This window comes from Nitrosospira sp. Nsp1, assembly GCF_900100985.1.
In the GTDB taxonomy this organism is placed as follows: domain Bacteria; phylum Pseudomonadota; class Gammaproteobacteria; order Burkholderiales; family Nitrosomonadaceae; genus Nitrosospira.
The window spans coordinates 115343-160334 of the sequence record NZ_FMUF01000007.1; the positions used below are offsets into that span (position 1 = coordinate 115343).

Below are 44992 nucleotides of genomic sequence, written 5' to 3' on the forward strand. Positions count from 1 at the left end.
GGTTCTGGGGCGGCGGGGTCATGCCGGAATCGCCGAGTTCTCCGTATACTTCTATATGGAGCAATAATGTCCTTGCCCGCTCCCTGGCGCTGGCGTCTCGTACAGATCATATACCGCTTCCGCCAAGCGCGGCGATGTGGCAGCAATCCGCTGCATCCGGCCATCATCTCGTCGTGCTTGACGCCCTATACGGAAAAGCTCAGTACGCGGATGCATATGGCTGGCGCGAAAGTTTGAAAGAGCTCGAACGAAGCTGGTTTGCACCTTTGTGGGCAATGTCCAGGCAGGGTCTGTTCGATCGGATAACCCTCATCGCACTCGGTGAATGCAAAAGCAAAAATTTTACTGCAAGACGCGTCGACTTGAGGAAATTCTGGCGCAGGCCAAAACCAATCTCGATCTATGCCCGCTAGCAGCCTGTCGGACTTTGAAGAATCGCAGCGAAAAGGTAACTGGGTAAGAGCAGATTTTGAGAATTTTGAAGGCCAATAGTTATTCTATTGGTCGAAAGCAGCGAAATATGAACCGGCCAGACGCTTTTGCAGCCGATTCCTTTAAGTTTGACAGGCTGCCAAGTGGTATCGGCAGAAAAGACATGTTTTTTTCGTCTTTTTCAGCACATTAAAGATGCTCAATATCATTCATAATGGGCTCTATCCGGCAAATGTGATGGAGCAAGAAAACCGAATCCGAACTTGTTGGTAAAATGCCTGCGACTCGTAAACCGGTGGTAAGAATTTTGCAATAAAAGGGGGATATCATGAGGAGAAAATCATGACTAATTTACAACTATTCGAGTCGTTGCTGAATTGCAATACCGTGGAAGAGCTGCACAGGGATGCCACAGCCATTGTTGGCCAGATGGGATTCGAGCATTTTCTATACGGCGTGCAGGTAAATACGTCGCTTACCCGTCCCTATCGGTTCATTCTCAGTTGTTATCCGGAAGCATGGCGAAAACATTATGACGAGGAAGGTTACGCCAGTATTGATGATCCTACTGTTTCCCATTGCGCCAAAACGTCAATTCCAGTCATCTGGAGGAACGAGATTTTCAAGGGACGCAAGGAGGCAAGGATAAGAAGCGAGGCGAAGGATTGCGGCCTGGCGAGCGGGGCCAGCTTCTCGGTTCACGGCGGGCGAGGCGAAGCTGCAATGCTGAGCCTTGCAACCTCCCGCGACTCTCGTGAAGCTCAGGATGATATTATCGCGACGATGGACAAAGCCCAGCTATTGACCTGTTATCTACACGAGGCAGTGCAGCGTGTCGTTCTGAGTAAAGGCCCGCTCCCTTTGAAACGGATCAGTCTGACAGAAAGGGAAAAAGAATGTTTACTATGGGCAGCCGAAGGAAAAACCGGCTGGGAAATAGGCAACATCGTCAATATATCGGAACGTACGGTCACTTTTCATCTTCAGAACGCGGCCCAGAAAATGGGTGTGGTCAACCGCCAGCAAGCTATTTCCCGCGCCCTTTCCATGGGACTCATCGAGCCCTGCACTATTATATAAGTGCCCTGTTGGACAGGCTCCGCGCTATCCTCAGGGACGGGAAGTGCCGTTGTAACTTCGCTAAATACCCGCTATAGCCGAATTTTCAAAGCTCGGAACTAACTCATTTCCCATATGCCTCAGGCCTTGCAATAGGAGGGAACCCAGCTGCGTTCGATCATGTGCGCAGGCAACTCATTGAAATCAAAAGAAACACCGTCCTTTATCATCTGATCAACATCCAGCAATTGTTCAATTTCGGGTATATCTTTAAAAAACATCGTATAGAAAGGTTTAACCAGTACTTTGGAAATTCCCATCCCTATAGGGCCGATAAAATTCCTTCGTTGACCCACATGCGCTACTTCATCAATTGTAATCTCGTCCAGCAGTTCTTTTAAACGGCAGCAGACTTCGGGTTCTTCAGCCAATATCTCATCAAACAAGCGGTATAGGTGACAATAAAACGTTACTCCCATCAGTTCGGTAATAAAAGCAGGCGAGTCCTTCAAGAATCCCGGAACTTTCGGAAATTGCTCGTAGATTTTTTCCTTGATCGGTCCTAAAGGTACCCACTCCACCTCATCCAGACCACACGTGCATAACATTTCGTTAAAGAGGCGTACATGGCAAAATTCCTCGGCTAAATGCACGCGGCTGATTTTGTCAGTTACTGTATATGAATGTGCCATATCAGGAATGACATCCCAGGCGCCTTTTATTCCTACCCACTCGTGTCTCGCGAATTTATAAATGCACGTCAACATCAGCGTCATGCGATCCATTGATCCGGGATCATCCTGCATCTCGACATAATTGCGGTAAAAGGCTTCGGGATTAGCAAGCGGCTGGCGCAATCTAACGGGATGCTCCTGAAAGTGCTTGAGCCTGGCACGCTTTTTTTCCAGATCCTTCGCACCTTCAAAAAGTTGACCGCCATGCTGCTGAGTAAACTCCCAGTAATCTTCAAAATTTTCTTCCCTTTCAAGCTTGGTCGCCGGTGTGAAAATGGACAGATATTTAGCCGGTGTCATACGCTTTGCACTCCAGTGGTCATGCATGAGATTCAGTGATGCGGATAATTGGAAAACCGAATGATGGGTAAGCGTTATAGCCGCGCAATGGCTCCGTACTCTTCGAACCATGTGTTCTATTGCCCCGTAATTCAACGTTGCAAACAGGGATATTAGCGCAAACTTTCAGGATCGCTTCTTTCGCAGAAGTTACTCGGCCAGCGCCAGGAACTCGGCTCGTTGAGCGGCGTTTGTCTTCAGATCGCCAAGCATTGCCGAAGTGACGGTCTCTTCGCCGGCGACGGCGATTCCCCGCGATTCCATGCACATGTGGCGGCAGCGAATAATTACACCGACAGCCTTGGGCTGAAGATGCTCAATCAGGGACTGCGCAATTTGCTGGGTGAGGCGTTCCTGAACCTGTAAACGTGCAGCAAAACAATTGACCAGTCGTGTCAACTTCGACAACCCAACGATGTGTCCGCTCGGAAGATACCCAATGGTTGCGTGACCGAAGAAGGGGGCAAGGTGGTGCTCACAATGCGAGTAAACCGGTATTTGCCTGACAACGATCAGCTCGTCATAACATTCGCCGCCGTCGGCAAATGTCTTGAGAATCGCTGCCGGATCCTGTTTATAGCCGCGCGTCCAATGAGCCCAGGCCCGCGTGATGCGGCCTGGCGTTTCAACCAGGCCTTGGCGTGATGGGTCTTCACCGATCGAACGCAATAGCCGCCGCCAATCGGCTACACCAAATTCTTCCGAGTCATCTGAAGTATTCATAATAGCCACGACTCTGTTGGAAAGGGAAACAGTGCGCGATAAGCGCCAATATCGACCGTATTCCTGCTAAACATCGGCACCAGCTCCCGTTTAAGAGACATGTATAAATGCGGCTGAAAGAGCGCCACGAGTAAATACTGAGTGTAGCGGGTAAGACATGCGATAGTCCCCCACGGATCCCGGTGAGGGCCGGCGCGAGTGCTCCGAGTAGCCCACACTCAGCCCAACACGCCTAATTCCATAATAGCACAACATAATTGGAAAACTTTGAAATAAATCTGGGGCGGAGCGCGTGGCGATCAGGCGGGTATATCCAATGGTTTATTCGGAAAATCAACAAATCATGGTGCCGTGATTGGCGTTACGACTATTTGTTGGAGGCCGCGCGTGCAAATTTGATAAAATGAACGCATGAAAATTGCGACATGGAACGTAAACTCCCTCAAGGTCCGCCTGCCGCAGGTTCTTGACTGGCTGGCGGTGTATCAACCCGATGTGCTATGCCTGCAAGAGACGAAGCTGCAAGACGAGAATTTCCCGATAGAAGCGATTGCAGCGGCTGGTTACCAAACGCTTTATAGCGGCCAGAAAACCTATAATGGCGTCGCTTTGCTCAGCAAACAACCGGGAAGCGAAATTATCACGGCCATACCCGGTTTTGATGATCCTCAAAAGCGCGTTCTGAGCGCAGTTTACGGCGATGTGCGGGTAATCTGCATTTACGTTCCCAATGGTGAGAACATCGAGTCCGAAAAATACCAATATAAGCTGAGGTGGCTGGCCGCCCTCACGGATTGGATTCGAGACATGTTAAGCCAGCATCCGAAACTGGTGTTGCTGGGCGATTTCAATATCGCACCGGAAGCGCACGACGTACACGACCCAAAGTTATGGGAAGGCCAGGTTCTGTTCAGCCTGCCGGAGCGTGAGGCATTTCGTGAAGTGCTCAATCTGGGCCTCATGGATAGCTTCCGCCTATTCGAACAACCGGAAAAATCCTACACCTGGTGGGACTATCGCATGATGGCCTTCCGCCGCAATATGGGTATGCGGATAGACCATATTCTATTAAGTAAAGACCTTGCGGAAGTATGTACCGCATGTGTTATCGACAAAGCAACACGCAAACTCGAACGGCCTTCCGATCATGCACCCGTGATGGTGGAACTAGGGAATCTCGTTCAATCAGATGGCGTCTTCTGCCCCGGCGGATAGCAACATCTCGGCGGCATGCTTGCGGGTGGTGTCGGTTATTTTTGCACCGCCCAGCATTCGCGCAATTTCCTCGACCCGCTCCTGCCTTTCAAGCACAGCGATGCGGCTCGATATATTTCCTGGATCGGCGGGATCGGCTGATTTGGTGACCTGCCATTGATGGTCTCCCGCCGACGCAACCTGGGCTAGATGGGTTATGCACAATACCTGACGCTCCGCGCCGAGTTTTTTCAGCATCCCCCCTACCATTTCTGCGACTCGGCCACCAATACCTGCGTCTACCTCATCGAATATGAGCGTGGGCGTCATGCCGAGCTTGCTTGTGATGACATGAATCGCCAGGCCGATCCGCGACAATTCCCCGCCTGACGCGACCTTTGCCAATGGCCGCAACGGCAGGCCCTGATGGGCGGAAACCTGGAACTCGATTTGCTCCATTCCGGTCGCACTGCCTTGTTCGAGCGGAGTCAGCATTACCGAGAATGCTCCGCCTGCCATCGCCAGGGTTTGCATGGCAACGGTAACCTGTCGGGCAAGCGTGGCCGCTGCGCCTGCCCGTCCGGCGCTCAATTTTTTTGCAAGCTTGAGATATTCATCTTTGGCTGCCGCCTCTTGCCTCGCCAGCGACTCGCCATCTTCCTTGTGACCCAGTTCTTCCAGCCGCTCGGTGACCGTCCTCAGCAGCTCCTGCAGTTGATCGGGAACAACCCGGTATTTTCTGGCCGTCGCGTGAACCGCCGTCAGGCGGGCCTCTATATCCTGTAGACGTTGGGGATCCAGATCAAGACGCTGTTGATAACGCCCGAGTTCATACACGCCTTCTTGTAACTGGATTTGCGCCGGCTCGAGCAAATCAAGTACCACTTTGAGGCTGCTATCGCATTCAAGTACCTGACTCAGGCGCAGAATGACCGAATTTAGCTGCGAAAGCGCGGCGGTTTGGCCTTCCGACAGGGCTTCGAGTCCCATCTGCGTCGCTTCAAGCAAAGCGACCGCATGGGAGAGCCGGCTGTGCTCGGCTTGCAACGCTTGCCACTCATCAAGCGAAAAATTCAGCGCGGAGATCTCGCTTGCTTGCCACTCCAGTTGCTCGCGCTCCTGAGCGAAAGCGGCCGCGTTTTGCTCCCTGGACACGCGCTGCCGATGAAGTCCCTGCCAATGCCGGTACGCTTCTGCGACAGACTGCGCCAATTGCCGGTTACCTGAATAGGCGTCGAGCAGTTCGCGTTGCGCTTCCTTGCGCAGCAACGACTGATGTGCATGCTGCCCCTGAATATCCACGAGGTTTTCACCGACCGCGTGCAATTGCTGCAACGTAGCAGCGCGACCATTGATAAAACTGCGGGAGCGTCCGCCGGCATCCACCAACCGGCGCAACAGGCATACTCCGCGGTCGTCATCATGATTTTCGAATCCGTTTTCGCACAACCATTCCACGAGCTTCGGCAGTGCGCCGATATCGAACTCCGCGCTGATCTCAGCACGCTCGCAGCCATTGCGGACGACACTCGTTTCGCTGCGTTCGCCCAGTACAAGCGAGAGTGCATCGATCAGAATGGATTTTCCGGCACCGGTTTCGCCGGTAAGCACGGTGAAACCGGGAGTAAACTCCAGTTCCATGCAGTCAACAATGACAAAATTCCGTATGCTCAGAAACTTTAGCATGCTGAAGGGCTCATACCTGGTTTCTGGGTATGCCGCTCCAGCCCAGCTTCTCGCGGAGCATGCGGTAGTAGCTGTGATCCGAAGCGTGCAGCAATGTTACGGTATGAGGAGAGCGCCGCACGACAACCTTGTCATGCTGCCTTAAATCGTAATGGGAATGGCTATCGGAATGCACACGTGCGACTGCGGTACGATGCATCAGGATTTCCACGACGGCGTCCGGCCCGACAACGATGGGGCGGTTGCTCAGCGTATGCGGACTGACCGGAACCAGTGCAATTAAATCAAGGCTGGGGTGAAGGATGGGGCCGCCCGATGACAATGCGTACGCGGTAGAACCGGTCGGACTCGCGACAATCAAACCATCCGAACGCAGGGAGTATACGTATTCGCCATTGATATGCACCTCGAACTCGATCATGTTACCGCCAACGCCGCGATTTACCGCTACATCATTTAATGCCAGGGCACTATATGCCGTGACATTATCGCGGACGACCTCAACGAACAGCAGCATGCGCCGCTCTTTGAAATATCGGCCATCCAGCATCGAGCCCAGCGTTTCGAGCATGGAGTCGATCGAAAGATCGGTAAGAAATCCGAGCCGACCCTGATTGATGCCAACCAACGGAACATTGAAGGGCGCAAGCTTTCGTGCGATATTGAGCATCGTGCCGTCGCCGCCCAGGACTATCGCCAAATCAGCACGTATACCGATCTCCTCCATGGTCACGGCGGGGTATTTTGCCTCTGCCACGGCAGCAGCAGTAGCTTGGTCCAGCAGAACTTCCAGATTCCGCTTCTCCATATACCTTCCCAGGCTCAGCAGTGGAGCCACGATATCGGGATTTTTATGCTTGCCGATCAAAGCGATTGTTTTAAACGAAGAACTCATCGTTGGATTAGACTGAAGAATAGATGAAACCGCTGATGAAGCCGACCTGTGATATGAAACATTTCTTGAGATTAAACCATATCGGCCCCAAGGTGACAAAGTATTCCAGCCCCGTTATTGATATATTCAGCGCGGCGACCACGGCGGATATTGGCTGAAAGATGCTTTGCAGGAAAGGGGGTGCCAGTCGCCGCAGTCGGGCCTGAACGAAATTTTGCAATTGAAGCCAAAAAGAGATGTCTATCAATCAGGGAGCTACCAAGTAATGTTAGACGTGTTGGCGTCCTTAGGGATAAGCCATTGCCTTTTCTGTCGCTGGGAAGCGGTAAGACTCAATTCAGCCGGTAGAATGAATCCTGGTGTAAAATAATGAAATGTTGAATCAGCGCGCCAAAATCCTGCTAAAAACTCTGGTCGAACGGTATATCACCGAAGGTCAGCCGGTGGGTTCTCGCTCGCTCTCCAAGTTCTCCGGTCTTGATCTGAGCCCCGCCACTATTCGAAATGTGATGGCGGACCTTGAAGAAATGGGTTTTGTCGCCAGTCCGCATACTTCCGCTGGTCGCATACCGACTCATCAAGGCTACCGTTTTTTTGTGGATACGCTGCTGGTGGTAAAACCTCTGGAACTCATTGAAATCCACCAGCTTCAAGACCAGCTTCATCCGGACAATCCTTCACGATTGATTAACGCGGCTTCACAATTGCTGGCGGAATTGACACGCTTCGCCGGCGTGGTGGTGGCTCCCAAGCGGAGTACCGCCATATTCCGCTATATCGAATTCATGACCTTGTCGGAAAAGCGTATTCTGCTCATCATCGTGACGCCGGAAGGGGATGTTCAGAACCGCGTGCTTTTTACGGACCGAACATACAGCCAGGCCGAATTGACGGAAGCGGCCAATTTCATTAATCAGAATTATGCGGGTTGCGCCATCGATGAAATCCGCACTCGCCTCCAGAGCGAACTGAAACAATTGCGTCATGATACGACCCAACTCATGACTGCCGCTATTGAAGCGGGAGGGGCGGCAATCAAGGAGAACAGTGAAAACGTGGTTGTGGCAGGCGAACACAAGCTGCTTGATGTGCATGACTTGTCGAGTAATACAACCAGCCTGAAGAAGCTGTTTGATCTCTTCGAGCGGAAAACCGCGTTGTTGCAGTTGCTGGAATTCAGCCGCAAGGCGGAAGGTGTGCAGATCTTTATCGGCGGGGAGTCCGGTGGCGTGACTTTGGATGAATTCAGCATGGTTACCGCGCCGTATGAAGTGGACGGAAAAATCGTCGGCACCGTCGCCGTGATCGGACCCACGCGGATGGCTTATGAACGAGTCATTCCGATTGTGGATGTGACCGCGAGGCTGCTTTCCAGCGCACTATCGCAACATTAGCCACTTTATTACCCATTGGTGAAGCGCCACGCTCATTCCCGAGCGCGTGTGAGTCATCCAGCGGTTCCTGCATGGTCAATTTGCTTCTGACGCACTATTCCTAACCCGTGAAAGGATGGGCCGCCAATACGCTGCGGCCAACACGGTGCCTATAGTAGAGCCGAAGAAGATGTCAACAAAGCAGTTTTGTTTCTGATGAGAATTGGAATATCTTGATAGCGCCCGAACCTGCCTACCAACACGGCACGCCGAACCAGACAGGCATTTTACTAGTCAATCTCGGTACGCCTGAAGCGCCCACCGCACAAGCCTTGCGGCCTTATCTCAAGCAGTTCCTGAGCAATCCCCGCGTAGTGGAATTTCCGCGGTGGGCATGGTGGCCGATCCTGAACGGCTTCATACTGAACACGCGTCCGAAAAAATCGGCGGAAAAATATGCGCTGATCTGGATGCCGGAAGGTTCGCCGCTGAAAGTCCACACCGTTCGACAGACCGGCCTGCTGCGCGATGTGCTGGCCAAACGCGTCGAACCGGCACCGATGGTGGAATATGCGATGAGTATAGGCAGTCCTTCCATCGCCGAGGTGCTGCGGGGAATGAGGCAGAATGGCTGCGAGCGCATTCTGGTGCTGCCGCTCTACCCCCAGTATGCCGCCAGCAGCACAGCCTCCGCGTTCGATGAGGTATTTGCGCAACTGGGGAAGATGCGCAACACCCCTGCGCTGCGCACTGTGAAACATTATCATGATCATCCCGGCTATATTGCGGCTCTGGCACAGAATATACGCGATTACTGGACTGAAAACGGCCGCCCCGACAAGCTGGTAATGAGCTTTCACGGAGTACCGCGCGCAACGCTGGATAAAGGTGACCCCTACCATTGCGAGTGCCGGAAAACCGGACGATTGCTGGCGGAGGCGCTGGAATTGCATGCAGACGCGTATGAGATTTGTTTTCAATCCCGCTTTGGCCGGGCTGAATGGCTAAGACCCTACACCGCGACCACACTGGAGCAACTCGGCAAGCAGAACACCGGGCGTGTGGATGTCGTCTGTCCCGGTTTTGTTTCCGATTGCCTCGAGACACTGGAAGAAATCGCCATAGAGGGGAAAGCCATTTTCATCCAGGCTGGTGGCCATGAATATCACTACATTCCCTGCCTGAATGAACGCGACGACTGGATAGGCGCATTAGCCGACATCGCTCTCGCTAATCTACAGGGTTGGCTGGGGCTGGAGAATACAAAAGAAGCAAATGCGGAAGAGAAGCGGGCTCAGTCGCGGCAGCGCGCACTTGAACTGGGGGCGAGTGATTAAAGAGGCTTTCATGCGCCACAATGCGCTTCGCTTGTTGGCCGCTGCGTCTGCCTAAGCTTTAATTAAGCTTAAACCTGAATCCGGCTGTTAGCAGCTTATTTTTCAGCTCACTTGCCTGCCAGGCGCCAAAAGGATTTTTGGTGCCCATAAACCTCGCCTTTTTGGTGAGTTCGCCACAATTCCGGTTTCCGGTTAAACCGCGTTACTCCAATCGTTTGACTGGCGCTTCTGCTCCGCGATTTCCAAGCCAACTGCGCACGAATTGAACAATACCTGGAAGAACGGAAATAATGATGATGCCGAATATGAAAAAGGTCAGGTTGTTTTTCACTATTGGCACGTTACCGAAGTAAAATCCGCCGAATACGAAAAAACCGATCCAGAAGACACTACCGAATGCGCTGTAGGCCATGAAACGTGGGTAAATCATGCGTCCGATACCGGCCACGAAAGGCGCGAAAGTGCGAATGATCGGTAGAAAACGCGCGAAAATGATCGTTTTGCCACCATGCTTCATATAGAACTGATTGGTTTTTTCCAGATGAGCGCGATTCAATAAACGCGAGTCTGCTCGGGAAAATATCCTGGGACCGAAATAACGCCCTATCCAGTAATTGGTATTGTCGCCGCAAAATGCAGCGAGGATGAGAAGCGCGGCCAGCCATTGAACATCCATTGCGCCAGTTGCGGCAATCGCACCCGCCACGAACAGCAGTGAATCGCCCGGCAGAAAAGGCGTCACGACCAATCCCGTCTCGCAGAAAATGATCAGGAACAGAATAAGATAAATCCAGTTGCCGTAATTCTGAACCAGCCAGATGAGATGCTTGTCCAGGTGCAGGATAATATCGATGAAGGCAGCGAGAATTTCCAAGAGAAGCCTTAAGTAGGACCGGAATGAAGCCAGCGGCGGACAATAGGATGAGGCTGGTTTAACTTGCGAATGAAATTAAGGTAGCGCCTGTACCTCTTCCTTCTTTTCAGGTCTCACAATATCCTTGCGCGACACTCCCAGCAACATGAGGATAGGGCTTGCCACCAATACCGAGGAATAAATGCCGAACAGAATGCCGATGGTAAGCGCCAGTGCGAAATTATGCAGTGGTTCGCCGCCAAACAGGAACATTGAGATCACGACCATCTGGGTACTGCCATGCGTGATAATGGTGCGCGACATCGTGCGTGTGATCGCGTTGTCGATGACTGTGTTCACCGTAGCCTTGCGCATTTTACGGAAGTTTTCCCGTATGCGGTCGAATATCACCACCGATTCGTTGACTGAATAGCCAAGAATGGCCAGGATCGCAGCCAATACGGTGAGTGAGAATTCCCATTGGAAGAATGCGAAAAATCCGAGAATGATCACCACGTCGTGCAGGTTCGCAATGATACCGGCAACCCCGAACTTCCATTCAAAGCGCACCGCCAGATAAGCGACGATGCCGAGCGAAACCAGTAACAACGCCAGCGCACCGTTTTCCACCAGTTCCTTACCCACTTGCGGGCCCACAAACTCTACACGCCGCAACTCCGCTGCTTCATCATCCTGGCGCAACCCCGCTATCACCGTTTCGGACAGCCTGGCACTGGACATCTCCGGCTTGGCCGGCAGGCGTATCAATACATCCCGCGATGTGCCAAAGTTCTGCACGCTGGCGTCGGGCATCCCCATTTTAACCAGTGTATCCCGTATCCTGGTGGTTTCCGCGGGATGGGAATAGGCCACCTCCATCACGGTGCCGCCGGTAAAATCCACGCCCAGATTCAGCCCCTTGGTGACGAGAAAAAATACCGCCAGGACAAAAGTGAGCAACGAAATGGTGGTGGTATATTTCCCCCAGCTCATGAAGGGAATGTCGCGCTTGATTCTGAAAAATTCCATGCTGACCCTTATCTCCCCGAAGGAATGTATGTTCCTGCTCTGCTCATATGTGTATTAACCCGGATGTTTCATAAATTCGCGTGATGATTGCACAGGATTTTGTTTTGTAGGGAGATTTTGTGAAAGAGTGGCGTAGTTATTCATACGCCCGACTGAACGAAATTTTCATACGAAACAAAAGACCAGCAAGGGCACGCGTCAATTTATGAAACATCCGGGTCAACGCTTATCGGTAGCCGGCTTCCAGATCTGTCCGATAGAGACCCGCTCCAGCTTGCGGCGACTGCCATATACCAGATTGACTATCCCGCGCGACACCATCACCGCGCTGAACATTGAAGTGGCGATGCCTAGACACAGCACCACGGCAAAGCCCTTGACAGGGCCCGAGCCAAATGCGAACAGCGCGATCCCCGCGATCAAGGTCGTAATATTGGAATCGAGAATAGTGCCGAACGCCCGCTCGTATCCCGCATTGATTGCCGCTTGCGGTGACAAACCCTCCCGCAGCTCGTCGCGGACACGTTCATTGATCAGCACGTTCGCATCGATTGCCATGCCAAGGGTGAGCGCGATTGCCGCCATGCCCGGCAGCGTCAGCGTTGCTTGCAGGATCGAAAGGAGGCCTACCAGCAGAAGCAGGTTTACGCCCAGCGCCGTCACCGAAATAAAACCGAACACAAGATAATAAACCGTCATGAAGACGGCAATCCCGAGAAAGCCGTATAAGGTTGAATTAAACCCACGCGAAATATTGTCAGCGCCAAGGCTTGGGCCTACCGTTCGTTCCTCGATGATATCCATCGGTGCAGCCAAGGCACCGGCACGCAGCAACAACGCCACATCCCTGGCCTCTTCGGTGGTCATGCGCCCGCTGATCTGCACTCGTCCACCACCGATTTCTTCGCGTATCACGGGTGCGGTAATGACTTCAGCCTGATTCTTCTCGATCAGTAAAATGGCCATGCGCTTGCCGACATTATCGTGGGTTAATTGTTTGAATATACGCGCCCCATTGCTGTCGAGATCGATGTGCACGGCGGGTTGACTGTTGCTGTCGAAGCCGGGTTGGGCGTCAGTGATGCGATCACCCGTCAGCACCACCTGCTTTTTCACCAGCACCGGCCCGCCGCCGCGCTCATTGTAAAGTTCGGAACCGAAGGGAACCTGCCCGCGCAACGCTGCCTCCAGGTCGCGGCCCTCATCCACCATGCGGACCTCCAGTGTGGCGGTGCGTCCCAGAATATCCTTGGCTTTGGCGGTATCCTGCACGCCCGGCAGTTGCACAACCACGCGGTCTACACCGGCTTGCTGAATGATGGGTTCGGCCACCCCAAGCTCGTTGACGCGGTTGCGCAAGGTCGTAATGTTTTGCTGTACAGCGGAACTCTGGATACGCACCTGCGCTTCTTGCTTGATATTGGCTATCAAATAAAACTCGGCGCCCACATTCTCCTCGCGCAAATCCAGATCTGCGTAGGTTTTGTTGATTTCCGCTTTTCCCTGAGTACGCGATTCGGTGTTACGGAACTTGACAGTGATTTGAGAACCCTGCTTGTCAAGCCCGGCATAGGAAATTTTTTTCTCCCGCAGGCTGCCGCGTATGTCCGCGCTATAGCGGTCAAGCGCCTTGGAAAGTGCACCTCTCATATCCACCTGCAGCAGGAAATGGACGCCGCCGCGCAAATCAAGCCCAAGATACATCGGCAGTGCGCCGATGCTGTTCAACCATTGCGGGGAATTGGAGAGCAGATTCAGCGCCACCATGTAACCGTTACCCAGTAAAGACTGGAGCGTATCCCTGGCCTTGATCTGCGTGTCGGTATCGGCAAATCGCACTTTGACACCGCCGGATTCAAGAAACATTCCATCCACGGGAAGGTTCGCTTTCTTCAGGGCATCTTCAATCCGTTGCAGTAGCACGGTATCCGCCTTGGGCGCGGTGCGTAGCGGTGAAATTTGTACCGCTGGCGATTCGCCGTAAAAATTCGGCAGGGTGTAGACCAGCCCAAGCAGTATCGAGACCGCGATAATCAGGTATTTCCAGGAAGGGTAGCGGTTCATTTTTTTGAGTGAAAGGCGTGAAACAGGAAATAAGGAAACTAAGAATGGGTACTGGAAACCTATGCCACAGCCTTCGCGCCTGGGCCTTTACAAGGATGGACTATTCTTTCTCGATACTATTCAAGGTTCCCTTGGGCAGCAGGGTCTGAATCGCTGTTTTTTGTATGGTGACCTGCACATTTTCGGCAATTTGTAGTATGACGTAATTTCCGACAACCTTGACCACACGTCCCAATACACCGGATGCAGTTGCCAGCTCATCACCTTTCTGCAGCGCCTCTATCATCAATTTCTGTTCTTTGGCACGCTTCGCCTGAGGACGAATCAGCAGAAGGTAAAAGACAACGAATATACCGATCAGCGGCAGCAGGCTCATAAAATCCACTCCCGCTGCTTGCGCAGGCGCAGCGGCCTGGGCATAGGCTTCACTAATCAACATGGCTTCTCCGATAATGGGATAAAAAAGGATGCGATTTTAGCACGATGCGACGTGGGCTTGAAATCCTTGCGCGTATTCCTGGAACTGCCCGGCTTCGATAGCGGCGCGAATTTCGCTCATCAATTGCTGGTAATAATACAGGTTGTGCAGCGTGTTGAGCCGTGCGCCCAGAATTTCACCAGTCCGCTGCAAGTGATGCAGATAAGCAAGGGTGAAATTCCGGCAGGTATAGCAGTTGCATTGTTCATCCGGCGGCGCCGTATCCAGGCGGTACCGGCTGTTGCGCAGCTTGACCACCCCGTTGCGCGTGAACAGCCACCCATTCCGGGCATTACGTGTCGGAAGCACGCAGTCAAACATGTCTATGCCCTGGGACACGGCGTTGACAATATCCGCCGGGGTGCCTACACCCATGAGATAACGCGGCTTCTCGTCGGGCAACTTCGGCGTGATGTGCTTGAGGATGCGCTGCATGTCGTCCTTGGGCTCGCCTACCGACAGTCCGCCGACCGCATAACCGTCGAAGCCGATATCCACCAGCCTGGATAACGAATCATCACGCAGATTCTCATGCATTCCGCCCTGGACAATGCCAAACAATGCGTTGGGATTCCGTACATCATCATGCCCGCGCCTCGACCGTTCCGCCCAGCGCACGCTCAATTCCATGGATACACGCGCCGCTCGCTCATCCGCCGGGTAAGGCGTGCATTCGTCGAATATCATCACGATGTCGGAATTGAGTATGCGTTGAATACGCATCGATTCCTCCGGCGTGAGAAAACACACGTCGCCATTTACCGGCGACCTGAACTTGACGCCCTCTTCGGTAATCTTTCTCAGCGCGCCCAGGCTGAACACCTGAAAACCGCCCGAGTCCGTCAATATCGGTCCATCCCAGCCCATGAAATGGTGCAACCCCCCATGCGCGCCGATCACATCGAGGCCGGGGCGCAGCCATAAGTGGAACGTGTTGCCCAGCACGATATGGGCATCAATATCCCGTAAATCCGCGGGCGACATCGTTTTTACCGCGCCGTAAGTGCCTACCGGCATGAAAGCGGGTGTCTCGACCGTGCCATGGGCCAGCGATAACGTCCCCCGGCGGGCGCGGCCGTCGGTACGATGCAGTTGAAATTTCATGCTACCGGTTGCTGGATGGGGAATAGGCTCAAAGTGTCTATAGAGATGATGTATTCAGGACGCGCAGGTACGAGGCTTTTGGAACTACGTTACAAATTATAGGGCAAGCAGCCAATCAGCGGTCAATTAGCAGGCTAAACAGGGATCGGCGTTTATCATTGGCTCTCGATCAGCATGGCATCGCCATAACTGAAAAACCGATACCGCTCATTTACAGCATGCTGGTAAGCACGACGAATGTTCTCCGTTCCGCCAAATGCGGACACCAACATCAGCAAGGTTGAGCGAGGCAAATGAAAATTGGTTAGCAGGCGTTCTACCACACGAAAACGATACCCTGGCGTGATAAAGATATCGGTCTCGCCATGACCTGATTTCAATTCATCCATCCTTTCCACCGCCTCCGCCCCTGCCGTCTGTGCTGCCGCCCCTTCCAAAGCGCGCAGCGATGTCGTGCCGACTGCGAGCACCCTGCCCCCTCCGGATTTTGCGCGCCGGATTATGTCAATCGTTTCCGGCGGCACATGAAAAATTTCTCGATGCATTTTGTGATCGGCAATATTGTCCACCCGGACCGGCTGGAACGTACCCGACCCCACATGCAGCGTCACATAAGCAATCAGCACGCCCATTTCTCGTAACGCAGCCAGCATGTTTTCATCAAAGTGCAGGCCTGCGGTCGGTGCCGCGACAGCGCCTGCCTGCTTCGCATAAATGGTCTGGTAGCGCGCCTCGTCCATTTTTCCCGGCAGACGTGAAATATAAGGCGGCAGCGGCAGGTTACCGTAACGCTCCAACAGATCGGTGACCGTGTTTGCGTGATCGAAACGCAACGTATAAAAATCGCGCTCGCGGGCCAGCACCGTCACGTCGATTGCACCGGCGAGGAAAAGCTTCGAGCCCGGTTTCGGCATATGACTCGCGCGCATGATCGCCAACACGCAATGGGCATCCAGCACCCGTTCCACCATCACCTCCACCCTGCCACCCGTGTCCCTCACGCCATGCAGACGCGCCTTGATCACGCGAGTGTCATTAAACACCATGACGTCGCCAGGGCGCACAAGGCGGGGTAAATCGGCAAACATTGCATCACCCAGGGCACCACCAGAACCTTTCAGATGCAGCATGCGACTACTGGCGCGCTGCTCAACCGGGAACTGCGCAATGAGCTCGGGAGGCAGATTGAAATCGAAATCCTGAATTTTCATCGCGCGTATTATACCGATACGCCCGGCATCGCTTATGCGAGTTGCCGCGATTTCGATTTTCAGTAATAATGCCCCGGCAGGCTGTGCCGGGATGGCGGAATTGGTAGACGCACGGGACTCAAAATCCCGCGACCGCGAGGTCATGGGGGTTCGATTCCCCCTCCCGGCACCAAAACGGAGTTTCAGTGAGTATCAAACACCGACCCTTGCCTGGTAAAGGCTATCCAGAAGCAAACCAAACACCAAGCAGTAGCGAACGGTTTTGAAGCCGTAGCACTGTGCAAGCGAAGTACCATCCCAGCGTTACTGAACCGAAGCAGACAGCAACCCTGCTATGGGCGATCAGTGGCTATAGCGGCTCCTTAACCCATTCCCCATGCACGTTACAGCTTGCCCCGCTCGTGCTCTTACACCCCGGCGAGTTGCGCCATGCGGAATGAAGAGATTTAATCTCGATGTCGCTGAATGGCAAATATGCGGTGGGTTTTTAATTGTCACAAAAATGCAATCTCATTGTGAGATTATTTATCCAGGCGGCTATCCCTATTCTGTAGAAGCCGACTGGCATTTATTACCCCTCGATAGATGTCTTAAGCCCGGTGATCCCCCACCGGGCTTCTTCGCGCCCTCCGCATTCGTTGGGGTATTTTTCCTTAATCTATTTTGACCGCCTTGATCGATGTCCAGAATCGATAGCGGTTCTTCCCTCGCCTTCCAGGCGGGTGGCAGCTAACAATTGACGGTACTTATGACGGTATATCCATCAATATCTGATAATTAATCTCATATTTAACAGGTTTATATCCTTAATTCGATTGACCCTACCTAGAGATGAGCGCACATTTTCATTCTTGGATGCTCCAACCTCCTCACTCATCTTACTTACGGCTACCAAGGATCACTTAGCTCCGCCTAGCCGCCGTGGCGTTCAAGAACGACACCTGCTGCGCTAACCTAGACCTACCGCTAAAATACTTTTGATCATGATATGTCGGGCAACCTCTCGACCTTTAAGATTGAGCTTTCACAATCAAATAACCCAAGGTATCAATAACATAAATATTTTTTCAAAGTAAAACTCACCTCACCTATTCTGAAAATCTCCTCAACCATGATAAGATTTGATAGCCATGCCATTACGAGGGGGATGTCTATGCTGCTCAATCTGGATTCGGAGACAATCACAATCAAATGTCCTCACTGTTCGATTAAGTATGAGGAGACAATTTCACGGCTGAAGTACGAACCAAAACTTGCCTGCCCTCATTGCGACAATTACGTCGGGGTGAACCTTCTGGAACTGCATATCGCGCTTGAATCGGTGCAGAAATCCTGTGATGCTTTGCTCAAGAGAATAATGAGAGAGCCCAACCGAAAGCGCTTGCCGTAGGTATAAATGTTCAGTACGGGCGAGCGTTCGCCTATTCCGCCGCTGAAAGTTGTTTTTGCCATACCTGCTTGATGTGCAGTGCTATCGTTCACTTGCCTGATCTCCCCGTCAGTTGTAGGTCGGGCTCCGCCCGACGATCGTAGAATGATGTCGGGCGGAGCCCGACCTACCGATAATTGTGCACGTCGCAGGCGGTAGAGAATTGTTGAACGCCAACAGGTGATAGACTCAACAGTGGGTATTGGCAGTGGTCAACAATACCGTCTATGCAAATTGCAAGGTAAGCCGAGGCTGGTTCTGGCAAAACGGGGCTCGACACTCAATTGCGCCTGAGCTACAAACCCGACAACTTTCAAATATTGCCGGTTCTAATAATTAAACTTTAGTTGGGCAAAGAACGTCCGTTGAGGAAACGGGTGAAAGATCCAGTACTTGTCGTTGTTGACGTTATTGATGCCGCCAATAGCGGTCAATTGCTTGGTGATTTTGTACTTCGCAATTAAGTCGGCGACAACATAGCTCGTTATCCCTGTATAGGCGAAACCATTCGTATCGCTGTTGTTCAGCTGGCCAAACTGGCCGCTGCTGTAACGAACACTCACCGAAGCCGTCAGTTTCTCGTTTGCGCGATAGGTGACTATTGCGTTGGCCCGCCATGTGGGAAGTCTCGGTTGGCGTTTGCCGGTTGAGGGAATCGCGGCATTGGGGTTGGCTGCTGTTGGCCCTAATGCCGCGGCTGCCGCATCTGCATCGTGGTTACTATTTATTCGGGAATCCACCCAGGTGAAATTCCCCAGAATATCCAGACCCTTTATACCCGCATCCGCTTTCTCCCCCGAAACCTCGATGCCATAAGTATCGATTTCGCCCACATTAGAAATAAAAGTTGCTTGAGAAGTGACGCCGGTGGCCGGGTTCGTTATCAGTCCCGTCTGGGAAAAAATGGCGTTTTTTATACGCTCCTGGAACAAGCTGAGGCGCAATCTACCCTTGTCCGGAAAATATTCCACGGAAAGCTCGGAAGCAAGGGCATCTTCAGACCTGAGATTGGGGTTTCCATTGACTGATATTGCCGTTGCGCCAGTCCCCACCGTCGTGGTTTGAAATAGCTCAGAGGCGGTTGCATAACGGTAAGCCTGACCGATGGCCGCACCGATCTTCACGCGATCCATGGGGCTCCAGGTCAACTTGCCCTTGGGCGAAAAATTGACGGCACTTTTGTTAGCCTGATTGATCGTCTGGAGCGAACCATTTACGGTGGTAGTGTTGACTCCATCGTAAGCGTGCCATGATTCAAGACGGCCGCCGACTGTAAAGTTCCAGTCCTCATGAAAATCCCATGCGTCCTGTATCCAGTAACCTTCGGTCTGCGTCTTTCCGGTCGAGTTTGTGACGATACCTTGAGCGCCGCCGCTTTGCCAGTTGCTGGTATTGAACACTGGATTCTTGAGCGTATACAGGTCATGGTGAAAGCCAAAGCTGATCTCATGGTAACCCAGCAGATCGACGCCCGGCCGCCAGATGCCCTTCGCGTCGGCGGTATGCCAACCAGAGCCGGTCAAACTGGTGATTCTACCGGGCGCATTGCCGGCAAACGCAAGAGTGGGGTCGACCGTTGGTGCGCGAACGGTATCCTTGCCTAAATCAATCACGCTACCCACCAACTCCCAATCAAATTTTCCACCGGTATTGGACCGGAGATTCATGCCATGCGACCAGGTTGTCTGATCGGTCTGATTGGCCGCAAAGGTGGGACTATTCGGAGTGGATAAATTGTATCGCCTGCCGCCAATATTGACGAAGCCGCTTTGCACCAAATTCCCCGCTGCATCCCTCAGGTAGCTTTGCGTGCTCGAACTGGCGTTGTTCTGCCACATGCCCAAGGTATAAGCGATCTTTATGGTCGGGGTAATATCGTAGGCCCATTTCCATTTGAAGTTATCCTGTACGGTGTGGTTGATGTTTCCCGCACCCAGCGTCTGGTTGGGGGCATTTGTAGCGTTTGCACCCGCGAATGCCCCTGTCACCACCGTATCCCCACTGTTGGCCGCAGTGGCAGAGTTAAGCGCTGTCGCAAACGTTATCGGCTGGCTATGGGCATCAAGATGGCTGTAATCGAACCGGAATGACAAGTCGTTATACCGATGGCCGATATTTCCGGAGTACCGCTGGGTGTCGTAGGTTTCTTTTGTGCCATAGAGATTGAAAGTCTGCCAGGAAGATTGCGCATCGGCGCCCACTTCAAATTTATCCGGCATTCGCGTGGTGATGTTAATCACCCCACCTATTGAATTACCGGCATAGGCTGCCGAAAACGGGCCGTACATGATATCGATGCGTTCGATTTCAGCGGGCGATACGGTATTCCAGCGAGGCGAACCCGTGTTTGAGTTGTTATTGCCGAGCAAGGAAGACAGCAAGATACCATCCGCATAAATCAGGTTGCGCGCGCTGGCGGATGTGCCCGAGGTGCGCATCCCCACGGGTGCGTTGGTGTCACCGATATAGCGACTGCGTACTTGAATGGATGGCATGTATTTAATGGCATCCTCTGTAGCCATGAGATTGACCGTACTGTCCAGTTTTTCCCTGGTCATGCTCTCTGTGGTCTGGGGTAGCCTGTACCTTTCCTTTTCGGTTTGCCTGGAGATTGGCTTCACTTTTCCTCCGATCGTCATTTCCGGCAACTTAACCGCGGGCTCGTCAGTTGGCACCTGTTTTTCAGTAGCCCCGGCAGGAGTTTGCGCTATCTTCGTACCAGTGGAACGTACTGGCACAGGGGTGGTAGGGAGGGGGTTTTTAATTGGCGCCAATTCAGCCTCGACCTCATCTTTTGCCTGCGACCCACGCTCATTGGTTGCCCAGACAGAAGATACGCAGAGCAAACTTGCCAAGGCAAACGGCATCGATTTCAGCTTTATATTCGGTTTCATATTTCCTCACCTGCTTTTCTTATTATTGAAAAACAGCTGTTTATCGATGCTGCGCCAAAAGTGTTTTTAAAAGATTTCCGCCGGTGCATTGATTCGGCTTGATGTAGTTCAAAAAACCGGGATTTTCCACTCCGGTTTTTTGCAGCCGGATTGTGATCAGTAACGCAGGTCGAGGAATAGCAAAATAAATACGCTGACTGATCAAGAACCCAGAGTCCCCACCTCAGCAATCGGAACGCGAGAATAATCTATTTCAGTCAGCGCAGGAATGCGGCAAATTGTCGCACCATATAAAACAGTGTTTTATTGATCAGGAAGTTACAGCTGCATAGTTCTTTCATGGCTGCCGCCGAATGAGCGGTTACGATTTGCCGATGATTGCGATCGAGAGAATTATCTTTCCCCCATTCCGTTGGATCTGCGGCTCCCGTTCGGGGCGCCGGGGAGATATGAGATCCAGGGATAGTGTGGATATTTACAGATCCACAATCCATAGGCCTGGGTATCTATTCATACTATTCGCCATACTTGGGCGTCGACGCCCCAGCGAAAGCCGGTCAGGCTGAAATCAGGGAATCTGCAAATAGACTTGACTGTAAAACAAACACTGCTATGAATATATTGAAGGTTTGCAGTGTTATTCGTTTTTCATTTTCAGATGAAGATGCTTACAGAGGCTTATTAATGATGTCGCGACAACCGGCTGAGCGTCGATTTTGAAATTAATCGATTAATCGTTCGGACCAACTTATATCCAAACCTAAAACAACAGGAGTCACTATCATGAAACAACTGCGCGTGATGGGTATCTTTTCCGCATTGATGGGAATATTGGCTGCGTTTGGCCCTATTGAGGCTATTACCGTATCCCAGGCAGAACCGATGAAACCTTCGAAGATAATCAAGACGGAATATCAATATGCCGCAAAAGTCGCTTGTTCGCTGCTGCTACCGCACCAGGACGGCTCATTGGCGCGCGGCACCTATCGAACGGCGGTCAACATACACAATCCCACCAATAAAGAAGTTACCGTCGCCGCCAAGGTGGCGCTTGCGACACAGTTCGGCTCCGAGCCAGGACCATTCGGCGTAACACCGTTCAAGGAAGCCGTTCTCCAGCCAGACGGCGCAGTCGGCGTGAACTGCTTTGATATCGCGGGTTACTTTTGCCCCATTGATGGTGTTTGCGTGGATTTTGCATTCCTGGAAGGATTCCTGGTGATAAAAAGTCCAGTGCCCCTGGACGTGGTTGGCGTTTATACCGCCCGGCATACCGATGGAGAAGTGGAATCCATTGATGTAGAAGCGGTGGAACCTCGGCAGATTCGTGAAACGGTCAAGATTGGTGCGACGGAACCAACCAAGCCGGGCGGCGGGAAACGCGTCGATTATCCGCCCAAGGGGAGCTCCACCTACGGCGAGAAGGAACCGAAACAAATGTGTGGAGGAATTGCCGGATTTCCATGCCCTGACGGCAAGAAGTGCGTGGATGACCCTTCCGACAATTGCGATCCCGCGCGTGGCGGTGCCGACTGCAGCGGTATTTGCGTGAAATAACCGCGCTCGGTTTTGAAAGAATTTGTTTTAAAGCAGGCGCGATGCTCGAACTGGGTTTGGTTGATGGAGGGTGGTGTCCATGGGTGCATGTGGAAACAACGTTCCGACACCTGAGGCGATCCAGTGCGACACGTCCATGACGTCATTATCACTGGTGCGGGCCCCGCAGGTTGTGCGGCCGCCCGCACTTTAGCCAACGCTGACTTTTCCGTTGGCCTGTTTGACAAGGCGGTCTTTCTGCGTGACAAAACGTGTGGAGATGCCTTGATTCCTGATGCGCATCACGTGCTGAAAAAACTCGACCTGATGGAGCGCGTTACCAATATCTCCTGCCCTGCCAAAGGGATGCGTCTGATTGGTTTCGATGGCAGCAACGTTTTGATCCGAGCGGATAGCGCTTGTGGGCGGCGCCATGGAAACAGGCATTCTTGCGGCAGAGGCTATCATGGGCCAATACCATCCAGGTCGCACCGCTGTAGCCCAAACCTATACCCGAAGTATAAAAGCCCTACAGCCAAAGTTTGAAATCTACCATAAAGCAGAATTTTTATTTAACTGGCCGTACCTGACCAACAAGCTAGTGAGGCATGCCGCCAGAAGCGAATATACACGCCGTAAAGTGGAATGGATGTTTAATGAAACAGATGATCCCGGATTTTTGTTAACGCTTTCGGAATGGATGAGGATCTTATTTGCTAATCGTTGATGAGCCATGCCTCAAATACCACTCTATTACTGGCAGCCTGTCGGACTTAAAGGAAATCGGCTGCAAAAGCATCTGGGCGGTTCATATTTCACCGCTTTTTAAACCAATAGAAATAACTATTGGCCTTCAAAATCCACAAAATCTGCCCTCACCCAGTCCTTCACTGCGATTCTTCAAGTCCGACAGGCTGCTAGAGCCAAACCGCCCGTAACTGTTTAACTGGATCATGTTGACAAACAGTAGCAGGGCAACCCTTGGGGCAAGTTGTTCCTTCAGCTCCTTTCTTAAAATTCTGTAAGCAACACCGCCCCCTCGCGCCGCAAAGGTAAAGCTCAACCTGCCATCCATGGTTGGGATGGAAGCCATGATAGAGAGTCATCCCGCACTCGGATCGAGTCATCATCGTTCAACTGCCCTTGTTACTGTCATAGAACTGTCACCAAAGGTTAATAAGGCAGTCATCTCTTTTCCCTATTCTTGCCCCGGTTTTTAGCGATAAACATAACCATAACCAAAACATCACAACTGGGGGCATTAGCTTTGAAATTTTCGAAACTTATATTGGCAGCGGCAGCTGTGTTGGGAGCAAGCGCATCATCAGGGACTTTTGCGATTGACCTTTATATCGATACCAAAACCAAGCAGATATATGGAGAGCCCGGATCTGACCGGCAACCCATAGGTAATTTTGAGAGAGTCGAACGTTCTCCATCGAACAATGCAACGCCGGCACCGGAAGCAGAGAGAACCCAACAGCCAGTAACCGGTGACAGAAGTGCGAGATTAAAAGAAAAAGCAGAGCGGGCACAACTCGTCGGCAAGATTGAATCCATCGAGGAACGTATCAAGGAAAGCGAAAAGCAAATCAAACTGGATAAAAACGGCTTGCAATTCGAAACAGCAGACAAGAACTTCAAGTTCAAGATCGGGGGCCGGATCCACACGGATTACACCCATAGCAGTAATGATAGTTTCTTCTCTAGGGACGGCACCCCAATTCAAGCCAATGATGGCGCAGAGTTGCGCAGGGGGCGCCTGGAGTTTGCGGGTACTTTCTTTAAAGATTGGGATTTCAAGAGCCAGATCGACTTCGCTGATAACAGCGTCGGCGTTAAAGACATGTTTATCTCATATAGAGGGGGCTTCGCAAAGGTCAACGTGGGCCACCAGAAGCAGCCTTTCAGCCGTGAGTTACAAGAAAGCTCCAACGATCTCATGTTCATGGAAAGATCATTAATGAATGTGCTTAACGCACCGCTCGTCGATCGCGCTATTGGTCTAAATGTGTCAAAAAGCGATAAAAACTGGACTGGACAGGTGGGACTTTATGGCGAGTCAATCGACGCTAATAACAACAGCATGGATGAAAGCTGGGGAACCAGTTCTCGTGTCACTTTTGCACCCATTAACGAAAAGACAAAGGTTGTCCATTTAGGTGTAGCAGGAAACTATCGCAAACCGAGCGGCAGCGGCCAGCTATTCGGTCCCTCTAATGGCGTGAGATTCAGGCATGAAACATCACATCTGACTAACCTGTTTCCGATTGATTCGGGCACCCTAGGAAATATCGAGGACATCAAGATGCTTGGCCTGGAGGCCAGCGGCATATATGGCCCGTTCAGCGCGGGAGGCGAGTATACCCATAGCTGGATTGGCCGCAACAATGGTCTGGATTCGCTAAGCTTCAATGGTTGGTACGGAGAAGCCGCATGGACGCTCACCGGAGAATCGCGCAACTACAAAGAGGGAAAGTTTCACAGAGTGGAGCCAACTCGGAACTTCAGTTTTTCCAATGGGGGATGGGGTGCATGGGAACTGGCAGTACGTGTCGCCGGAGTAGATATGAACGATGGCGCCTTCAGGAGAGGTGAGATGAAAAACTTTACTGCTGCCCTGAACTGGTACGTGAACAACAACGTTCGCTTCATGTTCAACTATGACAAAATCCTTGAAATCAAGGATTCGCCGCTAGTGACGGCAAGCGGTGGTAAGCCGTATGACCTGAACACTTTCATGTTCCGTAGTCAAATAGCCTTCTAATGCCGATTCACTTGAGGATGTGCGTGAAATCACGGATCAGTGGCGGTAAATCTGTAATGAAGGACGGCTCGATTGACGCTGAAGCATGTTTTCTGATCACGGAAGAAATGTTATGAAGAAACGAAGATACATTGATCTGTACGGTTATACATTGGATGAGTTCGATCGCTGGCTGGAAAGAGGTATTAACAAGAAGCTGCGCTCTACCGGAAGATCCAGGTCGGAGTTGGACGTGCACGCTATCTTTGCGGCTTATGAAAGTGAAACTCGCAAACTTTCTCGCCGCAGACTCCGCGAAACGCGCATTACCGCCTGATCTCTGACTTCTCAAACCACATTTGAATAAATTCGCTTGCCTGGTTTTGAGCTGTTTGATCCATTGTGTTTAAAGGGGCTGGTCAAGGCGGCATCGCTTGACCAGCCCCTTTGCAATCCCCCAGTCTGAATTGACGAGGCCGCTAATTGGGGTAAGTTAACAGCGGGGCCCGAAACGGGCGAAGCTGTTAATAGTCGTTCCTCAGGGCAAAAGCATTACATAATCCAGAACGAAACAACAGTCGGCGAACTTTGCTCTGCAAAGCCAGATCCTGATCCGGGGTGCTTACCCGGGCCTATCCAATTTTTATTTTCAATTTCTCTCCAGAACTCAATTTAGCTTCAGCTTTTCGAAGAGTTAATTTCAAGCGATAGTTTCAGGAGATGTTTTCAGCCAGAAATGGATCTAGCCGATCCATTTTTCACGCTCTCCGAAAACGGTCGCTTTATGGAGATATGCAACAGGGGGAAAAGACAGCAAGTACGTCTGTACAACGGTCATATATTACTTGACCTTTGTTCTCTGCTTCTTGTTGTCCTCTTGCAGATCTCCCCCCTCTTGTGAGTAACCCCCAAAGCTGCGGATAGTCCCTTAAAGATGCTGTAACAAACCCACGGTAAGATGCGCAAACCGAATCTTATTACAAGAGTGAACCATGTTTGAATACGCAGTATATGTACGGACTGAAGAGGGTTATATCAAGCGCATGGATAACGTTGTTTCCAACCTGCCTTACGATCCGCAAGGACCCTATGGTTCTTTATCCCCCTATGTGCACGAAGAAGAGCTTGTCGGTTTTCCTGAATCAGTAGTGCTCTGGAAAAACAGTACAGGGCCCAGCGTTGGGATAGCCCCCATTAACGCTGATGGCAACTCCCCCACCTTATTGGTTGCTTAGAGCAAAGCTGCTGAGCAACTGGAGAAAATGAAAAATGACTCTTAGTACTTCCCATTTTGCTGTTGGTACATTTATAGCGCTGGTAAGCCTGGGCGCTGCCTACGCCACCCTGAATAATTTTCCCGGTCGTCCTGCACCCGGCGCCGTGGGGCGGTTACATGAGGATTTGAACGTTGCGTTTGCCTCTCACTGGAAAGCCCGGACGGGTCTGGATATCGAGATCGAGCAGGCGCGGAGCAAATCGGGAAAGCCGGTGTATATTACGGTCGACGGACTTGATGTTCCGGCCCTTGCGCTGTCCTACGATGTAGACAAGCTGGATGATAAGGAACGACTTGTTACACCCGGCCCCCGCAAGCTTTTAGCGCAGGATTTTCGGACTGGCTCTTATCCTTCAGCCTATACTTCAACCATCGTGTTTCTCGTACGGAAAGGTAACCCAAAGGAACTGCGGGACTGGAGCGATCTGGTGCGCCCTGATATAAAAGTGGTTAACCCGAACCCAAAGCGCTCTGAAAGCGGTCGATGGAATTATCTGGCGGCCTGGGGATATGCAATGAGGCAATCAGGCGGCAATGAACAAACCGCCCGTGAGTTTGTCAGCCAATTGCTTGCCAACGCCAGGGCGGTGGATTACAAGGATGAAAAGCCGGAAAGCTCAACTACTGCCTTTGTCCTGCTCAATATAGGCGATGTACTCCTCACCTGGGAAAATGAAGCGCACCGGATCATTCAGAATAACGGAAACGATAAGTTTGAAATCGTTACCCCGTCTATATCAATAGTGGCTGAACCCGTTATCAGCGTAGTGGACGCGGCTGGGAACGGGAAAGGCGCACGCGGTTTGGCTTCATACATCGAATATCTATATACACCCCAGGCACAGCATATCGCCGCCAGGCACTATTACCGTCCCCGCGATCCGTCCGTGGCCGCCAGGTATGAGGACTGGTTTCCCCACCTTGAGCTGTTTACCGTTGACGAGGTGTCCGGCGGTTGGCAGAAAGCCCAGAAAATACATTTTGCCAGGGGCGGTATTTTTGACCAGATCACCAGCGATGTTTCGGATTCTGTCGCCATGAAGGGCGCTATCGATACTGCTTTACAGATAAGCGCGATGGATAATTTACTCGCCCTTCAAAATTAAAGGTTTCAGAGACCCCAAGCGCAGTTACGGGCCAGGCCCCTCCTGACTTAGACAAAGAGGAATGAATCGGAACAGTCATTTCCCATATGCGAAACGTGCCGCAATCTTGATCAGCACAGGAAACCGAAGCGAGACAAAGCTTTGTGAGTTATCAACAGGCCTGTCCACGCTAATTGGGGACTTGATTAACATGAATTCCCCTATCCACAATCAAATAAACAGCCGGTCGAGCGCCAGCGAATAGCGCGGGTGCCCACCTCATTGCAAGAAGCGATCCACATCACGTCAGGCTTCGGTGTACCTCCAGCCGAATACATCTATTCAGATGATCCTGTTATTGCATGCAATAAAGGGTTTTGCACGCCAGGCTGTTGAGTATCAGCATCAACCGGCAAAAACCTTAAAAAGGAAAAGGCATTTGATGCACAAGGTGGCGCCGAATAATCCTGGGTGACAAAATCGGCATTACGTCATAGACAGATTGCAGGGGGAGGACCAAATCAGTGAAAGCGGGCGTAGGGCGCAGGACACTTACTCGTTTGCTCATGCCTGCGGAGGTAGCTGAAACTGCTTTCCCATTACTGGCAGCCCGCGCGTTACGCGCCTTTGGCGATGGCTATGTTGCTGTGCTTTTGCCCGCTTATCTGCTGGCATTGGGATTTGATCAACTGGACGTAGGCTTTTTAAATACAGCAACGTTAGCCGGATCAGCTTTGGCGATGCTGGGGCTCGGTGTGATTGGCTACAAATGGACAACTCGCCGGTTGCTGCTGTTCGCTGCCTTGTTAATGGCAATTACCGGCGTTAGCTTCGCGAGCGTTTCATCGTTTTGGCCACTATTTGTTGTCGCATTCATTGGAACCCTTAATCCGGGTTCGGCCGATGTCAGCGTATTTTTGCCGCTGGAGCATGCCCGCTTGGCGCAAGCGGCTAACGGCAATGCAAGAACCACGCTGTTCGCTCGTTATTCGCTTATTGGCTCACTGAGCGCCGCTGTTGGCGCCTTAGCCGCCGGCATCCCATCGTGGCTTGTGTCATGGTCGGGTTTTTCATTAATTGATGGCCTGCGCGCAATGTTCGTGCTGTACGGTCTACTCGGCGGGGCAGTCTGGCTGCTCTATCGAACTCTGCCAGCGATCGAGATCCAGACTGCCCCGCTACAACAACCGCTGGGGCCATCACGCAGCATTGTGTTCAAGCTTGCCATGTTATTCAGCATTGATGCGTTTGCTGGGGGATTGTTGGGAAACTCCCTGCTGACGCTTTGGCTCTTTGCGCGGTTTGGACTGTCGCTCGGACAGGCTGGAACATTCTTCTTCTGTGCGGGGCTCTTGTCAGCCGGATCCCAGCTTGCTGCACCGTTCGTCGCACGCAGGATCGGGTTGCTCAACACGATGATCTTCACCCACATCCCTGCTAACGTGTGCCTCATTTTTGCTGCAATTGCCCCAAATCTCGAGGTCGCACTCGTTTTGCTGCTCGTACGGAGTGCATTATCGCAGATGGATGTGCCGACACGTACTGCCTATGTAATGGCTGTTGTCACCCCGGCGGAGCGCACTGCTGCTGCAAGTTTCACCGCGGTATCCCGCAGCCTTGCTTCGATCGCAAGCCCAACCCTGACCGGCGCTTTGCTGGCCAGTGGGCTGCTGAGTGCACCTTTGATTGCTTGTGGAGCTTTGAAGATCGCCTATGATCTGGCCTTGTTGATATCCTTTAGGCGCCTGGATGTTCCGCTGGATCGAGAATAGAAAAATTGGCCTTGGATCGCAGTAAGGGCAAGTCTTCCTTCGGTTCAGAGATAGGAGCAAAACCATCAAGTTACCATAACCATCATCACGTTTCATTGCCCATGCATCTTCCGGTCGTACCGGCTTGAACTCTCCCGTGATGGTCTCCATCACTCCGCCTCTCGTTCATAGCCAATCCGCAGCGTCATAAAACTGACACAAAGCTGAAATGATATCGACATGACTGAGCAGTATTCTCCCGATCGTCTTCCTTAAAGAAGACGAGAATAATCAAATATCAGACTTGCGTTAGTTTCGCAATTGTCCAAAAGCACCAAGGCAAAAATACTGATACCAATAAATTAATGCGGGGCGCTGACCTGGTTACTGACGGGGCTTGAGTTAATAGCCGAGGGATGTCACTGGAAAGCGCTCCTGATCCATCTTGCGGAGAACAAAATGCTGAAATTCCTGGGTATTGAGATAGTAGTAGTATTGGGTGCGCTGCTTGGAGGTGTCAGCGTTGTGAATGCTGAGCCAATTGTAAAAATCGATGGTTCGAGCACTGTTTATCCCATTACCGAAGCAGTGGCGGAAGATTTTCAAATAGCCAAGAACGGTGCCGTTAAAGTCACGGTTGGTATTTCAGGCACTGGCGGCGGCTTCAAGAAATTTTGCCGTGGCGAGATAGATATCGCCAACGCTTCGCGCCCCATCTCTAAAAAAGAAATGGACAATTGCAAAGCTGCCGGGGTGCAATACGTTGAAATGCCGGTGGCGTATGATGCATTGACGGTTGTGGTGAATCCAAGAAATGATTGGGTTAAGGATATTACCGTTGCAGAATTAAAAAAGATCTGGGAGCCCGGCGCCCAGGGGAAAATAACCAGGTGGAATCAAGTAAACCCGGCATGGCCTGATGATCCGATAAACCTTTACGGTCCAGGAGCGGACTCTGGCACCTTTGACTACTTTACGGAGGCAATTGTCGGAAAGGCCAAATCGAGCCGGGGTGATTTCACTGCTTCCGAAGACGACAACGTGCTGGTACAGGGGGTGGCAAGCAATAAAAACGGGCTGGGATTTTTTGGCTTCGCTTACTACTTTGAAAATCAGAAAAAGGTTAAAGCGCTCGCCGTTGATGGAGGCAAAGGCGGCATTATCCCATCCATTAAAACGGTGGAGGATGGAAGCTACCAGCCATTATCACGCCCGATTTTTATTTACGTGAATATCAAGGCGGCAGAAAAATCCGGAGTGAAGGAGTTTGTTGAGTTCTATATGGAAAAAGGATCGGCCCTGGTAAAGGAAGTTAAATATTTTCCGCTGCCAGCTCAAGCTTACACCACTAATCTGGAGCACCTGAACAAGAAGAAGCTTGGCACGGTATTTAACGGCCAATCGGAAGTGGGGCTCAAGATCGATGAATTGCTCAAGCGTGAGGCCAGCCTGTAACAAAACGAAAAAGATGAGGTGGCAGACTGCCAATAACCCCTGCTATTTAAACCCTTAAATCTCTGGGGCAAAATAGGGCAGACCCGGAATTGGTAGTTGGTTAAGTACGAGCGGTCAAGCAGGTGAGCTAGGCCGCTCTCCACCTCGAGCAGGTAAGCCCTCAGCTGCCGGCAATTCTATCCAAAAAGTACTTCCTGCATCTTCGGCGCTTTCCACCCCAATAGTAAGTCTGGCCGCATGGGATTTGATAGGTGCGGCACCGAACATATTCCTTACCTAAAGATTGTAAAAATGCGGCCACACCACAGCGCAAAGCCCACGCCAGGACCTTCACGGTTTATCCAGAATACGGGTTGCCCGCCGGTAAGATCCTTTATGAAAATGGAGCTTTAAAAGATCGCAGGGATAATTGGTAGAAACCACATGGCAAAAATCGGCCTGGGAGTACCTGGTCCTTGTATTCCTGGTAGCGTTAGGGGTGGGAGCAGATCTGGCCTAATGCTCTTTCTTGATCTTTACGTGATTTATGACCTTCGTGACACCATCGACGGAATGTGCAATCGAATGCGCTTTATCGATTTCAGCTTGATTTCTGGCTGTGCCGCTCATTACCACTACACCATTCTTATCTGTATCAATCATGATATGCATCGCGCTGACGCCCTTCTCGGCGGCCAGCCTGGCCTTGATCTTGGTGGTGATTACCGAATCCTTGACAAATTCGCCTACGCTTGAATCCGAGTCGTGACTTGCGGAAAAGCTCGCAACCGGCACCAACAGTGCTCCGATCATAAACATACCTACAAAAAGTTTAATTGTTTTCATCGCGTTATCCTCCAAGATTAGGGAGGAACAGAATGTCACTTCCCTCGCACTCGATCTGTACGGTACCGTACGTTGGTCATCCGACGTAGCACTCTATCTGGTGCTATAACTTCAAGTGGATACGGAACAAATATTTGCCATGAAATTAACGGATCAGGATAAAAAGCTTTTCATATAACGAATGAAGATGAGGCATCATTGCCGGTAGCCAGCAGCCTGTCGGACTTGAAGAATCGCCGCGAAAAAGTGACTGGGTGAGGGGACGGACACCCCCATTAATGGAGCAAGCACCGGTTTCCCTGCATGCATAGGCGGATAATCCAGAGGTTTGGCACAAGGCGAAATCAGTACAGAGAAATATGTTTAATATGATAAATGAGTTACTATGCACTTAAACTCAAATCTCCAGACAGTTGCATCCTGAAATGAAGAATTAATGGCTGAGTCCTTTCCTGCTTTGCCGACCGCAGATTGGCCATATCTGCAGATCCTGGTTCGTCTAGCACTGAGCCTGTCTCTGGGGCTGCTGATTGGGATGGAACGCGAACGACGCGGCAAGGAAGCAGGATTACGCACGTTCGGTTTCATCTGTCTTCTCGGTGCGCTCGGCGGTGCGCTCGGTACTGCATTTTCGCTGCTCATCCTCGCACTTGTCGGCATGCTGACGGTGTTGCTGAATGTGCAGGCATTACGGGTTACCCAGGGAACAGAGCTGACAACGTCGGCGGCGATGCTGGTTACCTGCATGGCAGGCATTCTGTGCGGGCAGGGGCATACAATTTTGCCGGCGGCAGTGATGGTGATCGCAACTGCGTTACTCGCCTGGAAAGAAGGGCTTGCGGGCTTTTCCATGGGGTTGACGGAAAGCGAGTTGCGCTCGGCGCTTCTGCTGGCTATTCTGGCAATCGTAATCTACCCGGCATTGCCAGTGGGTACCGTCGGCCCATGGAATCTGATTGAACCTCGAGCCGCGTGGGTGACTGTGATCCTGATCGCCGGCATCGGCTTTGTGAATTACATCCTATGGAAGCTCTATGGTGCCCGTGGCGTGGTGTTTTTGGGCTTTTTGGGCGGTCTGGTTAACAGCAATTTCACAGTGATCGAGCTGTCTTCGCGCGTGCAGCCGTCATCGAGTGCGTTCGTCGAGTCGGCGTACAGGGGCATTTTGCTTGCCACCACCGCGATGGTCATGCGCAACGCGTGCTTGCTGCTAATCCTTGCGCCACTGGCCCTTGTCGGTTCACTCGCTGCATTCGTGCTGATGCTGCTCACAAGCATGGCGCTGGTGTTATGGAGCTATCGCAGACGTGATCGACCATCGGGGGAGGAGGCGCCGCAAATGAAACTTGAGCTGCCATTCTCACTGCCGCTGGCGCTGAAATACGGTGCCGTATTTCTGCTGCTTCATATCGTCGGGGCAGTGACCCAGCGCCAGTTCGGTGACATGGGGTTCTACTTCGTCAGCATCATCGGCGGCTTGATGTCCAGCGCGAGCGCGGTAGCGGCTGCGGCTACGCTGGCCTCGCAAGGCAGCATATCGCCGACCGTTGCGGGCACCGGTGCCGTTCTTGCATCGTTCACGAGCATCGCGTTCAGTCTATCGTTCGTCCTACGCAAACACAACCGCGCTTTAATTGGTCGGCTGGCCTCCGCAATGGTATATGTGGCTGTCGCGGGGATTATCGGCATGCTGGTCTGGGATACCGTCCATCCCTTCATGTTGCATTGGATTCCGCAACTCGAGGGAAAGGCAGGATAAGCAGGCAAGAAGCCTGGCGGCGCGAGTCTGATTACGAGAGCCGCTTCGCCTCGTCATGTCACGAAAACAGGTCGTGTCAACAGGCTCACGGAAGCGCTGGTTTATTCCGCATCTGGTGAAGCTGATTCAGCCTGTAAACGGCGGTTGAATCGCAGCTCTGCCAGGCTACGCCTTACTGGCTGTTGATTTCTGGTTACTTCATAGTGATACAAGGGAGATATCTTCATTCCCTGCGTGGATGGCCTCAAAGGCTTGCAGGTCGAGTTTCCGGTCTATATCGTTAGGGATTCGGGTTCAAGCACGTCGCGGCCGCAAACAGGGCGTGCGGATCACGGACATGACGGCGAAGCGACCCGCCCTGGACGGCTGGCATGGCCAGTCCATTCGTCTGCCAGCATAGCCTCGGTGACTGTTTTGACATAGGGTAAATTCTGTTCATAAAGCAGACGATCTGTTGCTTTATAGACCGGGAAGCGGATAAAAGAATCTATGCTAAGATTACTTGGAATGTCTCCACATCGCATAGATGTTATTACGAAGAATGTTTTTTGGTAGCGAATCCCAGATTCGAACTGGGGACCAACGGATTATGATTCCGCTGCTCTAACCACTGAGCTAATTCGCCACGTATAAGCCGAAGAGGTCGAATTTTGCCTTCAGCAGGGGACTCTGTCAAGATTAACAAGAATTTCCCGCTGCTATCTCCATGATCTTGCAGGAAGAAAAAAGATGGCTTTAGCTGAACTTCATAATACACTCCGGCATGACATTCATGCGTCCGATGATATCCCAACCTCATCCCGCCCCAGCCAAAGCGCCTGTATAATGCCTTCATGAAATTCGACGTCATTATTGTCGGCGGCGGCCTGGTTGGAGCAAGCCTGGCGCTTGCTCTCAAAGACAGCGGCCTTAAAATAGCATTGGTGGAGTCGCGCCCACCCCTTCCGCTACCCGTCGATGACAGTTGGGACAGCAGGATCTATGCCATCAGTCCGGGCAGCACTGCCTTCCTGCAGAATCTGGAGGTCTGGCAAACACTCGATAAATCCAGGATGAGCCCGGTATACAACATGGCCGTGTTTGGCGATGATAGCGCCGCACGCATCGATTTCAGCGCCTATGATATCGGATTCCCGGAACTCGCTTTCATCCTGGAGAACCGTCAGCTTCAGGCTGCGGTATGGGAAGCGCTCAAGCGCCGAAAAAAACATCTCAAGATTTTTTGCCCCGCGCAATGTACCTCGATAACATGGGCTGACTCCCATGCCGATCTGCAACTCGCCGATGGCAATGTATTGCAAGGGTCGCTGATCGTCGGCGCGGATGGCCTGAATTCCTGGGTGCGCGAGCAGGCAGAAATCACGGTGGTGCGGCATTCCTACCAGCAGACAGGCGTGGTGGCCAACTTCAACGCCGAGCGGCGTCACAATAATATCGCTCACCAGTGGTTCCGGCGAGACGGGGTATTGGCACTGCTGCCATTGCCCGACAACCGGGTATCCATGGTGTGGTCGGCCAGGGAAGAGTTGGCGCGCAAGTTACTGGGTCTACCTGAGGCGGAACTGTGCCAACAGGTCGCCGAAGCCTCGTGCCACACCCTGGGCGAGCTGCAACTCGTCACGCGGCCTGCTGCTTTTCCGCTGAATTTCGTACACGTGAACAAACTGGTGCAGTCGCGTCTTGCGCTTATTGGTGATGCCGCGCACGGCATACACCCGCTTGCCGGGCAAGGTGTCAATCTGGGCTTGCGCGATGCGCATGAGCTGGCCTCTACCCTCATGTCGCGGGGCTTGCAACCGGATTGCGGGGATTACCGTTTGCTGCGCCGTTATGAGCGGGCACGCAAGGAAGACATTCTGGCCATGGAACTGGTTACCGATGGGCTGCAGAAGTTATTCAGCAATCCTAACCCGACACTGGTTCGCTTGCGTAATTTAGGGCTGGGAATCACCAACCGCCTACCGCTCATAAAAGACCGGTTGATGCAGCACGCATTGAGCTGAAGCCGAGCCATGGATTGATCGGTTCACGTATAGTTAGGCCTACGATCAGGCACTAAAACCACATAAACGGAGCAATCAGACCATGCGCATAAATCTCGTCTTCTCTTCGCTGCTGTTGTGCTTTCTTTTCGGTACGGCTTTTGCTGATGAGGCGTCTTTGAAAAAAGCGATTCAGGCAAACTTCCCGGGGGAGAAAATCGAAAGCCTGAAGAAAACTCCCTACCTCGGGCTATACGAAGTTGTGGTGGGTGGAGAATTATTTTATACCGATGAAAAAGCATCCTACCTTTTTTTTGGCCATGTCGTTGATCCGCAAACAAAGCAAAGCTTGACCAGCGATCGCTTGCAGCAGATCAAGGATGCACGGCGAATAAGTGTTGACTCTCTCCCATTGGAGTTTGCAATTAAAGCAGTCAAGGGGAATGGAAAGCGCAAGCTCGTGGTTTTTTCCGATCCCAATTGCCCCTACTGCAAGCGTCTGGAAAAAGAACTAGCCAACGTTAACGATGTGACTGTCTATACGTTGCTTTACCCGGTGCTTAACGGCTCGGTCCCTACCGCTACTTCAATATGGTGTTCACCCGACCGGCTCAAGGCTTGGGAGGATTTCATGCTTAAAGGCATTGCGCCAACCGGAAAAGACTGCGAGACGCCGATTGACAAGCTTCTTCAGGCAGGCCAGAAGAACGGCATAAGCGGTACCCCGACGCTGATTTTTGCGGATGGCTCGATCGCGCCAGGTTTGATGGCTGCTGAAGCCATAGAAAAGAAACTGGGTGCATCATCCGCAAAATGACAAGCACGGGATTGTAGCGCCGGCCCGAACAAGCTCAATTCCTTCTGATCTGAGCTTCCGGCACATAGCCGGCGGGCATTAAAACCCACATCTTGCCTGCCTGTTTCATCTTGCCAGCCTGTTCCGCTGCCTCGATTCCAAAACCCCAGAAGAAATCGGCGCGGACATTGCCCTTGATGGCCCCGCCTGTGTCCTGCGCCACCATGAGCCGATAAAGCTGCTTATCCGTATTAGGCCAGGTCGTGGCGAGAAAAACCGGTGCGCCCTGAGGCACGGCGCGAGGGTCGACAGCCAGGCTTCTGCCTGCGGTCAACGGTACACCGAGCGAGCCCAGCGGTCCCGGCATGGCGGTTGGCACCTCGCGGAAGAAAACAAAACTCGAGTTCTGCCGTAACAATTCGCCCAACTTATGGGGATTTCTCTGGCCCCAAGCCCTGATTCCTTGCATCGAAGCTTTTTCCAGGGGCAATTCGCCGCGCTCCACCAGCAATTTCCCGATAGATTTATAGGGATGCCCGTTTTGTTCGGAATAGCCTACGCGCACGACTTCACCATTCTCGAGTTGCACCCGGCCTGAACCCTGTATCTGCAGGAAAAACAGGTCGATCTCATCATCCACCCACAGCAGTTCCCTTCCCTGTAGCGGCGCGGGATTACTCGCAATGTCAGACCGGCTATAATACGGTATGATTTTGCGGCCTTGCAGCCGCCCTCTCAGCCGCATATTCTTGAGTTCCGGATAGACCTCGCTCAAGTCGACCACCAGAAGCTCATCCGGCGTGCTGTATAGCGGATAGCGGTAACGCTTCGATTGCTTGCGGCTACCTTTTAACAGCGGTTCATAGTAGCCGGTGATGAGGCCATCGTCGCTACCGTCGGAATTCAGCACCTGATGTGGCACAAAACGGCTTTCGAAGAACTTTCGCAGTATTGCGCTATTCTGTCCACGCATGGCGGCAGCCTGAATGCAGGTTTCGCCCCACAGCGGCTGATTTTTCAGAACAGCGCAGCTTCGGAGGAAGGCATCCCATGCGGGCAGAATATCGTCCTCCGCCCAGCCCGTCAGGGCGTTCCAGTCGGTTGGCTTGAGCATGGGTACCAACGAGGTCGGTGCAGCCGGCGTTTCGATAGCGACCGGTGGAGTCGGCGTCGTGGAAACGATGGTACATGCGTTGAGCAAGAGTAACGCGGCAACGGCAAGCAAGGCCGATTGGTCTTTCATCAGATTATGGGTTAGAGTTGCGTATGATAAATATACATCATGCTTGATCCTATGTGGATATTACTGCTGGAAGCGGGTGTCGCTCTATCGTTATTTATTCTTGTCGTCTGGTGGACAGCCAAGCCGCGCAAGAAAGATGACGAGGACGACCAAAATGACGGAAAAAACGAATAAGACGCTGCAAGCGGTGACAGGCGGTTGCCTGGATAGGCGCATCCGCGCTATCCGGCAGAGATTGGCGATGGAAAATCAAAAAATTCCGTAACAGTCTCTGCAATCATTCCTAACCCGGATGTTTCGTAAATTCGCGTGATGATTGCGCAGGATCTTGTTTTGTAGGGAGATTTCGTGAAGAGTGGCGTAGTTATTCATACGCCCGACTGAACGAAATTTTCATACGAAACAAAAGACCAGCGAGGGCGCGCGTCAATTTATGAAACATCCGGGTTAAATATAAATATAATGCGGGTCCGCCAGTTATTTGGCAGAATACTCACCTTATGAGTATGGTTTTGTTATGCTGGGGAGCAAAATGAGATACCAAAGTTTTCAGGAGTTCTGCGCTTACATATCCGAGCGGAACCCGGGCCAACCCGAATATCTGCAAGCGGTTGCAGAAGTCATCGAGAGTCTCTGGCCCTTTATCACGGAAAACCCTCGCTATGGCGAGCACGGCATTCTCGATCGTCTGATAGAAGCGGAGCGGGTAATCATTTTCCGGGTAGCCTGGGTAGACGATAAAGGCGAGGTGAATGTCAACCGTGGCTACCGGATCCAGCACAGTTCCTCCATTGGGCCTTACAAGGGCGGCACTCGTTTTCATCCCTCGGTGAATCTTTCCATCCTTAAATTCCTCGCGTTCGAGCAAACTCTCAAAAACGCGCTCACTACACTGCCCATGGGAGGCGGCAAAGGGGGTGCGGACTTCGATCCCAAGGGCCGGAGCCCGGGAGAGATAATGCGTTTCTGTCAGGCTTATATGAGCGAACTGTTCCGCCATATCGGTTCTGATATCGATGTGCCGGCTGGCGATATCGGCGTCGGCGGGCGAGAGGTTGGTTTCATGGCGGGCATGATGAAAAAGCTCTCCAACCGTGCGGACTGCGTTTTTACCGGCAAGGGGCTGAGTTTTGGCGGATCGCTGATTCGTCCGGAAGCCACCGGTTACGGTACCGTATATTTCGCCGAGGAAATGCTCAAGCAATCTGGCCGTGCGCTGGAAGGGATGCGGGTTTCCGTCTCGGGTTCCGGGAATGTTGCGCAATATGCCGTGGAAAAAGCGATGGCGCTCGGCGCCAAGGTAATAACCATGTCCGACTCCAGCGGGACTGTGGTGGATGAAGAGGGCTTCACCCCTGAAAAGCTGGCTGAGCTGAAGGAGTGCAAAAACTTGCGCTATGCGCGGATCAGCAACTATGCGGAATGCGCGAAAGCCAATTTTATTCCCGGCATGCGTCCCTGGCATATTCCGGTCGATGTCGCCTTGCCATGCGCCACCCAGAACGAGCTAAGTAATGAGGATGCGGCAAACCTGATCAACAACGGCGTAATATGTGTCGCTGAGGGCGCCAATATGCCTTCCACGGCGGAGGCGGTGAAGCACTTCGAACGCAGCGGTGTTCTTTTTGCACCGGGTAAGGCGAGTAATGCGGGAGGCGTGGCCACCTCCGGTCTTGAAATGAGCCAGAATGCCATGCGTCTCTCATGGCCCCGGGAAGAGGTGGATGCCAGGTTGCTCGAGATCATGCAGGCTATCCATCGATCCTGTCTGCAATACGGTCAACGCAAGGACGGCACCGTCAGTTATGTCAACGGCGCCAATGTGGCGGGCTTCGTAAAAGTAGCGGATGCGATGATTGGTCAGGGCGTGATCTGATCACTGCGGTGATGTCACCTCCTGTCAACATCTTCCGCCTCATCTGGCTTATCTGATCCAAACAGTCTTTATGTTAACGAATTCACGGATGCCGTGATACGATAATTCCCTGCCAAACCCGGAAGCCTTGGTGCCCCCGAAAGGCAGGCGCGGGTCGGATCTGACCATGCCATTAATGAAACTGCAGCCAGCCTGGATTTGCCTTGCAAGCCGTTCCGCTTTTTCCGTGTCGCGGCTCCAGATGCTTGAACCCAGGCCGAAGCGGGTATCGTTGGCAATGCGAATGGCCTCTTCTTCATTTGCTGCCCGTATCACGGCGGCCACAGGACCGAATAGCTCTTCATGATATGCCCGGGTTTTTGCCGTTACCCGATCCAATATCGACGGTGGGTAGAACGCACCCTCTCCTCGCATGGGTTCACAGCCGATAATCGCTTCTGCGCCTTGTCCGATCGAATCGACGACCTGCCGATGTAAATCTTTCCGTAGATCAAACCGTGCCATCGGACCGATCTGGGTTGTTTCATTCATGGGATCACCTATTTTCAAATCTTTTGTTTTTTTTATAAAGAGAGATACAAACTCATCGGCAACGTCCGCTACCGGAATGATGCGCTTTGCAGCGATGCATGACTGCCCACAGTTCTGAAACCGCGATTTCACCGCGAAGGTGGCAGCAAGTTCGAGATCGGCATCTTTCAGCACGATGAATGCATCCGATCCGCCCAGTTCCAGGACGCATTTTTTCAAGTGCCGGCCGGCATGGGAAGCCACTTCACGCCCAGCGGACTCTGAACCCGTGAGTGTCACCGCATGGACGTGATGGCTGGCAATAACCCCGGCCACGTCGGCAGACTCGATCATGAGTGTCGCAAATAGATGCGGGGGAAATCCCGCATCGCGGAACAATTGCTCTAGCGCCAATGCGCATTGGGGGACGTTTGAGGCATGCTTCAGAACACAGGCGTTGCCTGCCATTAACGTGGGAGCGGCAAAACGAATCACCTGGAAAAATGGAAAATTCCATGGCATCACACCTAGTACGACGCCTATCGGCTCGTAGGAAACATAACTCTTGCCCGCGTTGGTCTGAACCATTTCCGCCTGCAAAAAATGCTCGGCGTGCACTGCATAGTAATCACAGACAAGCGCGCATTTTTTTACCTCCGCATTGCCCTCGCGCACTGGCTTTCCCATTTCAACGGCCATTAGCGCGGCGTATTCGTCAATTCGTTCGTGCAGCAACTTGACAGCGTTGTGCATGCGTTCGGCCCGGTCGGGGAGCGTCATTTGCGCCCAGGTTCGCTGCGCGTTCCAGGTTTTTTCCAAAACCGCCGCGAGATGATTGCTATCCCAACTGGTATAGGTTTTTAGCGTTTCATTGGTGGTGGGGTTCAGGCTGATATATGGCATGATGTGCTATTCTTCGGGCAGAGAAGAGCCCTATCCGAACGGGAGACAAATGCGTATGGCGTAAGCCGGTATTTCACCCAATTTTTCAGCTCGATTAATTATTTTATAGCAGGTTATGAAAATCTTTTTTGCAATGTTATTTTTCGCTATGTCTGCCGGAACCGTGGCCGCGAGCCAGGATGACGATTTCATGACCATGCGGCAAGCGTTTCAAAATGGCGACGCCAGCCGAGTGGCGGCCTATGCGCAACGCCTGAGAGGGCATGTACTGGAACCCTACGCAATCTACTATCAGCTATACCCGCAGCTTGAGAATATCGACGTGAGCATGCCGGCGGTCAAAGGTTTTCTCGATCGCTACAAGGATAGTCCATTGAGCGACAGGCTACAGGGTGAATGGCTAAAAAGCCTCGGCAAGGCGCAGCAATGGGAGTTATTTGCGGAGGGATATCCGGATCTCATCAACAAGGATACTGAACTTACCTGCTATTCGCTTCAACACCGCATCGCCGTAAACGATGCCAGTGCATTCACCGAGGCGCGCCCGTTATGGTTTAACGCACGGGACATGCCGGAAAGCTGCACGGCGTTGTTCGATGCGCTGGATGTTGCCGGGAAATTGACGGTGGAAGATGTATGGACGCGCCTGCGTCTCGCGCTCGAAGCAGGAAATGTAGGGGTAGCGAAACGCATCAATGAATATCTACCGGAAAATGAGGCGCTCAATACGCGCCAGCTGGACTCCGCCGCAGGGAGCCCATTGCGCTTTCTGGAAAAACATCGGCATGAGATCAACACTCGCGCCGAGCGTGAAATCGCTCTTTTTGCAATACTGCGTTTGGTCCGTAACAATCCCGATCAGGCCTATGCCTATTGGCCGAGAATGCGCGCGCGATTCAGCAATGCGGATCATGCGTATTTCATGGTGCAACTGGCGGATCAGGCGGCGCGAAAGCTGAATCCGCGCGCCATTGACTGGTTTGCGGAAGCCGCCGGCACCGACACGCCGGTTGCGTTATCGGATGCGCAACTCGGGTGGAAAACGCGCGCTGCCCTGCGCGCCGGTGATTGGGGTCTGGTGCTGGATGCGATCGAAGCCATGTCTGCTTCCGAACAGGAGACAGGAGTATGGCGTTACTGGAAAGCGCGGGCGCTGAAAGCCGGAGGCAAGATAACGGAAGCGAATGTTATTTTCGCTCCCTTGAGCACCGAGCACAATTTTTATGGTCAGCTGGCGGAAGAGGAACTGGGCGTAGCGATCGGCGTCGCGACCGAACCCTATAAACCCACGTCAAAGGAAATTGCCGCCATCGAGCGGCTGCCTGGAATAAAACGGGCGCTTGCCTTGTATCGCCTGAATCTGCGAACGGAGGCCACACGCGAATGGGTCTGGGCAATACGCGATTTCGACGACGGGCGCCTGCTTGCCACCGCTGAAGTTGCGCGGCGTAATGGAATCTATGACCGGGCCATCAATACGGCGGATAAAACGGTACGGCAGCATGATTTCACACTGCGTTTTCTCGCTCCTCACCGCGATGCGTTGCGTAACCTCGTGAAGCAACAGGAACTCGACGAGGCCTGGGTATACGGCCTCATCCGCCAGGAAAGCCGGTTCATCAGCGATGCCAGATCCAGTGCCGGTGCGACGGGCTTGATGCAATTGATGCCGGCTACTGCGAAATGGGTATCGAAAAAAATGGGCGTCCGGAAATTTTCCCCCGCACGCGTGTCCGAGATAGATACCAATCTGACCCTGGGTACGTATTATCTCAAGCATGTTTTGACACTTACCGATAACCAGCCACTGCTGGCGTCTGCCGCCTATAACGCCGGCCCCGGCCGAGCGCAGCAATGGCGCGGCGACAAGCCGATGGAAGGCGCAATTTACGCCGAAACCATCCCTTTCAATGAAACCCGCGACTATGTAAAAAAAGTCATGAGCAACGCAATGTATTACGCCAACACCTTCGGGCATCCAACGACGGCACTGAAGCATCGGCTTGGAGTTGTGATGTCCCGAGAGGACAGCGAGCAATTTTCAGAAGCGAAAAGTAAACAATGAACATTAAAAATGTCTGCATTTTTGGCGGCAGCGGATTTGTCGGCCGGCATCTCGCAAATCTCCTGACCACGCAAGAAATCTATATGCGTATCCCTACGCGCAGCTACAAGCGCGCCAGGGGCCTGCTGGTTTTACCAACCGTACGCCTGGTAGAAGCGAATATTCACGATGATGCGGAACTTGACCAGCTACTGACAGGCATGGATGCGGTCATCAACCTGGTGGGTATTCTGCATGGGGACTTCAACACTGTGCACGTGGCGCTCCCGCGTAAAATCGCGGCCGCATGCGAGCGCAATGGAATAACGCGCTTACTGCACATGAGTGCGCTGAATGCCGATCCGGGTCAGCCCAGCGCGTATTTGCGCTCCAAGGCCGAAGGCGAAAAAATCGTGATGACGTCCGGCCTGGTTACGACCAGTTTCAGGCCGTCCGTTATTTTCGGCCCCGGAGATTCATCGCTTAGCCTGTTTGCCAGGCTGGCGCGGCTACCGGTGTTGCCCCTGGGGTCGCCCAATGCAAAATTTCAACCGGTATTCGTCAAGGATGTAGCGCATGCATTCGCCGCCAGCTTGACGGCACCCCACACTTTTGGTCAGCGCTACGATCTGTGCGGCCCACAATGTTACAACCTGCGGCAGTTGGTGGAATATGCCGCCCACGTTACCGGGCATGACCCGGCCATCATCGGCCTCAACGATAGCCTTTCTTATCTGCAGGCGATGATAATGGAGTTTCTACCCGGAAAACTCGTGACCCGCGACAATTATTATTCAATGAAAGTGGACAGCGTCTGCAATTGTGACGACCCTGGCAACTTTACGGAAGCCTGGGGTATTCCGCCCACTGCCCTGGAAGAAGTGGCGCCTATATATCTGGCGGGCGATGTGCCGCGGGAACGGTACGATGATTTTCGCGCAGGGCGATAATCTACCCTTCGAGAGTCGTTCTTGATGAAGACTTATCTGGTCGGCGGCTCCGTTCGCGATGAGATCCTGGGCTTGCCGGTGACCGACCATGACCATGTAGTTGTAGGATCGTCGCCGGACGAGATGATCCGGCTCGGCTACCGTCCGGTAGGAAAAGATTTTCCTGTTTTCCTTCATCCCCGGAGCCAGGAGCAATATGCGCTGGCACGTACCGAGCGTAAGGTGTCACGCGGGTACAAGGGCTTCGAAGTTTATGCCTCGCCTGAAGTTACCTTGCAGGAAGACCTGGCGCGGCGCGATCTCACCATCAATTCCCTGGCCAAGGATCAGGACGGCAATATCATCGACCCGTTTGGCGGCTTGTCCGACCTGGAAGCCGGGCTACTGCGTCACATAAGCCCGGCATTCACTGAAGATCCGGTTCGCGTGCTGCGAACCGCCCGTTTTGCCGCCCGCTTCGGTTTTCGAATCGCACCCGAGACCCTCGCACTGATGAGCGAGATGGTGCACAACGGTGAAGTGGATGCGCTGGTACCGGAACGGGTCTGGCAGGAATTTGCGCGTGGCTTGATGGAACAACGGCCTTCGCGCATGTTCTATGCGCTTCGCGAGTGTAGCGCGCTCGCCCGCATCATGCCTGAAGTGGACGCATTGTTCGGGGTACCCCAACCGGCGCAGCATCACCCTGAAATTGATACCGGCGTGCATGTGATGATGGTTATCGACCATGCAGCTTCCAGGAATTATTCCCTGCCGGTACGGTTCGCCTCGCTGACGCATGATCTTGGCAAAGGCACGACTCCACCGGAGGAATGGCCGCGCCATATCGGTCACGAAGCGCGGAGCGTCAAGCTGGTGAAAGATTTATGCGAGCGCATCAGGGTGCCTAACGAAGCGCGCGACCTCGCTTTACTGGTCGCGCGCTACCATGGCGACGTACATCGCGCCGCAGAGCTGCGGCCCGTCACCATCGCCAATATGTTGCAAGGCGTGGATGCATACCGCAAACCGGAACGCTTCGAAGAATTTTTGCAGGCATGCGCCTGCGATTTTCACGGCCGGCCCGGCTATGCGGACAAGCCTTACCCCCAGGCCGAGCGGTTACATGACGCGTTCGAAGCGGCCAGGAGCGTGGATGCGGGCACAATTGCCGCTGAGTTGACCAAAACCATTTCCGATCCCACTCGCCTGCCGGGCGCGATCAATACCAGGGTGAGCGAAGCCCGCATTGCCGAGATCAAAAACCGGCTGGCTTAATCACCGCGACAACCGGCTGTATGCTCTATACATTTTGCGGTAGATACTCTGTTCCCGTCAACAATAATTTACTCTGTTCCCGTCAACAATAATTTTCGATTTTTCTGCCTCATGCGTGAAGCGCATAGAACCGTCGATTATCGAACGGCTGATTGTGGGTAAAC

36 protein-coding genes and 2 tRNA genes (1 of these 38 only partly in view) are annotated in these 44992 nt (G+C 52.5%); 23 read left to right on the forward strand and 15 right to left on the reverse strand.

Features of this window, described 5'->3' with window-relative positions; translation table 11 throughout:
- A protein-coding gene (locus BLP78_RS06475) for a phosphoglycerate mutase (protein WP_090457711.1) crosses the window boundary here: on the forward strand, positions 1 to 413 show its final stretch. It extends 628 nt beyond the left edge of the window; the window shows 413 of its 1041 coding nt (coding positions 629-1041); the start codon falls outside the window, past its left edge; the stop codon is at positions 411 to 413.
- Positions 414 to 774: 361 nt separating this feature from the next.
- Complete coding sequence (locus tag BLP78_RS06480; RefSeq protein ID WP_090457713.1) at positions 775 to 1512, forward strand: LuxR family transcriptional regulator; 738 nt, start codon at positions 775 to 777, stop codon at positions 1510 to 1512.
- A gap of 119 nt (positions 1513 to 1631) precedes the next feature.
- Here the strand turns inward: BLP78_RS06480 and BLP78_RS06485 are convergent, their stop codons facing one another.
- Positions 1632 to 2525, reverse strand: coding sequence for a hypothetical protein (locus BLP78_RS06485; protein ID WP_090457715.1), 894 nt, complete (start codon positions 2523 to 2525; stop codon positions 1632 to 1634).
- Positions 2526 to 2714: 189 nt separating this feature from the next.
- Positions 2715 to 3287, reverse strand: a complete 573-nt coding sequence (gene folE / locus BLP78_RS06490) for a GTP cyclohydrolase I FolE (RefSeq protein ID WP_090457717.1) — start codon at positions 3285 to 3287, stop codon at positions 2715 to 2717.
- Positions 3288 to 3698: 411 nt separating this feature from the next.
- Between folE and xth the strand changes: the two genes are divergently transcribed.
- Positions 3699 to 4502, forward strand: coding sequence for an exodeoxyribonuclease III (gene xth, locus BLP78_RS06495; RefSeq protein WP_090457719.1), 804 nt, complete (start codon positions 3699 to 3701; stop codon positions 4500 to 4502).
- On the opposite strand, the gene recN is transcribed toward xth, so the two are convergent.
- Positions 4473 to 6167 carry a DNA repair protein RecN gene (gene recN / locus BLP78_RS06500; protein ID WP_090457721.1) on the reverse strand — a complete coding sequence of 565 codons (1695 nt, stop codon included), beginning with the start codon at positions 6165 to 6167 and terminating at the stop codon, positions 4473 to 4475. The genes xth and recN overlap by 30 nt on opposite strands.
- Before the next feature lie 10 nt (positions 6168 to 6177).
- Positions 6178 to 7062: an NAD kinase gene (locus BLP78_RS06505; protein WP_090457725.1), complete on the reverse strand. Its 885-nt coding sequence runs from the start codon at positions 7060 to 7062 to the stop codon at positions 6178 to 6180.
- Between the two features lie 374 nt (positions 7063 to 7436).
- Here BLP78_RS06505 and hrcA point away from each other — a divergent pair, with 374 nt between their 5' ends.
- Together hrcA and hemH are read left to right on the forward strand one after the other, a co-directional pair.
- Positions 7437 to 8456, forward strand: a complete 1020-nt coding sequence (gene hrcA / locus BLP78_RS06510; RefSeq protein ID WP_090457727.1) for a heat-inducible transcriptional repressor HrcA — start codon at positions 7437 to 7439, stop codon at positions 8454 to 8456.
- Positions 8457 to 8665: 209 nt separating this feature from the next.
- On the forward strand, positions 8666 to 9772 hold the full coding sequence (gene hemH, locus BLP78_RS06515; RefSeq protein WP_090457729.1) for a ferrochelatase: 1107 nt from the start codon (positions 8666 to 8668) through the stop codon (positions 9770 to 9772).
- Between the two features lie 202 nt (positions 9773 to 9974).
- Here hemH and BLP78_RS06520 read toward each other — a convergent pair whose 3' ends face one another.
- From BLP78_RS06520 to queA, 6 genes are all read right to left on the reverse strand, one after another.
- Complete coding sequence (locus BLP78_RS06520; RefSeq protein WP_090457731.1) at positions 9975 to 10646, reverse strand: DedA family protein; 672 nt, start codon at positions 10644 to 10646, stop codon at positions 9975 to 9977.
- A 75-nt stretch (positions 10647 to 10721) separates the two neighbouring features.
- Positions 10722 to 11654 (reverse strand): protein translocase subunit SecF, encoded by a 933-nt coding sequence (secF, locus tag BLP78_RS06525; protein WP_090457733.1) that lies wholly within the window; start codon positions 11652 to 11654, stop codon positions 10722 to 10724.
- Between the two features lie 219 nt (positions 11655 to 11873).
- Positions 11874 to 13718: a protein translocase subunit SecD gene (secD, locus tag BLP78_RS06530; protein WP_090457735.1), complete on the reverse strand. Its 1845-nt coding sequence runs from the start codon at positions 13716 to 13718 to the stop codon at positions 11874 to 11876.
- Positions 13719 to 13818: 100 nt separating this feature from the next.
- Positions 13819 to 14157, reverse strand: coding sequence for a preprotein translocase subunit YajC (yajC, locus tag BLP78_RS06535; RefSeq protein ID WP_090457737.1), 339 nt, complete (start codon positions 14155 to 14157; stop codon positions 13819 to 13821).
- Between the two features lie 36 nt (positions 14158 to 14193).
- Positions 14194 to 15300, reverse strand: coding sequence for a tRNA guanosine(34) transglycosylase Tgt (gene tgt / locus BLP78_RS06540; RefSeq protein ID WP_090457739.1), 1107 nt, complete (start codon positions 15298 to 15300; stop codon positions 14194 to 14196).
- Positions 15301 to 15455: 155 nt separating this feature from the next.
- Positions 15456 to 16511, reverse strand: a complete 1056-nt coding sequence (gene queA / locus BLP78_RS06545) for a tRNA preQ1(34) S-adenosylmethionine ribosyltransferase-isomerase QueA (protein WP_090457741.1) — start codon at positions 16509 to 16511, stop codon at positions 15456 to 15458.
- An 85-nt stretch (positions 16512 to 16596) separates the two neighbouring features.
- Here queA and BLP78_RS06550 point away from each other — a divergent pair.
- Positions 16597 to 16683, forward strand: a tRNA-Leu gene (locus BLP78_RS06550).
- Positions 16684 to 18269: 1586 nt separating this feature from the next.
- Here BLP78_RS06550 and BLP78_RS06560 read toward each other — a convergent pair.
- Positions 18270 to 20834, reverse strand: a complete 2565-nt coding sequence (locus tag BLP78_RS06560) for a TonB-dependent receptor (RefSeq protein WP_090457743.1) — start codon at positions 20832 to 20834, stop codon at positions 18270 to 18272.
- A gap of 783 nt (positions 20835 to 21617) precedes the next feature.
- On the opposite strand from BLP78_RS06560, the gene BLP78_RS06565 reads away from it, so the two are divergent.
- The 9 genes from BLP78_RS06565 to BLP78_RS06610 all read left to right on the forward strand — a co-directional run bounded on the left by BLP78_RS06565 (position 21618) and on the right by BLP78_RS06610 (position 30683).
- Entirely contained in the window at positions 21618 to 22391 is a 774-nt protein-coding gene (locus BLP78_RS06565; protein WP_090457745.1) for a Kazal-type serine protease inhibitor domain protein, read from the forward strand.
- 123 nt (positions 22392 to 22514) lie between these two features.
- Positions 22515 to 22916: an NAD(P)/FAD-dependent oxidoreductase gene (locus BLP78_RS16230; protein ID WP_143002902.1), complete on the forward strand. Its 402-nt coding sequence runs from the start codon at positions 22515 to 22517 to the stop codon at positions 22914 to 22916.
- A complete protein-coding gene (locus BLP78_RS15535; protein WP_090457749.1) occupies positions 22804 to 23097 on the forward strand; it encodes a hypothetical protein in 294 nt (97 codons plus the stop codon). The genes BLP78_RS16230 and BLP78_RS15535 overlap by 113 nt, the downstream gene beginning before the upstream one ends.
- 540 nt (positions 23098 to 23637) lie before the next feature.
- On the forward strand, positions 23638 to 25137 hold the full coding sequence (locus tag BLP78_RS06585) for an OprO/OprP family phosphate-selective porin (RefSeq protein ID WP_090457753.1): 1500 nt from the start codon (positions 23638 to 23640) through the stop codon (positions 25135 to 25137).
- Between the two features lie 112 nt (positions 25138 to 25249).
- Positions 25250 to 25453 carry a hypothetical protein gene (locus BLP78_RS06590; RefSeq protein WP_090457755.1) on the forward strand — a complete coding sequence of 68 codons (204 nt, stop codon included), beginning with the start codon at positions 25250 to 25252 and terminating at the stop codon, positions 25451 to 25453.
- Between the two features lie 655 nt (positions 25454 to 26108).
- Complete coding sequence (locus tag BLP78_RS06595) at positions 26109 to 26351, forward strand: hypothetical protein (RefSeq protein ID WP_090457757.1); 243 nt, start codon at positions 26109 to 26111, stop codon at positions 26349 to 26351.
- Positions 26352 to 26385: 34 nt separating this feature from the next.
- Positions 26386 to 27498, forward strand: a complete 1113-nt coding sequence (locus tag BLP78_RS06600; protein ID WP_090457759.1) for a sulfate ABC transporter substrate-binding protein — start codon at positions 26386 to 26388, stop codon at positions 27496 to 27498.
- A 545-nt stretch (positions 27499 to 28043) separates the two neighbouring features.
- On the forward strand, positions 28044 to 29249 hold the full coding sequence (locus BLP78_RS06605) for an MFS transporter (protein WP_090457761.1): 1206 nt from the start codon (positions 28044 to 28046) through the stop codon (positions 29247 to 29249).
- 438 nt (positions 29250 to 29687) lie between these two features.
- Entirely contained in the window at positions 29688 to 30683 is a 996-nt protein-coding gene (locus BLP78_RS06610; protein WP_090457763.1) for a PstS family phosphate ABC transporter substrate-binding protein, read from the forward strand.
- Positions 30684 to 31178: 495 nt separating this feature from the next.
- Here BLP78_RS06610 and BLP78_RS06615 read toward each other — a convergent pair whose 3' ends face one another.
- On the reverse strand, positions 31179 to 31508 hold the full coding sequence (locus tag BLP78_RS06615) for a BON domain-containing protein (RefSeq protein ID WP_090457765.1): 330 nt from the start codon (positions 31506 to 31508) through the stop codon (positions 31179 to 31181).
- A 436-nt stretch (positions 31509 to 31944) separates the two neighbouring features.
- Here BLP78_RS06615 and BLP78_RS06620 point away from each other — a divergent pair, with 436 nt between their 5' ends.
- A complete protein-coding gene (locus BLP78_RS06620; protein ID WP_090457767.1) occupies positions 31945 to 33267 on the forward strand; it encodes an MgtC/SapB family protein in 1323 nt (440 codons plus the stop codon).
- A 549-nt stretch (positions 33268 to 33816) separates the two neighbouring features.
- Here BLP78_RS06620 and BLP78_RS06625 read toward each other — a convergent pair.
- Positions 33817 to 33892: transfer RNA gene (locus BLP78_RS06625), tRNA-Met, on the reverse strand.
- 208 nt (positions 33893 to 34100) lie between these two features.
- Between BLP78_RS06625 and BLP78_RS06630 the strand changes: the two genes are divergently transcribed.
- A complete protein-coding gene (locus BLP78_RS06630; RefSeq protein ID WP_090457769.1) occupies positions 34101 to 35270 on the forward strand; it encodes a UbiH/UbiF family hydroxylase in 1170 nt (389 codons plus the stop codon).
- 82 nt (positions 35271 to 35352) lie between these two features.
- The gene (locus BLP78_RS06635; RefSeq protein ID WP_090457771.1) at positions 35353 to 36066 is read left to right on the forward strand and encodes a DsbC family protein; all 714 of its coding nucleotides are present in this window, start codon (positions 35353 to 35355) and stop codon (positions 36064 to 36066) included.
- 34 nt (positions 36067 to 36100) lie between these two features.
- Here the strand turns inward: BLP78_RS06635 and BLP78_RS06640 are convergent, their stop codons facing one another.
- Positions 36101 to 37288: a murein transglycosylase A gene (locus BLP78_RS06640; RefSeq protein WP_090457773.1), complete on the reverse strand. Its 1188-nt coding sequence runs from the start codon at positions 37286 to 37288 to the stop codon at positions 36101 to 36103.
- A gap of 39 nt (positions 37289 to 37327) precedes the next feature.
- On the opposite strand from BLP78_RS06640, the gene BLP78_RS15955 reads away from it, so the two are divergent.
- The gene (locus BLP78_RS15955) at positions 37328 to 37462 is read left to right on the forward strand and encodes a hypothetical protein (protein WP_256330133.1); all 135 of its coding nucleotides are present in this window, start codon (positions 37328 to 37330) and stop codon (positions 37460 to 37462) included.
- Positions 37463 to 37820: 358 nt separating this feature from the next.
- Positions 37821 to 39164 (forward strand): NADP-specific glutamate dehydrogenase, encoded by a 1344-nt coding sequence (gene gdhA / locus BLP78_RS06645; protein WP_090457799.1) that lies wholly within the window; start codon positions 37821 to 37823, stop codon positions 39162 to 39164.
- A 48-nt stretch (positions 39165 to 39212) separates the two neighbouring features.
- Here the strand turns inward: gdhA and BLP78_RS06650 are convergent, their stop codons facing one another.
- The gene (locus BLP78_RS06650) at positions 39213 to 40577 is read right to left on the reverse strand and encodes an NAD-dependent succinate-semialdehyde dehydrogenase (RefSeq protein ID WP_090457775.1); all 1365 of its coding nucleotides are present in this window, start codon (positions 40575 to 40577) and stop codon (positions 39213 to 39215) included.
- Positions 40578 to 40692: 115 nt separating this feature from the next.
- Here BLP78_RS06650 and BLP78_RS06655 point away from each other — a divergent pair, with 115 nt between their 5' ends.
- From BLP78_RS06655 to BLP78_RS06665, 3 genes are read left to right on the forward strand one after another with little or no spacing between them, the layout of a single operon-like run.
- Positions 40693 to 42642, forward strand: a complete 1950-nt coding sequence (locus BLP78_RS06655; protein WP_090457777.1) for a lytic transglycosylase domain-containing protein — start codon at positions 40693 to 40695, stop codon at positions 42640 to 42642.
- The gene (locus BLP78_RS06660) at positions 42639 to 43571 is read left to right on the forward strand and encodes a complex I NDUFA9 subunit family protein (RefSeq protein ID WP_090457779.1); all 933 of its coding nucleotides are present in this window, start codon (positions 42639 to 42641) and stop codon (positions 43569 to 43571) included. Before BLP78_RS06655 ends, BLP78_RS06660 begins: the two co-directional genes overlap by 4 nt.
- A gap of 24 nt (positions 43572 to 43595) precedes the next feature.
- Positions 43596 to 44828: a multifunctional CCA addition/repair protein gene (locus BLP78_RS06665; protein ID WP_090457781.1), complete on the forward strand. Its 1233-nt coding sequence runs from the start codon at positions 43596 to 43598 to the stop codon at positions 44826 to 44828.
- Positions 44829 to 44992: the final 164 nt, after the last annotated feature.

What these genes read in the sequence shown, in the direction of transcription:
- folE (WP_090457717.1), bottom strand. Translation starts at nt 3,287, where the DNA reads ATGAATACTTCAGATGACTCGGAAGAATTTGGTGTAGCCGATTGGCGG.
- BLP78_RS06630 (WP_090457769.1), top strand. Translation starts at nt 34,101, where the DNA reads ATGAAATTCGACGTCATTATTGTCGGCGGCGGCCTGGTTGGAGCAAGC.
- BLP78_RS06620 (WP_090457767.1), top strand. Translation starts at nt 31,945, where the DNA reads ATGGCTGAGTCCTTTCCTGCTTTGCCGACCGCAGATTGGCCATATCTG.
- xth (WP_090457719.1), top strand. Translation starts at nt 3,699, where the DNA reads ATGAAAATTGCGACATGGAACGTAAACTCCCTCAAGGTCCGCCTGCCG.
- BLP78_RS06650 (WP_090457775.1), bottom strand. Translation starts at nt 40,577, where the DNA reads ATGCCATATATCAGCCTGAACCCCACCACCAATGAAACGCTAAAAACC.
- BLP78_RS06480 (WP_090457713.1), top strand. Translation starts at nt 775, where the DNA reads ATGACTAATTTACAACTATTCGAGTCGTTGCTGAATTGCAATACCGTG.
- BLP78_RS06505 (WP_090457725.1), bottom strand. Translation starts at nt 7,062, where the DNA reads ATGAGTTCTTCGTTTAAAACAATCGCTTTGATCGGCAAGCATAAAAAT.
- BLP78_RS06590 (WP_090457755.1), top strand. Translation starts at nt 25,250, where the DNA reads ATGAAGAAACGAAGATACATTGATCTGTACGGTTATACATTGGATGAG.
- BLP78_RS06600 (WP_090457759.1), top strand. Translation starts at nt 26,386, where the DNA reads ATGACTCTTAGTACTTCCCATTTTGCTGTTGGTACATTTATAGCGCTG.
- BLP78_RS06485 (WP_090457715.1), bottom strand. Translation starts at nt 2,525, where the DNA reads ATGACACCGGCTAAATATCTGTCCATTTTCACACCGGCGACCAAGCTT.
- BLP78_RS06635 (WP_090457771.1), top strand. Translation starts at nt 35,353, where the DNA reads ATGCGCATAAATCTCGTCTTCTCTTCGCTGCTGTTGTGCTTTCTTTTC.
- yajC (WP_090457737.1), bottom strand. Translation starts at nt 14,157, where the DNA reads ATGTTGATTAGTGAAGCCTATGCCCAGGCCGCTGCGCCTGCGCAAGCA.
- BLP78_RS15955 (WP_256330133.1), top strand. Translation starts at nt 37,328, where the DNA reads ATGCTTGATCCTATGTGGATATTACTGCTGGAAGCGGGTGTCGCTCTA.
- BLP78_RS15535 (WP_090457749.1), top strand. Translation starts at nt 22,804, where the DNA reads ATGGAAACAGGCATTCTTGCGGCAGAGGCTATCATGGGCCAATACCAT.
- BLP78_RS06660 (WP_090457779.1), top strand. Translation starts at nt 42,639, where the DNA reads ATGAACATTAAAAATGTCTGCATTTTTGGCGGCAGCGGATTTGTCGGC.
- BLP78_RS06640 (WP_090457773.1), bottom strand. Translation starts at nt 37,288, where the DNA reads ATGAAAGACCAATCGGCCTTGCTTGCCGTTGCCGCGTTACTCTTGCTC.
- BLP78_RS06655 (WP_090457777.1), top strand. Translation starts at nt 40,693, where the DNA reads ATGAAAATCTTTTTTGCAATGTTATTTTTCGCTATGTCTGCCGGAACC.
- BLP78_RS06560 (WP_090457743.1), bottom strand. Translation starts at nt 20,834, where the DNA reads ATGAAACCGAATATAAAGCTGAAATCGATGCCGTTTGCCTTGGCAAGT.
- hrcA (WP_090457727.1), top strand. Translation starts at nt 7,437, where the DNA reads ATGTTGAATCAGCGCGCCAAAATCCTGCTAAAAACTCTGGTCGAACGG.
- gdhA (WP_090457799.1), top strand. Translation starts at nt 37,821, where the DNA reads ATGAGATACCAAAGTTTTCAGGAGTTCTGCGCTTACATATCCGAGCGG.
- BLP78_RS06615 (WP_090457765.1), bottom strand. Translation starts at nt 31,508, where the DNA reads ATGAAAACAATTAAACTTTTTGTAGGTATGTTTATGATCGGAGCACTG.
- BLP78_RS06605 (WP_090457761.1), top strand. Translation starts at nt 28,044, where the DNA reads ATGCCTGCGGAGGTAGCTGAAACTGCTTTCCCATTACTGGCAGCCCGC.
- tgt (WP_090457739.1), bottom strand. Translation starts at nt 15,300, where the DNA reads ATGAAATTTCAACTGCATCGTACCGACGGCCGCGCCCGCCGGGGGACG.
- secF (WP_090457733.1), bottom strand. Translation starts at nt 11,654, where the DNA reads ATGGAATTTTTCAGAATCAAGCGCGACATTCCCTTCATGAGCTGGGGG.
- BLP78_RS06595 (WP_090457757.1), top strand. Translation starts at nt 26,109, where the DNA reads ATGTTTGAATACGCAGTATATGTACGGACTGAAGAGGGTTATATCAAG.
- BLP78_RS06565 (WP_090457745.1), top strand. Translation starts at nt 21,618, where the DNA reads ATGAAACAACTGCGCGTGATGGGTATCTTTTCCGCATTGATGGGAATA.
- recN (WP_090457721.1), bottom strand. Translation starts at nt 6,167, where the DNA reads ATGCTAAAGTTTCTGAGCATACGGAATTTTGTCATTGTTGACTGCATG.
- secD (WP_090457735.1), bottom strand. Translation starts at nt 13,718, where the DNA reads ATGAACCGCTACCCTTCCTGGAAATACCTGATTATCGCGGTCTCGATA.
- BLP78_RS06610 (WP_090457763.1), top strand. Translation starts at nt 29,688, where the DNA reads ATGCTGAAATTCCTGGGTATTGAGATAGTAGTAGTATTGGGTGCGCTG.
- queA (WP_090457741.1), bottom strand. Translation starts at nt 16,511, where the DNA reads ATGAAAATTCAGGATTTCGATTTCAATCTGCCTCCCGAGCTCATTGCG.
- BLP78_RS06665 (WP_090457781.1), top strand. Translation starts at nt 43,596, where the DNA reads ATGAAGACTTATCTGGTCGGCGGCTCCGTTCGCGATGAGATCCTGGGC.